We start from the raw sequence: 57,671 nt of genomic DNA, 5'->3' as shown, positions 1-57,671 counted from the left end.
GAAGCCTAGCATTATGGCAGCAGGAAGCAAGGAGAATAGCAGAGTGGGAGAATAATTCTTCTTTGCCTCTCTCATGTCCTCAACCTATGCCCCCCTCATCTTTACTCAAGCAAGCAATAGTACTATTCCACCTAGGGCTTTGTTATCACCGAATGGCAGATTTATACCAGAATACTAGTAGCTATTGCGAACATGCTCTGTCGTGGTTTAAACAATGCTTGGAGCTATTGGAAGAGGTACAAAGAGAAGACTTAGTTGCTAAATTCATTTTGCCTGCTTGTGAAATGCTGCAACGTTTACAAGCCTGGGATGACTTAAAAGAATTAGCTCAAAAGTCATTACATCTACATAAAACTTATGGAACTCCCGCACAGGTTGCTCAAAATTATGGTTTTTTGGCAAATGTGGCGGCTTCAGAATCAAATTGGGTACTGGCTCATGAATTAGCAAATACAGCGCTTTCTATCTCTGAAGAAGTAACACAAGTTTCTCTGCGAGACGCTTTGCGAAGACGACGACAAGAAAGTTGGTATCTTCTCTTGCTAGCACGCACACAACGGCATTTGGGTGAGTGTGAGGAAGCTATCAATAACTTGGAATGGGCGAGGGTAGTTTGTGAGTTACAACATCAGCCATTACTGTACTTAGAGATTTTAGAGGAACTGCGATCGCTTTACTTTTTTGAGTGTCATAACTATACAGAAGCCTTTAAGCTGAAGCAAGAAAAAATTAAAATAGAACATCAGTATGGCTTTCGTGCCTTTATCGGAGCAAGTCAATTACAGCCACAACGCCCCAGAATCAACCCAGTACTAGAACCTCACAAAATACCATTTATTCCTGAAGAAATTGCTCAAGAAATATCTGCTTCTGGACGGCAACAAGATGTCAATCGCTTAATTGAAAGAATTGCCCGCGCTGACTACAAACTCACAGTTATTTATGGGCCATCAGGTGTAGGTAAAAGTTCAATTCTCAAAGCTGGTTTAGTCCCAGCACTCAAGGGAAAAGTTATTGGTGAACGTATTCCTATACCGATTGTTTTGTCTGTTTATACTGATTGGATAACAATCTTGAGTAACAGTATCAATCAAGCATTAGCATACACAGGAATATCGGTTAATATTGACTCTACACCCACCATAATACTAGAAAGAATTCGGTTAGCATGTGAGCGTAATTATACAATAGTTATTATATTAGACCAGTTTGAAGAATTTTTCTTTGTTAGTAATCCTCCTACACAAAGAATAGAATTTTATAAATTTTTTAGTGAATGTTTAAATATTTCTTATGTAAAAATTATTCTTTCATTACGAGAAGATTACTTACATCATTTATTAGAATTTGAACGTTTGAGCCAGAAAAATAGTACTGGCTTATATGATTTAGGAGTAATTAATAAAAATATTCTTGATAAAGACATTCGCTACTATTTAGGAAAATTCTCTAGTCGAGATGCCAAAGCCATAATTCACAGTCTTACTCAACGTTCACATTATGAACTAAGTGAGGAATTAATTAACCGATTAGTCCAGGATTTGACAGGGGAACTAGACGAAGTACATCCAATTGAATTACAAATAGTCGGTGCTCAACTACAAATAGAAAACATTACGACACTTGCGGAATATAAGCTTTGTGGTGGCTCGGCAAAATTGGTGGAACGCTGGTTAGGGGAAGTTATCAAAGACTGCGGTCAAGAGAACGAAGAGTTAAGTTGGAAATTATTATTTGAGTTAACAGACGAAAAGGGGACGCGACCTTTAAAAAATAAAGCTGATTTAGCGGCTGCATTAGTTAATAATTATGATATAGATACAATATCAAGCTTTGACAAAGTTGGAGAACTGATTTTAGAAATATTGGTGGGTTCAGGCTTGGTATTGCGAGTTAGAGAAGAGTTAGGCGATCGCTACCAGTTGGTTCACGATTATTTAGTTGAACCAATTCGCCAAAAGAACAACTATGGTATGCTCGCCGAATTAGAAAAAATCAAACTTGAAAAAACTAGAGCAGAAGCAGCCCAACAACTTAGTCAAAAGCAACTAAATTTGGTATTACAACGACGACTGCGGGAAGCGCGGATAGCAGGTGCGATCCTAGCAATTATGGGTGGAACAATAGCAGCATTATGGTGGCAAGCCGACTTACAAAAAAGAGCAGCAGTCCGCCAAACTCTACGCGCTGAACGTAGTGAAACCAACTTGCAAATTAGTGCGATCACTGCCGCTAGTGAAGCTCTGTTTGCATCTAATAAAGAATTTGATGCCCTCTTAGAAAGTTTGCGGGCTTGGAGAGGACTTAAACAAGCAGATGGAGTTCAGCCAGATACCCGAATGCGGGTGGTAACAGCTTTACAACAAGCAGTTTATGGGGTAACTGAGGTTAACCGCCTGGAAGGGCACACTGATATCGTCTGGGGAGTGACTTTCAGCCCAGATGGTCAGTTGATAGCATCAGGTAGCCGAGATCAGACAGTGAAACTTTGGCATCCTGACGGTAGTTTACTCCAAACCCTTAAAGGTCACAGTGATGCTGTTACCTGTGTAAGTTTCAGCCCTGATGGTCAAACCCTAGCCTCCGCTAGCCTCGACAAAACAGTGAAAATCTGGCGCAAAAACTCGGTTACAGGTGAATTTGACCCCAAACCATATAAAACCCTGAGAGGACATGAAGATTGGGTTTATAGCGTCGATTTTAGTCCTGATGGCGAGTTATTAGTTACTGGCAGTAAGGATAAAACCATAAAACTCTGGCGCAAAGACGGTAGCTTAGTAAAAATACTGAGAGGACATCAAGGGTGGGTTAACTGGGTAAACTTCAGTCCTGATGGTCAATTTATCGCCTCAGCTAGCGACGACAAAACAGTGAAAGTTTGGCGACGGGACGGTAGACTCGTTACAACTTTGCAGGGACATAAGCAAGGCGTAATTGTGTCTATTTTCAGCCCAGACGGTAAATTTCTGGCGTCAGCAGGTCGAGATCAGACAGTGAAACTTTGGCGGCGGGAGAGTAGTAACACTAAAGACGGTTTTGACTTTTTTCCTTACAAAACTTTACGGCAGCATAACGGTACGGTGTGGAGTTTGAGCTTTAGTTCGGATAGTAAAAAGTTAGCTTCCGCAGGCGAAGATAATACCATAAATCTCTGGAGTATCACTGGTAATTTACTCAAAACCTTCAAAGGACACAGTGATGCTGTCGTTAGCATTGCTTTCAGTCCAAAAAACAAATTGTTAGCTTCAGGAAGTTTCGACAAAAGCGTGAAACTATGGAGTTTAGATGCTCCCAGACCGTCTATTCTTCAAGGGCATCGAGATCGAGTTTTGAGCGTTGCTTGGAGTCCCGACGGTCAGATGCTAGCTTCTGGTAGTAGCGATCGCACTGTCAAACTTTGGCAGCGATACACCAGTAGTGGCGAGATTAAAACTCGACTTTACAAAACTTTGATGGGACACACAAATAAAGTTCCTAGTGTCAGTTTTGACCCAAAAGGTCAAATGCTGGCTTCAGGAAGTTATGACAAAACTGTGAAACTTTGGCGGCTTGACGGTACTTTAATAATGACTCTCCAGGGACATAGCGATAGTGTCATGAGCGTCAATTTCAGCCCAGATGGTCAGTTTTTAGCATCAGCTAGCAAAGATAAAACTGTAAAACTTTGGAATCGTGAGGGCAAGTTGCTCAAAACCTTACTGGGACATCAGGGTTGGGTAAATAGCGTCAATTTCAGCCCAGATGGTCAGGTTTTAGCTTCTGCCAGTGACGATCAAACAGTGAAACTTTGGCGGCGGGATGGTACTTTGCTCAAAACTTTCTCGCCCCATGATAGCTGGGTATTGGGTGTCAGCTTTAGTCCTACTGACGAGTTGCTGGCTTCTGCTAGCTGGGATAACACCGTGAAACTGTGGCGACGGGATGGGACGTTGTTAAAAACTTTATTAAAGGGGTACAGTGATAGCGTCAATGCCGTGACTTTCAGCCCTAATGGTGAATTACTCGCCGCTGCCAGTTGGGACAGTACAGTGAAACTCTGGAGCCGTGATGGCAAATTAATTAAAAGTCTCAATGGGCATCGCGCTCCGGTATTAAGTGTCAGTTTTAGCCCAGATGGTCAAACACTAGCATCAGCTAGTGATGACAACACGATAATTCTGTGGAATTTACATCTTGACGATCTGCTTGTTCGTGGTTGCGATTGGCTAGGTGATTACCTTAAGCACAACCACAATCTTGAAGAGCGCGATCGCCTTCTTTGTGATGGGATAACCCGTACAAACCCTTTTTAATTACAAATTATGAATTAGGTTGAAGCCTCAATGAGCAACCGCTCTTGGTTTAGCGGTTGATGAGGCGATCAGAGTTATTAATTCAGAGCTAAAAATAAATTTCGAGCTAATCAGCCAAAAGAGCGATCGCTCTCCAAAAGTTCATGGCTATTTTCTTCGGGAGCCTCTTGTGGCAAATTCGCTAAAAAGGCTTGTAGCCTCATACGCTCAATGTAGGGCCAGCCTCCCTCAGACTCAATATCTTTCAGCAGTGAGTAAAGTTGGCGGCGGTTAACAGGCAAACTCTCTTGAAAAACCCCATCCCGGATCTCTCGGTGTAACTGCTCTAATTGCCGCAGCAAAGCCAAAAGAGCTACAGTATCGCCTTCACAAGCTGTAGCGGTATCATACACCACAGTTGCGATCGCTTGCAGTTTAGCAGACAACTTCTCTGATTCAATATTTTTGTGATCGTTCATGCCACCTTTTCCGTATAAATGAGGTCAACTCAAATTTACCGGAGATTTTTAATTTTCCCTAGTTTGTCAGTTGTCTCCCTGTTATCGCATCTCCTCACTTGCCCTAGTTAGGGGTGAATATAACTAGATTTGTATCTTTATCAAAAGCAATTGCGATCGCTCCAAAAAGAGCGTAGTAACCTTTAGCATAGGCTTTACAGAAGCTAGATGCGATCGGGACGAGACTTTCTTGGATTTTGAGAACTTTGATTTTGAGTTAAAAAAAATCGTATGATCTGGCTGATTTACCCATCTAACAATGGGCTGTATGTAGTGGCGTCACATACATGATACAAAAAGACTTGGGCGACGCCGCTTTTACGATAAGCAAGAGCAAAGTGCGAAGCAGACACCCCTGTTCGCATTTTTCAAGGCACAAGCATTTATGCTTCTCTGTGTGAGCTTACTCATACACTCGCCCAATTCCAAACAAATGCCACCAACAGTAAAACTGCTGGTTTTTTGCTCCCCTAGTGACACACATCCAAAATGGATGCAGTGTGCTACTTAGTCTGGGGTCTACACCCCAAGCTCAAGATAGCGACACGTTTAACTACGTTTAGCAGAGAAAAGTTTGAGCAGCGTCTGACAACTAGACACCCGAACACTTGCTTCAACTCTCTTATCAGAGCAAAGCCGTGTCCGAACAAAGGTAGCTTTTCGCAGAGTAGCGGCTTCTCATCAGAGATCAAAGCTTCGATGCAGTTTTACAACTTAGATATTAATTTTTGAGATTGAGGTTGACCATGAGGTATCGCGCTTTAATTGTTGCATTCTTGGCTTTGTGCCTGGGACTAATAACCGCTTGTAGTGATGCTCCTACTACCAGTAGTGGTAGAGATGTACTCACTTACGATCAAATTCGCGGCACTGGCTTGGCGAACAAATGCCCCCAACTAGCAGAAACAAGCCGTGGTTCCCTTCCCATTGATTCTAGCCAGTCTTATACCATCAAAGAACTTTGCTTGGAACCAACTAGCTTCTTCATTAAAGAAGAACCTGCTAATAAACGGCAAGAAGCAGAATTTGTTGCTGGCAAATTGTTGACCAGATACACTTCCACCATTGACCAGGTGCAAGGTAATCTGAAAGTCAACGCAGATAATAGCCTGACTTTTACGGAAACTGATGGTCTTGACTTCCAAGCTATCACTGTGCAACTTCCTGGTGGTGAACGAGTACCTTTCCTCTTCACCATCAAAAATTTGGTTGCTCAAAGCCAACCCAGCTTGACTAGTATTAACACCTCTACGGACTTTGAAGGCAGCTTTAAAGTTCCTTCCTATCGTGGTGCTGCCTTCCTAGATCCCAAAGGTCGTGGTGTCGTCAGTGGCTACGATAATGCTGTGGCTCTTCCCGCCCAAGCAGATGATGAAGAACTTACCCGCACTAACGTCAAGCGTGCTGAAAATCTTAATGGCAAGATTTCTCTGCAAATCGCCAAAATAGACAGTTCTAGCGGTGAAATTGCTGGCACTTTCGAGAGCGAACAGCCATCTGATACAGATTTAGGTGCTGGCGAACCAAAAGAAGTCAAGATTCGTGGTCTATTTTATGGACGGGTTGAATCGACTCGTGGCTAAATCCTCGAAAGTAAGGCAACTGACTGGCACTCAAAACGACAATTCTGTAAGTATCAGACTTGATCGCAAAAGTTAACCTATCCACCCTCTTTAAAAAAGAGGGTGGATAAATTTTTTACAAAAATGAGAAAAAGTTAAATCTGAGGGCAAAATAGCCCTGACAATTGGGAAAATTATTATCCCTCAGTCTTATGGGTGACTTGATTCATCCCTTTAACCTTTTCCCTTTCATTAAAACACTATAGACTTAAGTACAAAAAAGGGTGAGACGCCCTTTTTTTATTGACTTGCGTAAATATACATAAGATTTTTCTAAATTATTAGTAATTTGTGGACTTTGGATAATTTTTATTGGGATGAACACGTAATTTTACTGTAAATCCAACTTTTGCTTGTCAAACAAAAGCTCGACTACTTTTGTTTCTTTTCTCTAAATTAACTTCATCATTAATTAATTCAAGTTAAGTACAATCTCGGTTTTATATTTAGTGATTAATTTTATATTTTATTTCTATGTGGTTCTAAAAAAGCTACAGGTCATACCAAAGATAAATAACCAACTAAATAACGATTTCGCCCATTTAAATTCTGCTCGATTGTCAAGTAACCTATGGAATTTTAATAGAAAGTCTTTATTATCTCCCATAGTATTTGCTAGGAAATATAGCGCCATATTTCATTTGATATCGTGCGATCGCAGCTGAATTTGAAAAGCGAATAATTGATTCTTTATTTGCTCAATAAACCCGGTGCTATGCCTACCACAGTCACCACTGAACTAAAGCACGAAATTTGGCAGTTGTTGCGAGAATATCAGCAATCTCCGTCAGAAAATACCCGCAATCAACTGGTAAAACTCAATTTTGGACTTGTGAGAAAAGAAGCTCACTATTGGACAAATCAATGTCATGAAACCTACGATGATTTGCTTCAAGTTGGATGTTTGGGTTTAATCAGAGCTATTGAAAGATTTGAAATTTCCAAGGGACATGCCTTCAGTTCCTACGCTCTTCCCTATATTCGGGGTGAAATTCAACACTATCTCCGAGATAAAGGTGTCACCGTGCGAATTCCTCGGAAATGGTTAGCGCTCCAACAGCAAGCAATAGGAGTATCACGTTCTTGGCGTGAAAAACACAATCGTCAACCAACCGACTCGGAATTAGCAGCAGCACTGGAAATTTCTCCAAACGAATGGCAAGAAATTAAATTAGCATGGGTCAATCGCGCTCCCTTGAGTCTTGATGTGCCAATCCAAGATGGAGAAGAAGGTTCTACTTGCTTGGGAGAATTGGTTCCAGATCCTCACTATCGCAGCTTTCAACTGGCACAAGAAGATCAACTTCGCTTACAACAAGCGTTGGTTCAGCTAGAAAAACGCACCCGCGACGTGTTGGAATGTGTGTTTTTGCAAGATTTGACCCAAAAACAAGTTGCAGAACATCTGGGCATCAGTGTAGTAACAGTTTCCCGTCGAGTCAAGAAAGGACTGGATTTGATGAAAGAGCTTATGGGTGTGGCAGAAGATTGACTGCAAACAAACAACAAACCGCAGTTATACTGTGGACGCAGTGCTAAAAATAACCCTTGAAATGTAAAAAATTAGGTTATAAAGGGAAGATACTTTGCCTTTGATCCAAATTTTAGGCATGTTGATTTCCACTTTTCAATTTTCCAATGGCTTTTGAGAAAGGCTCATGGGCATAACTTCAAAAATTACAATTGCAGCTATTCTAACTTTGGCGATCGCCGGATGTGCTTCTGAAGATACACCACAAGCCATCAATCCTGTGCCAGTTCCCAAAATAGCAAAAAAGTCGCCACCAGCGGCTCAATCCTTTAAGAATCCAGTGATACCAGCCAAACAGGTTTCACAAGTTAATCTTGCATCTGTTAACTTGATTCAATCCACGAATGCTACAGAGCGGACACGGGAACTTGTGGTATCAAAAGCTCGAAGCGATCCTTTTGCACAACTTTTCGGGCAGACTCTTCCCGGAATGGCTAAAACATCTGGAAGACCAGTTCCCGTGGTTCCTAAGCTACCGACTGCATCACTAGCAGTACGAAAACTTCCAACACGCAGCATCGCTTTAAATCCAAAGAAAAATAACGTTTCTTCCCTACCAAAAAAAGTCAATCCTACTTTGACTTCAGTGTTGCCTAAAGTTTTGCCTCAAGTTGTCCCCAACCCCACTTTAGTCTCTGTATTGCCACCGCCAGCACAGCCTGAGTTAGCAAGGGCAGTGGTTGTGACTGGTGTAGTTCTAATTAGTAAAGAACCACAGGCAATTATCAAAGTACCCGATGAGCCAACAAGTCGGTATGTACAGGCGGGACAACGATTAGCAAATGGCGTACTAATTAAACGTATTGAAATGAATCAGGGCTACAACCCCATCGTGATTTTGGAACAATATGGTATTGAAGTTGCCAAAATGGTAGGGGAAGGGACTGTCAAATCAACGTCGTCAGCTGCATCTGTTACCGGCAATGCTATTTCAGTGACAACGCCCCTCCAAAATACCTTTAATGTGGGAGCTTCATAAAGATGGAGACTAAGGAAAAAGTTGAATTCGCTGGTTTGCCTTTAGCTGTTTATAGAGAAATAGCAGCTCATTTACGTCAAATCGAAGGGGTGGAAGTGGACTTAATTCCCCAGTCATCCCGACAGTTTGATTACAATCAAAGTCAAATTGCTGGCTTGAGTCTCTCGTGGACACCAAACTCTAGCTTAGAAAATCGGCAACGAGTTAACCAGATTTTGGCTTACTATCAAAATCGCTATATGAATCCTATTTGATTTTTTGATTTGTGAGAATTTCAGCCCGCAGAACCCCGACTCATTAAAGAAGTTGGGGTTCTTGTTGTTCATGAATCATTCTACAGAGCAGCGATCGCAGTAAGGGATCTGCGGGTTAATAGTGTCCCAGCCAGGAGGGTTTCGACACTTCGACTGCGCTCATTGCATCGCTGCGCTCAACCCTCAGATGTCGAGAGTTGAGCGCAGTCGAAACTCGGTTTATTGGTACTTTATTTTCACGCAAGTCCCTAAGCATTATTTAACATAGGCTCATAAAGAATACTGTCTAACGACCTCACAACAGGCAGCAAGGTGAGGATTTCAAAAAGCAACGTTATGATAATTAATGCATTAATCGAGCTTGGATCTAATAATAAATAAGTTGGTACAAATAAACCTCCAGAGTACGGAGACGATTAATTCCCTCTGTACAGCAGTCAAAAACCATTGCTCTTGACTGTATATTTAGGTGCTGCGTCCAAGCAAAATCAGCCGTTGTACAAATTTCCATAAGGATAATTCAAGTGACTAGGACTAATTCAGACTTTCTTTCTTCCAGCGATCCGGCGATCGCAGGGTTAATCAACGACGAACTACAGCGTCAACGAGATCACTTGGAGTTGATTGCTAGTGAAAACTTTACGTCTGCTGCTGTACTGGCGGCTCAAGGTTCGGTATTGACAAATAAATATGCTGAGGGCTTACCTGGCAAACGCTACTATGGCGGGTGTGAGTTTATCGACAAAATAGAGCAACTAGCGATCAATCGCGCTAAACAGATATTTGGGGCTGCTCATGCAAATGTGCAACCCCATTCTGGCGCACAAGCGAATTTTGCTGTGTTCCTGTCACTGTTGGAACCAGGGGACAAAATTATGGGGATGGATTTGTCTCATGGGGGACATCTTACCCACGGTTCCCCTGTCAATTTTTCAGGTAAGTGGTTCCAAGTTAGTCACTACGGTGTCAGTCAACAAACAGAACAACTTGACTACGATCAAATTCGCGAGCTGGCGCTGAGGGAGCGTCCTAAGCTCTTGATTTGTGGTTATTCGGCTTATCCACGTGTAATTGACTTTGAAAAATTCCGTAGTATTGCTGATGAAATCGGCGCTTACTTACTTGCCGATATTGCTCACATTGCTGGTTTAGTTGCCACTGGTCTTCATCCCGACCCGATTCCTCACTGTCACGTAGTCACAACAACTACCCATAAGACTCTACGCGGTCCTAGAGGTGGTTTGATCTTGACTAGCGACGCAGAACTAGGTAAAAAGCTAGATAAATCTGTTTTTCCTGGCAGCCAAGGCGGGCCATTGGAACACGTTATTGCTGGTAAGGCAGTAGCTTTTGGAGAAGCCCTCAAGCCTGAGTTTAAAACTTATTCTGCCCAAGTAATTGAAAATGCTCGTGCTTTAGCCGAACAACTGCAAAATCGTGGTTTAAAGTTAGTATCTAACGGCACTGACAATCATTTAATCTTGGTAGATTTACGCTCTGTAAGCCTAACTGGGAAGCAGGCAGATCAGTTAGTCAGTACTGTGAATATTACTGCTAACAAGAATACTATTCCCTTTGATCCGCAGTCACCATTTGTTACCAGCGGTCTGAGGTTAGGTTCGCCAGCAATGACCACACGGGGCTTAGGAGTAGCAGAATTTACCGAGATTGCCAATATTATTAGCGATCGCTTACTTTCTCCAGATTCCGACGTAGTAACCCAAGATTGTCGGCAACGGGTAGCAGCATTGTGCGATCGCTTCCCCTTATATCCTCACCTGGAAATTCCTGTACCAGCATTAGCCTGACATGATAGTTAGGAGTTAAGAATTAGGAGTGATGAGTTTTAAATATTGAACTCCTAACTCCTAACTTCTAACTCCTAACTTCTAACTCCTAACTCCTAACTATTCCTTCTAATGAGTGCAGAAATTATTTGTGTTGGTACTGAACTATTGCTAGGAGATATCCTCAATGGCAATGCTCAATTTTTGGCGCAACAATTAGCGCAACTAGGTATTCCCCACTACTATCAAACAGTGGTTGGAGATAATCCAGAACGGTTGAAGCAAGTTATAGAAATTGCTATTTCCAGAGCGCAAATTCTCATTTTCACTGGTGGACTCGGCCCAACACCAGACGATCTCACCTGCGAAACCATCGCCGATTTTTTTAAAGTTCCGTTGGTAGAACGTTCTGACATCATCGAAGACATAACCCAGAAATTCGCCCAACGTGGTCGGATTATGTCACCAAGTAACCGCAAGCAGGCTTTGATTCCCCAAGGTGCAGAAATTCTACCCAACCCCACTGGAACAGCACCCGGCATCATTTGGCAACCTCGTACTGAAATCACAATTTTTACCTTTCCCGGTGTTCCAAGTGAAATGCACGCGATGTGGGAAGAAACAGCTGTGCCATTTCTCAAAAGTCAAGGTTGGGGTAAAGAAATTATTTACAGCCGGAGTTTAAAGTTTTGGGGTATTGGTGAATCTGCTTTAGCGGAAAAGGTTGCTTCCTATTTAAAGTTGCCAAATCCCACAGTCGCCCCTTATGCAGGTAAGGGGGAAGTAAGATTACGAGTTTCTGCAAAAGCAAATTCAGAAGCAGCCGCAGAAGCCCTAATTGCGCCCATTGAAAAACAACTTAAAGAAATTGCCGGACTGGATTTTTATGGCGTTAATAATGATACTCTCGCTTCCGTAGTCGGTCAGTTGTTGCGGGCATCAAAAGAAACGCTTTCAGTAGCAGAATCTTGCACGGGTGGCGGTTTAGGGCAAATGTTGACCGAGATTTCTGGGAGTTCTGATTACTTTTGGGGTGGAGTAATTTCTTATGACAATTCGGTGAAGGTTAGGCTGTTGGGGGTTAACCAGGAAGATTTAGATAAATTTGGGGCAGTAAGTGCTACTGTTGCAGAGCAAATGGCTATTGGAGTCAAAACCCGCCTTGCAACAACTTGGGGACTGAGTATTACTGGAATTGCTGGCCCAAGTGGAGGGACAGATACGAAGCCAGTGGGTTTAGTTTACATTGGTTTAGCCGGGCCAAAGGATGAAGTGATAAGTTTTGAGTATCAGTTTGGAACTGTGCGAGGTCGAACTTTAATTCGTCATGTGAGTGCGAATGCAGCGTTGGATAATCTGCGCCGGAAGTTGTTGAGCAGGTAGCAGGTATATTATGTTATCGAACAGAATTCAGGAGCCAGGTGGTCGCCGAGCGCAGTCGAGGTGAGTCAGAATTCAGCATTGGCTTTGTAGTAGGTGTACCACTCATCAGATGTTGAACTGAAGAGAAAATCAGAACGCAAACGCCCCAATCGTAAAAAGTCAGTTGCGATGGCGTAACCGCCCGCTGGAAGCGATCGCAAGTTGATTAACTGAAGGGCGATCGCTAACTTTTTTCTGGGTTCTATCGCTCATTTCCAAAGTCTGTAAACTGTAAACTGTTTAATTTCACCTTTGACGATCAGAGAGAGAATAATCTTTACTCAAAATTCAATCTATCAAAATAGTGAATTCGTTTCATAACTATTGATGCCAGAACTTCTATCTAGGGATCGATATGGCTAATAAGCTAAATGAAGTAGAAATAGTATACTAAATCACATGAGATTGTATTGTATGAAATCCAATTATGTTGCAAAACAGCTTTCCACCGTAAAACGCTGGATGGCCACAGCGCTGTTTTGTATGTTAGCAATCGCTTTCGTTTGGCAAGGTGCATTTTTCTCTAACACCTCAGCAATGGCCGATCCTGCTGCAACCTTGATTGCAGATGCGGGCGATCGCGCTCAAGAAAAAGCTAGTAGAGATGCTGGACGAACCAAAAATTTCATTGATGATGCCGCAGATAAAGTTAAGCAAGCTGCCAAGAGCAATGCCAAGAAAGTTGACCAATCAACAGACAATGGTAGCTTTATTGAGCGCAAAGCCAAGAAAGATGCCGCTACAATTCAGAGAAGAGCAAATGAAGATGCATCTCGGACTAAAGAAGCAGTAGACAACACCAAGAATGTTGTTGAACGTACTGTTGATAACATCAAAGATGCTTTTGGTAAATAGAGATATAGATATAGCAATCCTATTGGATTTGTAAAAATCGAAAGCTTTAAATTTCCGACTTCTTAAAGAAGTCGGAAATATTGTTGTTTACGAATAATTTTGAAAAGTCTCAGGCTATGTCAATATTATTACAGCAATTTACAGGTAGTTAACCATTATGGTAGGGTAACACAGCTAGCTCTGCTTCACTACAGACAATTATAGTTAAAATCTACTAATTACCCAGACATGATATTTATATAAACTAATAGAGTAGCTTTAGATACATATTTTCATAGCTATAGGAACTTGCGATCGCTGATAAAATTAGCTATTTTCACCGTACAAGAGAAGAAACTATTGTTAAATATTTACCAGCGATTATGCTAAATATATAGTTATAAATTATTTGACTTTCTTTTGTACTAACTGAAGATGGCAAAATTGAGTAATCTGCTTAGGGAAATACCGCAAACTACTCCTAGAAAAATTGTTTTTCTATACGGACAAAAAACAATTTTTAAGTAGCATTACTTATTGCCAAATGTGTTATAACATTAACTGATTGCAATTTAATTTGACGAATTGTTAATGGTTAACAAATTTTTCCCCATTATCAATTAAGAAGTTATACTTTCCACTACAACTTAGTAACAATGTAAGAGTTTGATTCTGTGGACAACCCGACCGTGGGAAAATCAAAATACCGAGACTCGAAGTTAGAGAGGAAAACCTTATAATATGCATCTGAGCGAAATCACCCATCCTAATCAGTTGCACGGTTTATCTGTTCGCCAACTGCAACAGATTGCCCGTCAGATTCGAGATAAGCATCTTCAAACAGTAGCAGTTAATGGTGGACACTTAGGACCAGGGTTGGGTGTTGTCGAATTAACACTAGGACTTTACCAAACACTGGACTTAGATCGGGATAAAGTGATTTGGGATGTAGGACACCAGGCTTATCCCCACAAACTGCTTACAGGACGTTACGATCGCTTCCACACCCTCAGACAAAAGGACGGAGTTGCGGGCTATCTGAAACGGGGTGAAAACAAGTTTGATCACTTTGGGGCTGGACACGCTTCTACAAGTATTTCAGCAGCATTGGGCATGGCTTTAGCGCGAGACTTGAAAGGGGAAAAATTTAAAGCTGTCGCTGTGATTGGGGATGGCGCACTGACTGGGGGTATGGCTTTAGAAGCCATCAACCATGCCGGACATATGCCGAAAACTAACCTGTTGGTTGTTCTCAACGACAACGACATGTCCATATCTCGCAACGTCGGCGCGATTCCCCGCTATCTCAACAAAATGCGCCTCAGCCAACCGGTGCAATTTATTAAAGATAATCTTGAGGAACAGTTGAAGCAAATTCCCTTCGTGGGTGAATCCCTGTCACCCGAACTCGGACGCATCAAAGAAGGTATGAAGCGCTTGGCTGTTCCGAAGGTAGGTGCAGTTTTTGAAGAACTCGGCTTTACCTACATTGGGCCAGTGGATGGGCATAATCTCGAAGAATTAATTGCCACTTTCCAACAAGCACATCAGATAATAGGCCCAGTCTTGGTACACGTGGCAACAGTGAAAGGCAAAGGTTATGAAATTGCCGAACTAGATCAAGTTGGCTACCACGCCCAAAGCCCCTTCAACGTCGCAACTGGCAAAGCCATTCCTTCTAATAAACCCAAACCCCCAGCTTATGCCAAAGTCTTTTCTCACACTCTGGTAAAACTTGCCGAACAAAATCCCAAAATCGTTGGCATTACTGCGGCTATGGCAACGGGGACAGGTTTAGATAAACTTCAAGCAAAACTGCCGAATCAATATATAGATGTCGGTATTGCGGAACAACACGCGATTACTCTAGCAGCAGGACTTGCAACAGAAGGAATGCGACCTGTAGCTGTTATTTATTCTACCTTTTTGCAACGCGCCTACGACCAAATAGTTCACGATGTCTGCATCCAAAACCTGCCAGTATTCTTCTGCTTGGATCGGGCAGGAATTGTCGGTGCTGATGGCCCCACTCACCAAGGTATGTATGACATTGCCTATCTGCGTTGTATTCCCAACATAGCAATAATGGCACCCAAAGACGAAGCAGAAATGCAAAGCATGATAGTAACTGGTGTTAACCATACCAGTGGCCCGATCGCAATGCGCTATCCTCGTGGCAATGGCTACGGTGTTCCCTTGATGGAAGAAGGTTGGGAACCTTTAGAAATCGGCAAAGGCGAGATTCTGCGTACAGGCGATGACGTGTTAATTGTTGCTTATGGCACAATGGTCTATCCAGGAATGCAAGCTGCGGAAATTCTCAGCGAACATGGCATTGAAGCAACTGTAATTAATGCTCGTTTCGTTAAACCGTTGGATACCGAGTTGATTTTGCCTTTAGCGAAGAAAATCGGCCGTGTTGTCACCTTAGAAGAAGGCTGTGTAATGGGTGGCTTTGGTAGTGCGATCGCCGAAGCTTTACTAGATGCAGATATTCTTGTTCCTGTCAAGCGATTCGGTGTACCAGATGTATTGGTAGATCATGCTGAACCCAATGAATCTAAGACAGAACTAGGTTTAACTAGTCATCAAATAGCAGAGAGAGTATTGCAAGCTTTCTTTAAGCAGCAAGTATCTGCATCTGCTGTGGTTTAGTTTACTTATCAACAGTATTATCTAAAAATAACCCCTATAACAGGGGTTATTTTTGTGAGAAGATTAGCGATCTCTATTTCTATTCACTCTTCACCAATTGCAATAATTTGATAATTACATCGTTTCCTGTGTCTGGGGATTGAACATCAAATCTTTCCCCGCCTTGTTTTGTTCTAGACGCAAACAATAGCTGATTTTACGTAGGGGCAATTGATGAATTGCCCCTATCTGGCTGGAAAAAATTTTTACTTATATAACAGATGTACGAAATATTTATAGAGTTTTAAATAATGCCCCGCATTTTGGACAATATTGATTTATCATTGCTACCGATTTTACGAAAAACCCTGAAAGTCTCCTATCGGGCAGATTTTTGCGTTGGCTACTTCAACCTCAGAGGTTGGCGAAGAATTGATGATTTAATTGAACAGTATGTTGGCAGTGAAAATGCTTGTTGTCGTTTGCTAATTGGGATGCAAAGCTTGCCTAGTGATGAAGTTTATGCGGCATTTTCCCTGAGTAGTGGTGATGGAAGGATTGATAACAGTAGCATCGTGCGGTTTAAAAAACGCATGGCGGCGGAATTTCGTCAGCAGTTGACTATCGGTGCGCCGACTAATCAGGATGAAGCGGGGTTGCGGCGGTTAAGTCATCAGCTAAAAAGTCAGAAACTAGTTATTAAATTGTTTCTCCGTCATTCTCTTCACGCCAAGTTATATCTTGTACATCGTCATGACCCTAACACTCCAACTGTGGGATTCTTGGGTAGTAGTAATCTAACCCTTCCCGGACTGGCGAAACAAGGGGAGTTAAATGTTGATATTTTAGACCACGATGCGTGTAATAAACTGCAAAAGTGGTTTAGCGATCGCTGGCAAGATTACGGTTGTGTAGATATTTCCCAAGAATTAGCGGAAATTATCGATCAGAGTTGGGCTAGGCAAGAGCTAGTTTCACCTTACTACATCTACCTCAAGATAGCTTACCACTTATCCCATGAAGCGATCGCAGGACTTTCAGAATTTCGCATCCCCCGCGAATTTAACAATTTATTTGACTTCCAAAAAGCCGCCGTACAGCTAGCAGCCCGTCATGTAACTAGGCGTGGCGGCGTATTAGTTGGGGATGTAGTCGGTTTGGGCAAAACTTTAGTTGGAACCGCCCTGGCGAAGATATTACAAGAAGATTGTTTTTTAGAAACACTGATTATTTGCCCAAAAAACTTGGTGTCAATGTGGCAAGAATATGTAAATAACTATCGGCTACTTGCCGAAGTTATGCCAATTAGTCAAGTACAAAATAAATTACCAAAACTCCGCCGTTATCGAGTTGTGTTAATTGATGAAAGTCATAATTTACGGAATCGTGAAGGCAAACGTTATCGAGCAATTACAGAATATATTGCTACTAACGAAAGTAAATGTATTTTACTATCTGCTACTCCATATAATAAAAGTTATCTTGACCTTTCCGCGCAACTCCGGCTATTTGTGCCAGAAGACCAAGATTTAGGATTAAGACCAGAAGCTTTAATTAATGAACTGGGTGGCAGTTCGATAGGAGAATTAGAGTTTATTAGAAAGCATCAATGTTCTGTGCGTTCTTTAGCTGCCTTTGAAAAAAGTGAACACCCTGATGACTGGCGAGAATTGATGAAGCGTTACATGGTGCGACTCGCTCTTTTATTAAAGATAATTATGCCCACACAGATGAAACCGGACGGAAATATTTAGAATTTGCTGATGGGACACGTTCTTATTTTCCCCAGCGTCTACCTCGGAGTCTCAAGTTTCCTCTAGAAGGTTCTGACACAGACTTTTATTCTCGGCTTTACTCGGAGTTAGTCGTAGAAGTAATTAATCAACTTAACTTACCTCGTTATGGGCTAGAGAATTACGTTATTGCTAAACACAAACAGCCGCCTACAGACGCAGAACAACGCTTTCTTAATAGCTTATTTCGTGGCGGTAGGAGGTCAATCTAAAGACCCAACAGTAATGACGGGAAGATTTAGCCCTGTGAGTAATGGAAAACGTGAACAAATTTCATCATCAGATGAGTTGCGGATTTTAATCGCCACCGATGTTTTGAGTGAAGGTCATAATTTACAAGACTGTGCAATTATTGTTAATTGGGATTTACCTTGGGCGATTATTCGCTTAATTCAACGCGCCGGAAGAGTAGACCGCATTGGCCAAAATGCTGATAAAATTCTCTGTTATTCTTTTTTACCAGCCGAGGGAGTAGAACGGATTATTAATTTGCGGGGACGACTCCGCAAACGACTGCAAGAAAATGCGGAAGTGGTAGGAACCGATGAAGCTTTTTTTGAAGATGATGATGCACGAGTAATTCTCGACCTCTACAACGAGAAATCTGGAGTTTTAGATGGCGAAGAGGATACAGAAGTTGATTTGACTTCAGAAGCATTTCAAATTTGGAAAAAAGCCACAGATGGTAATCCCGGCTTGAAAAAAACCATTGAAGAAATGGAAAATGTGGTTTATTCTACCCGCGCCCATACTCCGCAACCTGTGCAACCAGAGGGAGTATTGCTTTATATGAAAACCACCGAGGGTAATGATTCTTTGATTTATGTTGACCGCGATGGAAATAGTGTTACTCAATCACAATTAGCAGTTCTTCGGGTGGCGGCGTGTGAAGAATCTACTCCAGCGATACCCAGAGATAAACAGCATCATGAGTTAGTAAATAAGGGTGCTGAATTGATTGCTGAAGAAGAGAAAAATGCCGGGGGTCAATTAGGACGACCATCAGGTGCAAGATTCCGCACTTATGAACGGCTGAAGGGTTATGTTCAAGAAATGAAAGGAACACTTTTTGTTAGCGAAGAACTTTTAAAAGCAATTGATGAGATTTACCGTTATCCTTTGCGACAGTCGGCTATTGATACTCTGAATCGTCAACTGAGAAGTGGTATTAATAATCAACAATTGGCTGAGTTAGTAGTGGCGTTACGAATGGATGACCGTTTGTGTATTGTCACAGAAGAACTAGAAAAACGAGAACCTCAAATTATTTGTTCTTTGGGATTATTTTCTAATTCGTAATTCGTAATGACGCTCGATGACTCGCTAACTCTGCGCTAACGTAATTCGTAATTAAGGCAGAAGACGCGATAAATCGCGTCTTTATTTATTATCCGCAACACACCCTATAAACGGTTTAAAGATATAATTAAATTATTTTAGGAGTAATTTTTATGGTTATATTATCATCTAATCTTTCTTTAACAGAGTTTCTGCAATTACCAGAAACTCAACCAGCTAGTGAATATATTGATGCAAAAATCTATCAAAAACCAATGCCGCAGGGAAAACATAGCAGAATCCAAACTCGTTTATCAACTGAGATTAATCGGGTAAGCGAACCTGAGCAAAAAGCTTTAGCATTAACTGAATTACGCTGCACATTTGGAGGACGTTCTTTAGTTCCAGATATTGCTGTATTTGAGTGGTCACGGCTTGTTGTTGATGAAGATGGGGAAATTGCCAATAAATTTGAAACTTATCCAGATTGGATAATTGAAATTCTCTCACCTGACCAATTTCCTAACCGTGTGATTGATAAAATTATTTTTTGTATTAATCATGGGACAAAATTAGGTTGGTTTATTGACTCTAATGATAAATCGGTGATGGTATTTCAACCTAATAAATTGCCAGAAGTAAAATATAATAACGATAAATTGACTGTTATTGATGAATTAGCAGATTGGCAAATTACGCCAGCAGATATATTTAGTTGGTTAAAGGTTAAATAGTAAATCAATATATAAATGCTAGGGTACGTTAGCTTTTGGCGTAACGCACCCGACTGGATTTTAAAAATTAAACTGTTTGATTTGCTTCCAACCAGTTAAGTAAATCCTGAATGGCTGTAAAATCCAATAAAGCTTCGCCAAGTGCTTCTAATTGCTCTAAAGAAAGAGTTTGAATGCGCCCCCGAACCTCTTGTGGTAACTCTCCTACCCGTTTTTGTAGTAGCCGTAACACAAGTGTTTGTCCTTGTTCTTTTTTTCCGCGCTCGTAACCGATGCGCTCGCCTGTGGTAATGTAACTCATAGTTCGCTCCTGCTCAAATTGCTTAAACTCTTGCCAAAATTCTGCTTCCAAGGCTTTTGGTAAAATCATAACCCAATCAATAAATCGATAAAGGTTACGAATATCTTTTTCTTGCAATCCTAATTCATACAATCGGCGAATCAAGCTAAATTTCCAAACTTTACGTTCTCCTAGCTTTTTACTTGTTTGCTGCGTCTTCAAATGCGCCATTACTACAGTTGCAAATGGGTTGTCGCTGGCTTCTAATTCTGCCCAACGATTTTGATAATCCAGCAGCTTGACAGTTCCAAATTCAAAGTTAAGCCTGGTATTGGGATAATTATAACTATATTGATTGGGTCGTCATTTCGGGTCTGTATCACACAAAATTGCCAAACTCATGGCAGGTTTCCCAAATCTGTCAAAAATCCGCAGGTTATAGGAAAACATTCTTTCTGCAAAGGTGTCTTCTGATTTCGCCTGGATTTCTACATGGATTAATAGCCAAACTTCTTGTCCTTGAATTTGCCAGACTTTAACTAATTTATCTGCATATCTCCTACCAAGTTCGGCTTCGCGGGCTATTTGTTGAAATTCCTTATCGAGAAATTCGTGGGGACGTTCCCAATTAATTATTTTTGCTGTTTGGGGAAAGAAAAATTGCATTGCTTGGGGAAAGTAAGCTTCTAAAATTTCTTTCCACGGGCTATCATTATCTGCTCTTTCCACATCAGTTGATTGCTAGATAGTGTAGCAATCTTAAATCATTTGTGAACTCCAAAGTCAACCTCTATGGACTTTGCTTGTGTAGCTGCGAATTACTTTTACTCCTCAACTTACGCTTATACCCAATGGCAAGAGACGCGATGAATCGCCGTCTCTACAATAATTAACCCTTTGTAGAGACGGCGATTTATCGTGTCTTTGTTATATTGCGGAAAACACCGAAATTAGAAAGCAAACTGGGGTTTGAGAAAGTAAAAGCTTATTTTGCTTGCGGAAAACACCAAAATGAGAAAGCAAACCTGAGTTTGAATAAGTAAAAGCTTATTTTGCTTGCGGAAAACACCAAAATGAGAAAGCAAACCTGAGTTTGAATAAGTAAAAGCAGCTCTTGCTTGCGGAAAACACTGAAATGAGAAAGCAAACTGGGGTTTGAATAAGTAAAAGCTTCTTTTGAGAAAGCATTTCAGTGTTTTGAGAAAGTAAACAGGCATTTTTATAAAGCAATTAGGCGTTTTGATAAAGTAATCAGCAAATCTACCTGACAATTAAAAATCACGTCTGGATAAATAAAGCCGACATTCAAATAAATTGATAATTTTTCCGTATTATTTCTCAGCCTAATTAAATGTAAAGGATTTATAAAGTATAAAAAGCATGGGTAAAAATTTAACTCGTCTAAAGAGGGTTTCTTAAAGTCCGCCAACGCGGACTTTATTTTTAGAGCCACAGATTTATTTTCTGAGTGGCAAATTTACCATGCTGTTTTTTTTATTTTCTAAACGGATATTAACGAACTTCTTATCAAGCTGGATACAAATGTTTGTCGTCTACTAATGGATGATATTCTTCCTAATTTATCAATTCTTGACCCAGCTTGCGGTTCTGGTGCTTTTCTCGTGGCGGCGATGAAGACGCTCATCCAAGTTTATAGTGCGGTGTTCGGAACAATTAAATTGATGGATGATGGCATTCTCAAAAATAAGCTTGAAGAGATAGAAAATTCCCATCCATCACGACCTTATTTTATCAAAAAGCGGATTGTTTCTGATAACCTCTATGGTATAGATATCATGGAGGAAGCAACAGAAATTGCTAAACTGCGTCTTTTCTTAGCGTTGGTTTCTTCTGCTAATGATGTGGAAGAGTTAGAGCCTTTGCCTAATATTGATTTTAATATTATGGCGGGTAATTTGCTGATTGGTTTAATTAAAGTTGATGATACTGCTGTTGATGTAGTGGGAAATTCACTACAAGGAAATCTATTACAGTTTTTAGCCGCAGATAATTATAAGAAGATTTTAGAAGAAAAGAATAAATCTGTTGAGTTGTACAAAGAACACGCTTTCTCACCTAAACAATTACCCGATACAGATACACCTAAAGATACTCGATTGATACACATCCGCAGAAATATTGAACAACTCAAAAAAAAATCGCAAGAAAAGTTAAATCTTTTGCTGTTGGATGAGTTTAGTAAGCGTTTGGGTATCAAGTATGAGGAAGTTCAGTTAACTGGAAAATCACAGAAGCGGGTTTTGAAGGTTGAGGATATTGCAGCTTTGAAGCCGTTTCACTGGGGTTATCATTTTAATGAGGTTTTAGAACGCGGTGGCTTTGATGCGATTATTACTAATCCGCCGTGGGAAATATTTAAGCCACAGGCGAAAGAGTTCTTTGCACAGCATAATGAACTTGTGACAAAGAACAAGATGGATATTAAGGATTTTGAGAAAGAACAAAATAAACTATTACAAAATCCAATAATTGCAAGTGCTTGGTTAGAATATCAAAGTCAATATCCTTATGTCAGTGCTTATTATCGTTCATCTGAACAGTATAAAAATCAGATTTCTGTAGTGAATGGTAAAAAAGCAGGTACGGATATTAATCTCTATAAGCTGTTTACAGAACAATGTTTTAATCTTTTGCGTTTAGGCGGTGAGTGTGGAATTGTAATTCCTAGTGGTATCTACACTGATTTGGGGACTAAGCAATTGCGGGAGATGTTGTTTAGTCAAACTAAAGTGACTGGTTTATTCTGTCTTGAAAATCGTAAAGAAATTTTTGAAGGTGTTCATCGCAGTTTTAAAATAGTTGTTCTTACTTTTGTTAAAGGTAGTACAACAACTGAGTTTGCATCTGCATTTATGCGCCATGAATTGCAAGAACATTCGCTATCTGTAATGGAGTTTAAAAATGCATTAGATATCCGCATTTCTCAGAAAATGCTTAAGTTCCCTTTGTTGGGTAAAAAAATAGATGATAAGTGGAATTTACGTTTAACCCATGAGTTTGATATGACAAATGATAGTCATCTCTATTTTAAAGAACAAAAAACAGAGATGCTACCACTCTATGAAGGTAAAGTATTTCACCAATTCATTCATAAATGGAGTGAACCTAAGTATTGGCTTAATGAAACTGAAGCAGCTAAACAGTTATTATCACCACGTCAAAAATACATAGATAAAATTAGTAAAGAATTTTCTATTAAAGTATCTGATGGTGTACAAATATTTCTTGATTATCAATCTTATAGGCTAGCTTTTCGTGACGTAACTGCTAGCACTAATGAGCGTTCTATGATTATGACTATATTGCCAAAAAATGTTTTTTGCCCGCATACAGTTTCTCTAGAGCAAGTTTATGATGTTCGTGTCGAAAACGGAAAAATTAACCCTAATTACCAATTAATCAGCAATGCTGAAAAACTTTATATTTGTACAATAATGAATTCGTTTATTATAGATGCATATTTAAGACGAAGTATTACTAATCATCTTTCATTTTTTTTCGTATATGCAACACCCGTTCCACGTTTAACAAAAAACGATCGCAGCTTCAACGATATTGTACAACGCGCCGCCAAACTCATCTGCACCACACCAGAATTTGACGAACTCGCGCAAGAAGTCGGTTTAGGTTCCCATCAACAAGACGTTACCGACGAAGCAGAACGCGCCAAATTACGCGCCGAACTCGATGGAATGGTAGCACACCTTTACGGTTTAACCGAAGATGAATTTAGCTACATCCTCACAACATTTCCCATTGTGAATGCAACAGTTAAAGAAGCAGCATTAGAGGCTTATCGTAATTTTGCCTCAATGTTTGCAGAATCACAAAGAGTTGCATTAACTCATTAAAGCAAAGATAGCTGGCAATACGCTTGGGTTTTTGAGACGCGATAAATCGCCGTCTCTACAAGGGTTTTGGTCTTATCCAAACTATGTTTGCTGATGATTTTATGTAACTGTGAATACAAATTGACTTGTGATTTGGTGAAAACTCGCAGATTAGATCGCAATAAATAATTTATGCTATAAAAAACTCAAGATACATATTATCTGTAAAATTCTAATATTTTTAACACTAAATTTATAATTTGGAATCATCCTTAGTACAGATTAATTAAAAATTGCAACTTCTTAATAATTTATTTAAAATTTACCGAGAGGTTTACTACTATTGTGTTTCGTTAAAATTGAATTGCTGCTATCAATACAATAATGTATTTAAATAAAGTGTAATAAATTACTATATAAATCCGGCAGCATTTACTTAGTCGTCATATTAGAACCGTGAAAATTCATCCTCTCTCCGAATTTAACCATAGCCGCGATCGCCGTGAACAGGGTTTGCAAAATTTGCTCGATCGCCTTGTTAGATCAATGCAGCGCGATGAGTTAGTGCGGCAAACGACCAATCAACTCAGAGAGTCGCTTCAGGTTGATCGGGTGGTGTTGTATTATTTTTACGGGCAGTGGCAAGGACAAGTGACTTTTGAATCTTTAAGTTCTAAAGAATTTTCAATACTTGGTTCCACTGGCCCAGATGATTGTTTTAACAGCGAGTATGCTGCTTTATACTTAGCAGGACGGGTAAAGGCGATCGCTGATATTGAATTAGAGCCAATCCAGCCTTGTCACCGAGATTTTCTCCGCAATATGCAGGTTCGCGCCAACTTGGTTGCACCAATTGTCATCCCTAGAAAATTATGGGGATTACTAGTAGCACATCACTGTCAAGGGCCTCATTATTGGTCGGCATCAGATATAGAAATGATGCAAGCAGGGGCACAAACTCTAGCAACGGATCGTAATATTTTGGAGAGTTAAGTCACTGTGTATTCAAATCGCATACAGTTAAGTAGCAGAAATCCTTGCCAACACTGATTTTTTTAGTTAAGGAGAAAGAACTGTGAAATTTGCTTACACGGTTATTTGGGTAGACGATGTAGTTAAAACCGTTGAGTTTTACGAAAAAGCCTTTGGTCTGGTTCGTCGCACTCTCGTGGATAAGGGACAATCTATCTGGGCGGAAATCGAAACCGGAAACACCACACTAGCTTTCTCCTCTAGTAGCGAGGCACAGAAGTTATTTCCTGGTGGCTGCCATCCCAATGATGCTACACAACCACCAGCATTAATCCAAATATCATTTATTACTCCTGATGTTGGCAGTGCTTACATGAGAGCGATCGGGGCTGGTGCAAAAGCATTAGATGCTCCTAAAAGTCAGCCTGGGGGACAAATGATTGCTCGTGTCCGCGATCCCAATGGCGTGCTGGTGTCGTTGGTGAGTGGCTAGTACTGCTTCTCTACAAGACGCTACACGAATGCTTAACGCTGTTTTATGACTCTCATGAGATAAAAATTAGAAACCTGTGTTGTAATTAGTTTTTATAAATCTAGGCGTAGTAACGCGTCTAGTCTAATTTGTGGGGTTAAGTAATCAACCATAGTTAAGTTTTGGTTATTTCACACTTATAAACCCAATATTTTAAACTTGCCGCGCTACTACAAATATTTTATTTTTTCAGAGTAATAAAAGAGTGTTAATTCGTAATGGGCTGCTATTGCGAATCATGCGTGTCAACTTAAACCAAAAATAGCGTACTGATTAGGTGTTGTTCACCCGCCAGGGAATATAATTAAGAGACTAATTGCTCAAGTCTACTGAAGTAGACTGAAAATTTTCGCGCTCTAAAGTCCTCTGAAGAGGACTTTAGCTATGAGACAGGGATTTACAATCCCTGGCAGACGTGAGGTTTCGCGTTAAGTGGAAACCAATGTATTGCGAACGCCGCGCTACGCTCTAAGCAAAGCTATGCCGCAGGGTTTACGTAATTGTAATTACCATTGCGTAAGGGTTTTACTAATTCGGGCTTCAAACAAGCAAAGCTATAATTACCATAGCCTCTAGCTATGTTCCATACTTCTATGACTCACCTTCTGACAGTGGAACTGAACGATCAGATTTTCGCCGCAATTCAGCGACAGGCTGAGGCAATTGGTGTTCCTCCTGAACGGCTAGCTGCAACGTTGCTAGAGCAACAGTTTGGGCAAGTTTTTAAATTGTTACTGTCTGAAGCACAAAAGGAGACAGCACGAGCCAGATTTGAACGCCATTTTGGGGCACTTAATCTCGAACACACCGTTGATTTGAACAATGAGAGCATTGATGCAGATTTGGTGAGAGAGTATGCCAGTAACCACGAGGAGGGTTGATGCTCTTCGATACCTCTGGGTTGCTTTGTTTGCACTATCAGACTGAGCCTTTGCATACTGAAGCTACTGCTGCCTATAAAAGATTACTACGAGCAGCAGGCTAAAACCACAATGAAAGATTTTATGGATTCCAATGCTTTGCTGTGTGCGGTGATCGCAAATCATATTACCACCAATCCTCAGCAACGAATTACTTTCGCCCAATTCATGGATTTGGCACTATACCACCCTGAATACGGCTACTATTCCAGCGATGCACTCAAAATTGGCTTTAAAGGTGGTGATTTTTTCACCTCTCCTAACCTCTGTGCTGACTTTGGTGAGTTACTAGCAGAACAATTTTTTCAGATGTGGGAGATTTTAGGAAAGCCTGTAACCTTTTCTCTGGTAGAAATGGGAGCAGGTCAAGGATTGCTAGCTTTGCATATCCTTAAATATCATCAACAGCACTCCCCAGATTTTTTTACCGCCCTAGAGTACATTATTGTTGAAAAGTCCCCAACTTTAAGACAAGAACAGCAGCAACGCTTGCAAGATTTACCGGTGCGTTGGTGTAATTTAGAGGAAATACCACCAAATGCGATCGCAGGTTGCTTTTTCTCTAACGAGTTAGTAGATGCTTTCCCCGTGCATCAATTCATCCTAGAAACGGGAGAACTCCGAGAAATTTATGTAACTACAGATAGTAATGAGAAAGAAATCTGCTCATCATTTGTGGAAGTCACAGGGGAACCTTCAACGCCCCAACTAGCTGAATATTTAGACTTAGTGGAAATGAACTTTACCCAAAGTGCATATCCAGATGGCTACCGTAGTGAAATTAATTTAGCTGCTCTAAACTGGTTGAGTATAGTAGCAGACCGCTTGCAGCGCGGCTATGTGTTAACAATTGATTATGGCTACCCCGCCAGCCGTTACTACAATCCCAGGCGATCGCAGGGAACGCTACAGTGCTATTATCAGCACCGTTTCCATGACAACCCTTATATCAATATTGGGCGACAAGATATCACTGCCCATGTTGACTTTACGGTTTTGGAACGCTGGGGCGAGAAGTGCAATTTAAAAAATGTTGGTTTTATCCAGCAGGGATTATTTTTGATGGCGTTGGGATTAGGCGATCGTATTGCAGCCCTTTCCGAGCAAAAGGAACCTCTCTCGCAGTTACTACAGCATCGGAACGCACTACACCAACTTCTAGATCCCACAGGACTCGGCGGCTTTGGAGTCTTAATTCAGGGCAAAAATCTGGACAATACAGAAATATCTCAACCATTAAAAGGATTGATCCTGCCAGAGTAAGCGTAAATTTGAAAAGTTAAAACTCTATTTAAGAATGCAGTATCAGTCTTATTTGGACTAGCATAACAGTGATTACAGTAAAGTTAAACACACTACCAAAGTAATAATTATGTCCACTCATGACCTGTTAATGCTAGTAACACTACTTACCCCTGGTATATTACTTTCAGTGATAATTATGTTGACTTTTGCTGCCGGTGGTTGATTGCCAGAGTTAGGAAGTAAGAAAACTGGGATTTATGACTGTATTTTAAATTTCAAACAACTACTTCCCAACTAAATTTGAATCAAACAATGCGATGTTCACGATGGGCTATGAAAGCTCAATGACTCGCTCTAAGCGTTGGCGCACCCTATCATAGAGACGCTACGCCAACGCTATTGGTGACGCTGTATTAAAGGAACATAAAAAATGAAGGTGGCATTTCTGGGAACTGGACTGATGGGACTACCAATGGCTCAAAGGTTATTAGCCGCAGATATACAGCTAATTGTCTACAATCGTACCCCAGAAAAATTAGCACCACTACAAGCAGCTGGGGCTGAAATTGCTACACATCCCCGCCACGCCATTCGTGCTGCTGAGTGTATAATTCTCATGCTGACTAATGCCCCAGCCATTTATAACGTGTTGCTTTCAGATACTGCTTGGCAAACTTTGAAAGGGCGCACAATCATCCAAATGGGAACAATTACGCCCACAGAAAGCCAGGAAATTAGAGATGCAGTTGTTGGGGGTGGTGGTGAGTATTTAGAAGCGCCCGTATTAGGGGGTATCCCAGAAGCAAAAGCTGGTAAATTGAGTGTTATGGTAGGGGCCGAGCCAGAACAATACGAACATCACTTGAAGTTACTCCAAAATTTTGGGGCAGAACCTTTACTTATCGGGCCAGTGGGATCTGCGGCGGCGCTTAAATTGGCACTAAATCAACTAATAGCTTCTCTAACAACTAGCTTTGCTCTGAGTCTAGCTTTTGTCCAGCGTCAAGGTGTAGATGTGGATGTGTTTATGCAAATCTTACGCGACAGTTCCTTCTACGCACCTATCTTTGACAAAAAGCTACAACTGATGTTATGTGGCAATTATGCCGATGCTAATTTTCCTACAAAATACTTACTTAAAGATACGGAATTATTTATCTCAGAAGCAAAATCTCAAAGTTTGGATCTTAGCAGTATTAAAGGAGTGCGGCAAATCTTGCAAACAGCCGTAAAAATGTCATTTGCTGATGATGATTACTCATCAATATTTTCAGTCATTAAGGAATGGGGAGAAGCGATCGGCGAATAAAGACTTTAAGCTCATCTCACACCTGAAGTCAATGGATTGTGGGGAAAAGGGTAAAGGTATGAAATTTTCCCTTACCCTACCATCTTGCAAAAGCTACTGTTGCAAGATGTCTAAGCAAGCTACGCCCACCGTCTTCCTTTCAAAGAAGCAAGTGCTGTTAGTTTCGTCAACTTATTCGCGTAGAATCTCTGACAGCAGTTTATTCTCACGTCAAGTGGCGTTTGACGATCAAAGCCCAACAAATACCTTGGTCATATTGGGCTTTGCTAATATTCAAGACAGTAAGTGCAATTTTTCTTAACCTAAACGTATTGACTTGTACGCTCCTCCAAAATTATAAATTAAAACTTTTTAAAATTAAAATATAGTCTATAGTCAAATTCCGAATATACTTTTGGGATTAAGATTTTTTTCATAGTATTTACACGCAAAGAAATAATTTAAAAGGTATTAAATGAGGCTTTTTACAATTGGCGACAGTGTTTCTCAAGGCTTTATGTCTTTGGCAGCAGCCCGGACAGACCTTTGTTTTTCAACTTTGATTGCTAGGTCAATGGGGCAAGCAGTTGGTACTCAATATCTATATCCTGAATGGTTTATGGGCGGCCTACCAGCCAATATTGAGAAGATTCTACGACGTTTGGAAAAAAGATATGGCTCAGATATCAACGCCCTAGATTGGCTGACCATATTGCCAACTTTTGAGAGTGTACTTGATGAAACTGAAGATTTCTTTGAACGGGGAGCAGGTAGTGCTGAACAGCCTTATCCAGGAGGAAGTGAATTCTTCCACAATGTAGCAATTCAGGGCTTTGATATTGCTGATTCTTGGATGATAACACCCAATATCTGCAAGTATCAAATTAAACTTAGTAACGACAAGGGAGATGGCAAGCCTGGTTTCTTGACTCTGCCCAATGCTGCCTTCTATCGAATTGCACTTAAAGTTCTCAACCCGTCTTTAAATCCTCTTTTTAACGACTATAGCCAACTTGATTGGTTGAACCATCATGCAACCGCTCTAGAGGGAGTTGAGAATTTAATTCTCTGGTTAGGAGCAAACAATGCACTTGGAACTGTGATCGGTTTACAAATTAATCAAACTCCCAATGACCCAGATCAGACTCTTAACAACCCAGCTCAAAATCCCAAATCATTCCGTGAGGTAAGAGAACAATGGAACCTGTGGCATCCCAATGATTTCGAGGCTGAATATCGAGAATTGCTCAATCGGGTTGATGGAATCATGCAAAACAACACCAACCCTAATTGGAATGTCTTCATTGGGACAGTACCGCTTGTAACTATTGCGCCATTGGCAAAAGGCGTAGGTTCAACTACTGAAATTGATGTACCGGGAGAGGATAAACCTTCATCTTACTACAAATACTACACTTATTTCCCCTTTGAAGAGGATACGGTTCGAGAGACCGGAACCTTATACCTGACGCTACAAGATGCCCTCTACATAGATGACTGTATTCGCAGATACAATAAAGTAATCAAAGAACTCGTCAAGACTAAGAACAGTCAGTATTCGCAACCACGCTATCATATTGTCGATCTCGCCAATGCTTTACAACAAATTGCCTTCAAGCGAAATGCCGGACAAGTGCAGTATGAATTCCCAGAAGAATTCAAGTTTGCCTATCCCCAGGTCAATACAAAATACTACCACGCAGACACAACTGGACGACTACGGCAAGGTGGACTATTTAGTTTAGATGGGATTCATCCATCTGCCATTGGTCAAGGGTTGATTGCTTACGAATTCCTCAAAAAGATGAAAGATGTTGGAGTTGTTAATAACACCCAACTAGATTGGAAGTCGATCTTTTCCAGCGATCAACTTTATTCCCAACCTATTACTTTGATGCATGAATTTTACGACAATAAAGAATTTGCTGAAACCATCATCAAGCTATTTGGCAGAAATCCACTTGGCAGAAATCCGCTTGGCAGAAACCCAGTTAAGAATTGAAGATTTGGTTAGGCTAAAGAGTTTAATCCTAGATTGTCTCTGGTCATAGCGTCGTGATTATTTCAGTAAGAAAACTTAACATCTTCAAGGATAGGATGTTTGAAAAGTATTTTTGTAACATCTAAGTCTCGAAAAACTAACTCTTCCTGGACTCCATTCTCTTGCATGGAATGGAGTTTTTTTTAATCCTCTCGACCTTTTGGGGAGAGGCTGAGAGAGAGATTTTGAGTATATATACTTTACAACTTTTCAAACAACCTCTTACCTCGACTTTATCCATTTTTTTGCAACGCGAACACTATCGCTGAAACCTTTGTGGGACGGTAGTTTTACTTTTTTAACTTCATCCATAATCTGTGACGTGGAAAAAGTATTTGCCAAAAAGCCAGGGTTTTTGCCGAATAAAGAAAGCCAAGTTTTTAATTTTGGATAAAGTCGAGCTTACTGAGGATAAAGATTAGTAATACTGCTCACTATCGGTGATATTGAGATGCTTAGTGAGTAGCCAGACTGTCTTCTATTGACTCGAAAATTGCTCTAATAGACGATCACTGACCATTAATAGTAGTTGAGCGGGGAAATGGTAGAGATTCAGGCACAGACGAAGGCTGAGGCTGAGGTTCGGGTTGAGGATTGAGAAAATCCTGCCAAGTCTTAATTTGCTCTTGCGCTGCACTGTAAGCAGCACTACCGCGTGGAACCGATTTGGCAATGTCAATGCCTCTAGCAATATCAGACTGACCTTGAGTGCGTGCTATTTCTAGCAATTGCTGACTCCATTGGTCAATAGCCTGATTTGCATCCATACGTAAGATGCTATTGTTTGAAACTCGATCCGCCAGTCGTATTGCCTCAACCAAGGCTTCTGGAGTGCCAGCCGCACCCACTTCCTGGGCTTTTTTCCAGTTTTCTCTAGTGCGAATTTGCCCTTCCCAGTCATTGATCGCAGCTTGTGCTTCTTGTGAAAGCGCCCTTCCCGATGAGGCTATTTGTTGAGCTGTGCTAATGGCGGCGGTGAGATTTCCACTCTGGGCCAGTTCTTGTGCTTGATCTAGGTAAGGTTGGTCTTGAATTCGCTCAATCTTTCCTACCCAAGTACGAATTTTTTTCCGTGCTTCTGGATATAATGCACGACCTCTACGAATTTCGCTCGCCTGGGCGATCGCAGCTTGCAAGGAGTTAATATCCTCGAATATTGCTATCTGATCGGCGCGATCTAAGTAAGGTTGATCTTCAATTGTCTCCACTTGGGCATTCCAGCGACCGATCTCTTGCCTTGCTTCTGCGCCTCTGGGATTACTAGCAGGAATCAGCTGTACTTGGGCGATCGCTGCTGTTAAATTCGGGACTGTTCCCTGGCTAGCCAATATTCTCGCTTTTTCTAGATGGGCAACATCTTCAATTTCCAACTGCCAACGGGCAATTAGTTGCTGTGCTTCGTTATACACTGGTCTGGAGGGATCTATTTGTTGCGCTTGCGCGATCGCTGCCTCTAAACCAGAAACATTACCGATCCAAGCACTCCTTTTGGCGTCAGCTATGGCAATAAAGTCATCAGTTTCGCCTTGTAGTTTCGTACTTTCCGGTATTTGCCTAGCAATATTCAGTGCTTCATCCGCATCCTGCTTGTCTAGTTTCGCCTGTGCCAATTCCAGCATTTTGCGTCCAAATGCTGGAACCGCTTCCTGAGCTTTTTGGTAAAGGTAACTTTCCTGCCCAATGGACTCGGCTAACTCGATCGCTTTTAGGATATTATCGACTACTTTGCTGTTTGCTAAACTTTCGGCTTTTCCTAACTTATCGCCATCTTCCCGTGCTGTGGCAATTAGACGATTCAATTGGTCGTATTTGATACCCGCCCAATATTGATTGTCTACGCGCAGCATTTTAGCGGATAACATGAACGCCGATTGCCAGCGCCGTTCCTTTACTTCGGCGATCGCACCGTTGTATGTGGCTTCAGCCTTTGACCAAATCGACTGCCATTTGTCAACTTGTTCATTGACTAATTTATAAGCTGCTACATCTTCGGGTATCTTACGAGCAGTCGCGATCGCTTCCTCTAAATTCCCTGTTTGGAAACTTTGATCGGCTAGCTTCAAAATATCCCGCGACCATTCTTCGATGAAACGATCGATTTCTCCATGCAACGGGTGATTTTGTGGTAGTTGCTTCACCAGAGCGATCGCTTGCAATAGGTCGTTCACTGTTTGCTTAGAAGCCGCTAACTGAGCGCAATGCAACCGCACAGAAGCACTAGCTAGCGGCCAAAAAATCGATGGGCAATTAGGGGCAGTTGGCAACTTTAGCAGCATTGCCATTGCCAAGAATCCGACACTGCCGGGAATCAACATTAGTAGTACTAGCCACAATGTCCAGCTTTTCATCCAGCGTGGCCATTTTCCAGAAGTACTATTGAGTTGGGCAGTTTCTTCTGAATTACTATTTATAGGTAATCCTTTCGTATGGTTTTTTTTTCGCCGCTTCACTGACTTGGAGGTAGAACCAGTAGCTGGGACATCAAATGGCTGAGTTTCACCGAATTTTTCTGTTCGGGATAATCTTTTGTTTTGATCTGGCTCTCTTCCACTGGCTGAAGACCAACTGTCTGGAATATCCCGCTCTGTCATCTCTCACACCAAAATAATTGAATAGCGCTCTGTTTTAGGTTGATAATTCCATTGTTGACATAGTAACTTTCTCATCATTAAAAAGCTACTTTTTTGATTATCTCTCTCCACAGAGTACCATTATCAATCTCAAAAATCAGTGCTATTTTATACTTTATCCTTAAACAGCAGATTCGGCTTGCAAATCGGAAATTAGTTGAGCTAACTGATCGCTACTTGCCTGGTAGACGTTGCCGCAAAAGTCGCAAGTTGCTTCAGCACCATCATCCTTAATAATCATATCTTGCAGTTCAGCTTCTCCCAAAATCTTCAGTGCCCCCAAAACGCGATCGAAAGAGCAACCACAGTGAAAGCGCAACATTTGGCGTTCGGAAAAGATTTCCAACCCCATATCTCCCAATAAGTCACCAAAGATTTCAGGTAACGTCTTGCCAGCTTGCAATAATGGCGTAAATCCTGCTAGACCAGCTACCCGTGATTCCAATGTTTCTACTAAGGCTTCGTCTCTAGCGGCTTTGGGCAATATTTGTACCAGTAATCCTCCCGCAGCAGTTACTCCGGTTGCTCCCACGAACACACCTAAAACTAAAGCCGAAGGTGTTTGTTCAGAATTCACCAGATAATGAGCGACATCATCACCAATTTCGCCAGAAACTAGTTCTACCGTACTAGAGTAAGGATAACCATAACCGATATCTCGCACAACGTAGAGGTAGCCGCCACCAACAGCACCACCAACATCTAACTTACTTTTGGCATTAGGAGGCAATTCTATAGATGGATTCCCAACATATCCGCGTACCGTACCATCTAAGCCTGCATCTACTAATATGCCACCCAAAGGCCCATCGCCCTTTACGCGGACATTCACCCTCGATCCAGTTCGCTTCATACTAGAAGCCATTAACAAGCCCGCCGCCATAGTCCGACCCAGTGCTGCTGTTGCCACATAAGAAAGCTTATGGCGCTGCCGTGCTTCTTCTGTTAAACGTGTGGTGACCACACCTACGGCACGAATTCCACCTTCGGCTGCTGTTGCACGAATTAACTGATCCGCCATGAATAACCTTACATTTCTTAACAAGTTCACTTTTTCTATTCTAAGTTCTCTGCTGCAAGAAAAGTAACGTAGTGGGGTGTTACGCAAATAAATGGCTGTCATTGGTCACTTGTACTGAGTTTCGACTGCGCTCAACTACCGCGTAGTCGTAAAGCCTGCGGCATAGCTTCGCTTCGGGCGTAGCCTCTTGTAGAGAAGTATTGGTCATTAGTTCTTTGCAAAGGACAAAGGACTAATGACTAATGACAAAAACTATTTGCAATATTAGAAATAGCGATGTCTTAATCTTTAGGTAATTCGATAAAAATGCTGGGTAATTTTCAACAAAGCCAACTGCGGATCGAAATCGAAGCATCAACGGATGCAATTCGTGACAGTCTCCTGCATCCCGTGCAACTAAAAAAATGGCTTTTAGGGCAACGTTTTGCGCCAGGTATGCCAGAAAAACTGCTTCCTGGATTCCAGTTTACAACCTGGACTGGGCCAGTCGCGATTCATCATCAGGTAAACGTTGTCAAATCCAATTGCCTACGCTTAGTACTCAGTGGAGGCATTGATGGGTTCCACGAATGGTACTGGGGAGAAGGTTGGGTACAGTCCCGCTTGGAAGGAATTTCAATTTTGCCCTTGAATTTGGGTCAAACACTCAGCTTGTTGAGCTTGCGTCAGTTTTTAGCAACTCAAGAACGTTGAATCGACTGAACATAGAAAGGGGATTTTCCTTGTCTCTATGGCTAGCCCTTTCAAGGTGACTCGAAAAATCTCTTTTTTCTCTCTGTGCCACGGACACTTTGCTCAAGTAGGGAAATCCGCTCATGCAAGTGTCCTCCTCTGTGACTTTGCAGTTTCAAAGCAATTTGTCTAACCACCTCAGACGCAGAGAACACAGAATTGCATAGGTTGAAATTCTTAAACCCTAATGCACCATGTTGACCACTTCCCAGACTCATAGGAATTAGTTCTCCATTGACCAATTCATAGCGCGTATCAGTGCCATCTATTTCAGGTATTCCTCAAAGGTTAGTTTTGGGCTAGTTATAGCCATTGCTTCCCTTTGCAAATCTTTACCTTGGTTTTACAACCAATACTGAACAATTAGCCTCTTCTACAACTTGACTGCTAACAGAACCCTGAACAATTCGTTTCATCCCCATCAAGCCTCGACTACCAATTACGATCAAGTCAGCTTTATAAATATTGGCAAGACGAATAATCTCTTCAGCGGGATCGCCAGTTACTAACTCTAACTCACTTCTGGCTGATAACTTTTCCTGATATAGTTGGAGTTGCTTTTCAATATGAAAATAAGAAAACGTTGGGGACTCTGGCTGAGGGCGATCAGCAGGTAGTTCCATTTCTGACTCTGGTGTGAGAAACACATGACAGAGAATAACCTTGGCGTCTTTTGAAAACACCAAATTATCTAAAGCTTGAATTACTCGTTCTGAGATATCCGAACCGTCCAGAGCTACCAAAACACTATTTAGCACTGCTCTCGTCTCCTAAAGAGTAGACCCCTTACATACATAAGTATCTAGCAAAATTAGTCGGCAGTGACACTAAACTAATTTTTTATCTGATACTTAGTTTATAGATTTAAAGCTACGCCATAGGTCAGTGAGCTTTACGAAACTTTAATAAGAACGGGTTATAGCAACTTTTCTGGAGAAGCTTTTCATGAGTTTATGGGAGAGGCTTTTCCTCTCCTCTAAACTACTGTCTATTGGCAATGTCCGACTTGTGGAGACTGAAAGCGTGACTCAAGCCAGTCCCAATCAAACGAGTTTCACAGCCACGTATAAAAATGTTCTAGGGACTGGGATTTTTACTCAGCACTGGCTTATCAGAAAAAATTAAGCATTCCAAATCACTCTTCTTGCTGAATTCGGCGTCGGACTGAATCAGCATGGGAAGGTAAACCCTCTGCTGTTGCTAGCACATCAATAGCACCAGCCACATTTTGCAGTGCGGTTTGGGAGTATTGAATAATACTAGAGTGTTTAAGGAAAGTTTCAACACCCAATGCTGAGGCATAGCGGGCAGCACCAGAAGTTGGCAAGGTATGATTAGGGCCTGCCAAATAGTCTCCTACAGCTTCTGGTGTTGAGTAACCCAAAAAGATTGCCCCAGCATGACGAATCTGTGGTAAGAGTGCCCAAGGGTCTTTGATTTCTAATTCCAGATGTTCGGGGGCAAATTCATTCGAGAGTTCTACTGCTGCTTCGAGCGATTCCACAACAATAATTAAGCCGTAGTGAGCGATCGCTTTTTCTGTGTCTATTCGCCGTGGATGATCCACTAGCTGTCTTTCCAAAGCTAATTGTACGTTTTTCGCCAAAGCAGCATCTGTCGTCAACAAAATCGCTGCCGCCATTGGATCGTGTTCGGCTTGGGCTAGCAAGTCAGCAGCGACATGCACCGGATTTGCTGTTTCATCGGCAATTACCAGCACTTCGCTGGGACCTGCCAAAGAATCAATACCGACAGTGCCGTAGACAAGTTTTTTCGCTAGGGTGACATAAATGTTACCAGGGCCAGTAATCACATTCACTTTCGGAATCGTTTCTGTACCATAAGCTAAAGCGGCGATCGCTTGTGCGCCCCCAATACGATAAATTTCTTGCACCCCTGCTTCTTGGGCAGCTACCAAGACTGCGGGATTAATTGCACCCCCTGGGCCTGGTGGTGTTACCATCACCACGTGCGGTACAGCAGCAACATGAGCCGGAATTGCATTCATCAGCACTGTACTGGGATAGGCGGCACGGCCACCAGGCACATACAACCCGGCTCGGTCTACAGGAGTGTAGCGTTTGCCCAGTACTACTTCATCGTCACCAAAGTGTACCCAGCTTTTTGGTACTCGCTGACGATGAAACGCTTCAATTTGGCGGCAAGCTAGCCGAACTGCACTCAACAACTCCTTTGATACCTGCTGATAGGCTGCATCCAGTTCCGAGCCTGTAACTCGGAGTTCTTCTGCTTTTAGGGTTTGTTTGTCAAATTCGGCCGTGTAATGCAATACAGCTTTGTCGCCTTGGCGCTTCACTGCTTGCAAAATTTCCCGCACCGTTGCTTCTTTGTGAAGTACCTGTTCGTCATGGGTGCGATCGCAGATCCGTTGTAGTTCTGCTCTAACGTCTGCCTGCTGAGTAATAATTCGCAGCATGGAGTAAGGACTATGCCAAAATTATAATATTGCCACCTGAGATTTAGTATTGCTCTTGACCCACTAGGGCGTACAAGCTGACTCTAATTCTCTTCTCTAGCTTAACCTGGATTTTTTTGATACTCTCAAGGCTACCAGCGTATAGTTTGCTTGAGAAGGCGACTTGATTGCTCAATCCGACAAGCCTTGAATAGCTAGCGGCAGCAAGCAGGTGTGCCATTTCCCCTATCCTTACACCCTTTCCCTCAATTCTTATGGGGTGTAGATGGTGTGTTTACACATCCAATCCCCTGAATTGACAGGGGGTAAGGTCTGAGTATAATTGTTTACTTAATTTCCCTAACTTTTAGTAGTTAATGTGTGTACAGGCACGATATATCGGTTCTATCCTTGAGAATCCCTGAAATTTACCTCTTTACAGTTTTTGCCTCTAAACAATACATCTGGTTTACAGACAAATTATATTTATTGGCAATCACATTGCTTAACCAGGTTGTGATCAGTTAGGGTGACAGTTATTTAGAAGATGTACTTTATTTTAACGCATTTCCTCAATTGACGAAATACTGAATTGGCAAGTAAAGAATATGGAACTAATATTGATCTTCACTCATCCCCAAAACCTAATTCCATATTTTTTTTAGGAAATTATAACATTGGCAATTTGGATGCTATATTAGTAAGTCTAGTAGTGTGTGTACATAATTAATAATCGTATTTTTGGAATTGACTGTGGCGAATACAAAGTCTGCTCTTAAGCGTGCCCAAATCGCAGAACGTAACCGACTGCGTAATAAATCTTACAAATCAGCAGTCAAGACGCTGATGAAGAAATACCTAAATGCTGTAGCTGCTTATACAGCTAATCCTAGCCCAGAATTAAAACAAGAAGCACAGGCTCGGTTATCCGAGGCTTACGGAAAAATTGATAAGGCGATCAAACGAGGTGTTCTTCACCCAAACAATGGGGCAAGGAAAAAATCAAGATTGGCTCACAGACTAAAACCCGTCACACCAACAGCTGAGTAGTCATTGGTAATTTGTCCTTAGTCATTGGTAACAAAACAAACGACAAATGACGAAGGACAAACAACATAGACGCGCCAGCGGCTTCCAGCAGGGTAGGACAAAAGATGCAACTGATAGACACGCACGTACATCTCAACTTTGATAGTTTTCAGCCAGATTTAGCAATAGTGCGATCGCGGTGGCAAGAAGCAGGTGTAGTGCGTTTAGTGCATTCCTGTGTTCACCCGGAGGAGTTTTCCAGCATTCAATCCCTAGCCCAAGAGTTTCCCGAAATTAGTTTTGCTGTAGGATTACATCCTTTAGATGCTGATAAATGGAATAGCGAGACAGCCGAGAAAATCAAAACTTTAGCGAGTTCTGACTCGAATGTTGTAGCAATTGGGGAAATGGGGCTGGATTTTTACAAAGCTGATAACTATGAGCAACAGTACATGGTGTTCGAGTCCCAGTTGGCGATCGCATCTGAACTAAACTTACCAGTGATTATCCACTGCCGTGATGCTGCCGTGGCAACCAAAGAAGTGTTGCAGAAATGGCGGCAACTCAAAGGAGAAAGAGTGCGGGGTGTGATGCATTGCTGGGGAGGAACACCTGAAGAAACTCAATGGTTTCTCGATTTAGGCTTCTATATCAGCTTTAGCGGTACGGTAACGTTTAAAAATGCCAAAGCAATCCAATCCTCCGCTGCAATGGTCAGTAGCGATCGCCTCCTGATTGAAACAGACTGCCCATTTCTCGCTCCAGTTCCCAAACGGGGCGAGAGGCGCAACGAGCCTGCCTACGTACTTTATGTAGCCGAGCAAGTAGCTAAACTGCGTCAGGAAACGGTAGAGGCGATCGCCCATCAAACCACCCAAAATGCCTGTGAATTATTCGGGTTGTCAATATCAGATGTGTTTTAGTATCTTTTGTGAAGTTGTGTAAAAAAAATAAATCTATAGGGGGACAAAAATATGCTAATATTAGTGCCTCAAAAACATTTTGATTGCGCCATAATAATAAAAGAAGGAGCATAAAACTTCTCATCTTAATCTTCCATGCTGTTATGGCTTGGCCATCCTCAAAATCTCTACAAGCGGATGCTCTTCACACATGACTAACTGTGCCAACCTAAATTAAGCTAGACTTTTGCACAACATCGCTTTACTTTGTATTGAACCTATTCAAAATCGTTAAACAAAAATTGCCTTGTGAGTACAATCCAGCAAAATGAAGTGATTCTGATTCAAAATCGACAAGGTGCGGATCATTCCCTCAGTCTTAGGATATCTAAAATATCACTGAGAGTATAAACCAGCGGGGTGGATTTAAAACACACTGTATGGAGCTGCGTCAGCGAATTAACGCGCTTTTTGGAGGGGAAGTGAAGAAAGTAAATCAAATTCAGGAATATTTTAACTGGATATTCTATTTGAAATGGGCATTGGGGAGCCAGGGCGTTGGGCGGCTCTGCCGACTTCTCTCCCTGCTCTTAAGCAAGCTGTGCGTAGCATCTCTGACAAGAGAAGCTATTGTCTCCATGGCGCATGAGATGCAAAGGAAAAAGACTTTCAGCAACTTTTCCCTTGCTTTCATAGTACCCATTACTCATTACTTCGATCCCTTATTAAGGGCAATTTTTCTTGTGAAAATTGCTCATTACAGCCAAATTTAATCGCTGCTTTTGCCGACAGATGTAAACCACAAGTGTGTAAAAAAAAGTTCCCAAACAGCCAAGGGCACTGGCTAGAAGTGGGAAGCGTCAAAGAGCAGTGTCCAAGGGAAAATTTAACCAGGTTGACAAAGGTAGAGGCATGACTAAAGAAACATATATGGAACCCGCCTTTCTGTTACCCGACTTGATTGAAATCCAGCGTTCGAGCTTTCGCTGGTTTTTAGAAGAAGGGCTGATAGAAGAACTTAACTCCTTTAGTCCTATTACAGATTATACGGGCAAATTAGAACTGCACTTTTTGGGTCATAACTACAAACTCAAGGAGCCAAAGTACAGCGTTGAAGAAGCCAAACGGCGGGATAGTACTTATGCTGTCCAAATGTATGTTCCCACACGGTTGATTAATAAGGAAACCGGGGAAATCAAAGAGCAAGAGGTATTCATTGGTGATTTGCCCTTGATGACCGATCGCGGCACGTTTATTATTAACGGAGCCGAGCGGGTAATTGTCAATCAAATAGTGCGATCGCCAGGCGTTTATTACAAATCAGAAATCGACAAAAACGGGCGACGTACTTATTCAGCTAGCTTAATTCCCAATCGGGGAGCATGGCTGAAATTTGAAACAGACCGTAACGATTTGGTGTGGGTACGGATTGACAAAACCCGCAAACTGTCAGCGCAGGTACTCCTAAAAGCTTTAGGTTTATCAGACAACGAAATATTTGACGCCTTACGCCACCCAGAGTATTTCCAAAAAACTATCGAAAAAGAAGGGCAATTCTCTGAAGAAGAAGCTCTGATGGAGTTATATAGGAAACTGCGTCCTGGTGAACCACCTACCGTCTTAGGTGGACAACAACTTTTAGATTCTCGTTTCTTTGACCCGAAACGTTATGACCTTGGTCGCGTCGGACGGTACAAGCTCAACAAGAAATTGCGCCTTTCTGTTCCCGACACGATGCGCGTGTTGACTGCTGGCGATATCTTGGCAGCCGTAGATTACCTGATCAACCTAGAATATGACATCGGTAATATCGATGACATTGACCACTTGGGCAACCGTCGGGTGAGAAGCGTCGGTGAATTGCTGCAAAACCAAGTGCGGGTGGGCTTAAATCGCTTAGAAAGAATCATTCGGGAACGGATGACTGTATCCGATGCCGAAGTGCTAACTCCCGCTTCCTTGGTGAACCCCAAACCACTGGTAGCAGCAATTAAAGAATTCTTTGGTTCCAGCCAATTAAGTCAGTTCATGGATCAAACCAATCCTCTGGCAGAACTGACCCACAAACGCCGTCTGAGTGCCCTTGGCCCTGGTGGTTTAACCCGTGAACGCGCTGGTTTTGCCGTGCGAGATATTCACCCTAGTCACTATGGACGCATTTGCCCCATTGAGACGCCAGAAGGCCCCAACGCCGGATTGATTGGCTCCTTAGCAACCCATGCGCGGGTTAACCTGTACGGCTTCCTAGAAACACCATTTAGACCTGTAGAAAATGGGCGAGTCAGATTTGATCTGCCTCCAGCCTACATGACAGCCGATGAAGAAGACGACCTGCGGGTTGCTCCGGGAGATATTCCTGTAGATGAAACCGGGCACATTATTGGGCCATTAGTACCAGTCCGTTATCGTCAAGAATTTTCCACCACAACACCAGAGCAGGTGGACTACGTAGCAGTATCTCCCGTACAGATTGTATCAGTAGCGACCAGCATGATTCCTTTCTTGGAGCATGACGACGCTAACCGAGCGCTGATGGGATCGAACATGCAACGGCAAGCAGTACCCCTGCTCAAGCCAGAGCGTCCTTTGGTGGGTACTGGTTTGGAAGCCCAAGGAGCAAGAGACTCCGGGATGGTGGTTGTATCGCGTACCGATGGCGATGTTACTTATGTGGATGCTACAGAAATTCGCGTCCGTCCTAAACCGAATACCCCCGAAATTAGATACACCCTTTCCAAGTACCAACGCTCAAACCAAGACACCTGTTTAAATCAGAAACCTCTCGTCCGCATTGGTGAACGGGTTGTTGCTGGTCAGGTATTGGCTGATGGCTCCTCCACCGAAGGCGGTGAATTGGCACTAGGACAAAATATCGTCGTTGCCTATATGCCTTGGGAAGGCTACAACTACGAAGACGCAATTTTAATTTCTGAAAGACTGGTGCAGGATGATGTCTACACCTCAATTCACATTGAAAAATATGAAATTGAAGCCAGACAAACCAAACTAGGACCAGAAGAAATCACCAGAGAAATTCCCAACGTCGGTGAAGATGCTTTGCGTCAGTTGGATGAACAGGGAATCATTCGCATTGGAGCATGGGTAGAAGCTGGAGATATCTTAGTAGGAAAAGTCACACCCAAGGGTGAATCTGACCAACCGCCAGAAGAAAAACTGTTGCGTGCCATCTTCGGTGAAAAAGCACGGGATGTGCGGGACAATTCCCTGCGAGTACCAAACGGTGAAAAAGGTCGCGTAGTTGATGTGCGCTTGTTTACTCGCGAACAAGGCGATGAACTGCCACCAGGAGCCAATATGGTAGTCCGGGTGTATGTTGCTCAAAAACGCAAAATCCAAGTTGGCGACAAAATGGCAGGACGCCACGGTAATAAAGGGATTATTTCTCGGATATTACCGGCGGAAGATATGCCTTATTTGCCCGATGGTTCACCAGTGGACATTGTACTTAACCCCTTGGGCGTACCCAGTCGGATGAACGTCGGACAAGTATTTGAGTGCCTGTTGGGTTGGGCTGGTCAAACCTTGGGAGTCCGATTTAAGATTACTCCCTTTGATGAAATGTACGGTGAAGAGACATCTCGCCGAATCGTGCATGGCAAATTGCAAGAAGCACGGGACGAAACAGGGAAAGACTGGGTATATAACCCAGATAACCCAGGCAAAATCATGGTGTATGACGGTCGGACAGGTGAACCCTTTGACCGAGCAATTACCATCGGTGTGGCTTACATGCTGAAACTGGTGCATTTGGTAGATGATAAGATCCACGCCCGTTCCACAGGCCCATACTCACTGGTGACTCAGCAACCCTTGGGTGGTAAAGCACAACAAGGTGGTCAGCGGTTTGGAGAAATGGAAGTGTGGGCATTGGAAGCCTTTGGTGCGGCTTACACCTTACAGGAATTGCTCACAGTTAAATCTGACGATATGCAAGGACGGAATGAAGCGTTAAATGCGATCGTTAAAGGTAAGGCAATTCCTCGTCCTGGAACTCCAGAATCCTTTAAAGTGCTAATGCGTGAGTTGCAATCATTGGGGTTAGATATTGCTGTACACAAGGTAGAAACCCAAACGGACGGCAGTTCCCTAGATGTGGAAGTCGATTTGATGGCAGACCAATCAGCCCGTCGCACACCTCCTCGACCAACTTACGAATCTCTTTCCCGCGAATCGCTGGAAGACGACGAATAATTCGTAATTGATAATACTCGCCTCCGGCGAGAAGCAAGCTACGTAATTCGTAATTAATTCTTCAATTACGAATTACGAATTAAAAATTGTTAATTACGAATTAGAAATTGTTAATTACGAATTACGAATTACGAATTAAGTATGAGACCTGCCCAAACTAATCAGTTTGACTACGTAAAAATCGGCTTGGCTTCCCCTGAACGCATTCGCCAGTGGGGCGAGAGAACATTGCCCAATGGTCAAGTAGTCGGTGAAGTTACCAAGCCAGAAACAATTAACTACCGAACTCTCAAGCCAGAGATGGATGGCTTGTTTTGTGAGCGCATCTTTGGCCCAGCGAAAGATTGGGAATGTCATTGTGGCAAGTATAAGAGAGTTCGTCACAGAGGTATTGTTTGTGAGCGCTGTGGTGTAGAAGTCACCGAGTCACGGGTGCGTCGTCACCGCATGGGCTATATTAAACTCGCCGCACCAGTAGCTCATGTTTGGTATCTCAAGGGTATTCCTAGCTATATTTCCATCCTGTTGGATATGCCCTTGCGGGATGTCGAGCAGATTGTCTATTTCAACTCTTATGTTGTCCTGAGTCCAGGTAATGCCGAAACTTTAACTTACAAACAACTACTGAGTGAAGACCAGTGGTTGGAAATAGAAGACCAAATTTATAGCGAAGATTCTGTGCTGCAAGGCGTAGAGGTAGGTATTGGGGCTGAAGCGCTGTTGCGTTTGCTTGCCGATATCAATTTGGAACAAGAAGCCGAAAGCCTACGCGAAGAAATTGGCAACGCCAAGGGACAAAAGAGAGCCAAGCTAATTAAGCGACTACGGGTGATTGACAACTTCATCGCTACTGGTTCTAAACCAGAGTGGATGGTAATGGCAGTTATTCCCGTGATTCCGCCCGACTTGCGGCCAATGGTGCAACTAGATGGCGGACGGTTTGCTACTAGCGATTTGAATGATTTGTATCGGCGGGTAATTAACCGGAACAATCGTTTAGCACGCTTGCAAGAAATTTTGGCACCAGAGATTATTGTGCGGAACGAAAAGCGGATGCTGCAAGAAGCAGTGGACGCTTTGATTGACAATGGTCGTCGGGGACGCACTGTGGTAGGGGCAAATAACCGACCCCTGAAATCTTTGTCCGACATTATTGAGGGTAAGCAAGGACGTTTCCGACAAAACTTGTTAGGTAAACGAGTTGACTACTCTGGACGTTCGGTAATTGTGGTCGGGCCAAAGCTGAAAATTCACCAGTGCGGTTTGCCTAGAGAAATGGCAATTGAGCTATTTCAACCATTTGTGATTAACCGCCTGATTCGTAGCGGTATGGTGAATAACATCAAAGCTGCGAAAAAGCTGATATCCCGCAATGATCCCAGTGTTTGGGATGTGTTAGAAGAGGTGATTGAAGGACATCCTGTAATGCTAAATCGGGCACCAACATTGCACCGTTTGGGTATTCAGTCTTTTGAACCGATTTTAGTAGAAGGTAGAGCAATTCAATTGCATCCTCTGGTTTGTCCAGCGTTTAACGCCGACTTTGACGGCGACCAAATGGCGGTACACGTCCCTCTGTCGTTAGAAAGTCAGGCTGAAGCGCGGTTGTTGATGTTGGCTTCTAACAATATTTTGTCACCAGCCACAGGTAAACCGATCATCACGCCTAGCCAAGATATGGTGTTGGGAGCCTATTATTTAACAGCAGAAAATCCCGGTGCGACAAAAGGAGCAGGAAATTACTTTTCTTCGCTAGAGGATGTAATTATGGCTTTCCAGCAAGATCAAATTGACTTGCACGCCTATATTTACGTAAGGTTTGACGGCGAAATAGAATCAGACCAACCGGATACAGAACCCGTGAAAGTGACGGAAAACGAGGATGGTACTCGCACATTACTCTATAAGTTCCGTCGAGTCAGACAAGACGCTAAAGGCAATGTACTTTCACAGTATATATACACAACTCCTGGCCGCGTTATTTACAACAATGCCATTCAGGAAGCACTAGCAAGTTAATTCGTAATTTCTAATTTGTAATTCGTAATTAATTCTTTAATTACGAATTACGAACTACGAATTACGAATTATTAATTATTGATGACTCAGGACTAATGATTAATGACTAACGAAAAAATGATTTTTCGCAATCGCGTGGTTGACAAAGGTCAACTGAGAAATTTAATTTCTTGGGCTTTTACGAATTATGGTACAGCGCGAACCGCAGTGATGGCGGACAAATTGAAAGATTTGGGATTTCGCTATGCTACCAAAGCAGGGGTTTCCATCAGTGTAGATGACTTGATGATACCACCAACTAAACGATTGCTCTTAGAAGCAGCCGAGGAAGAAATTCGCGCTACTGAAACCCGTTATCAACGGGGAGAAATCACTGAAGTAGAACGCTTCCAAAAGGTAATCGATACTTGGAATGGTACCAGTGAAGCTTTGAAAGACGAAGTAGTCGTTCACTTCAAGAAGACGAATCCCCTGAACTCCGTATATATGATGGCATTCTCCGGGGCACGGGGTAACATCTCACAAGTCCGGCAGTTGGTGGGGATGCGGGGACTGATGGCAGATCCTCAAGGGGAAATTATCGATTTACCGATCAAAACCAACTTCCGTGAAGGGCTAACTGTGACGGAATACATTATTTCGTCTTACGGTGCCCGAAAAGGATTGGTGGATACTGCGTTGCGGACGGCTGACTCTGGTTATCTCACCCGCCGATTGGTGGACGTTTCCCAGGATGTAATTATTCGGGAATTTGATTGTGGGACTACCAGAGGTCTTGCCATTCGACCAATGACAGAAGGTGCCAAAACCTTGATTCCTTTGGCAACCCGCTTAATGGGACGGGTAATTGGCGAAGATGTAGTGCATCCGGTCACAAAAGAATTGATTGCAGCACGCAATTCGCCAATTCCTGAAGAATTGGCGAAGAAAATTGAAAAGTCTGGGGTGGGAGAAGTTGTGGTGCGATCGCCACTAACTTGTGAAGCTGCCCGTTCTGTCTGTCAACACTGCTACGGTTGGAGTTTGGCACACGCCAAGATGGTGGACTTGGGCGAAGCTGTAGGGATTATTGCTGCCCAAAGTATCGGCGAACCTGGTACTCAGTTAACCATGCGGACATTCCACACTGGTGGGGTGTTTACTGGAGAAGTAGCACAACAAGTTCGTTCTAAAATTGATGGGACTGTCAAACTTCCCCGCAAACTGAAAACTAGAACATATCGTACCCGCCACGGGGAAGATGCCCTCTATGTTGAGGCTAATGGCATCATGCTTTTGGAGCCAACAAAAGTAGGTGATGTTACCCCAGAGAACCAAGAGGTTCATCTTACCCAAGGTTCAACACTATATGTATTTGATGGAAATAAGGTAAAACAAGGTCAGTTGTTGGCAGAGGTTGCCCTTGGTGGACGCACAACTCGGACTAATACAGAAAAAGCAGTTAAAGATGTCGCCTCTGACTTAGCAGGGGAAGTGCAATTTGCCGAAGTTGTTCCAGAACAAAAAACTGACCGTCAAGGCAATACTACAACCACAGCCGCGCGTGGTGGTTTGATTTGGATTTTGTCTGGGGAAGTTTACAACTTGCCACCTGGTGCAGAATTGGTGGTGAAAAATGGTGATGCGATCGCTTCTAATGGAGTTTTAGCAGAAACCAAGTTAACCAGTTTGCATGGCGGTGTGGTGCGCTTGCCAGAAGCTACCCCAGGTAAGAGTACCAGGGAAATTGAGATTATCACCGCTTCTGTGGTCTTAGACCAAGCAACGGTGACAGTCCAAAGTTCCCAAGGTCGCAATAACTACTTAGTTTCTACTGGCAACAACCAAGTATTTAACCTCCGAGCTACACCAGGCACAAAAGTGCAGAATGGTCAAGTGGTAGCTGAGTTAATTGATGACCGCTATCGCACAACCACTGGTGGATTCCTGAAATTTGCAGGTGTCGAAGTCCAGAAAAAAGGCAAAGCCAAGCTGGGTTATGAAGTCGTCCAGGGCGGTACACTGTTGTGGATTCCCGAAGAAAGCCACGAAGTTAATAAAGATATCTCCTTGCTGTTGGTGGAAGACGGTCAGTTTGTCGAAGCTGGCACCGAAGTGGTAAAAGATATCTTCTGCCAAAACAGTGGTGTGGTAGAAGTGACCCAGAAAAACGACATCCTGCGGGAAGTGGTGGTGAAGCCAGGGGAACTACTGATGGTGGACGATCCCGAATCTGTTATCGGGCGAGATAACACTTTCATCCAACCAGGTGAGGAATTCCAAGGTAATGTCGCTACGGAATTGCGTTATATCCAGTATGTAGAGACACCAGAAGGACCCGCCCTGTTGAGCCGTCCAGTAGTTGAGTTTGCCGTCCCTGATAATCCAGATGTGCCATCAACGACATCGGTAAGTCAACAAACCGGGCGATCGATTCAATTAAGAGCGGTGCAGCGACTACCTTACAAAGATTCAGAACGCGTCAAATCTGTTGAAGGTGTAGAACTGCTGCGAACCCAGCTAGTGCTGGAAATTGAGCAAGAAGGGGAACAAGACCATAATGCTTCACCCCTGGCAGCAGATATTGAATTAGTAGAGGATACTGAAGACCCAGAAGTTCAACGTTTACAACTAGTGATTTTGGAATCCTTGGTAATTCGTAGAGATATTACCGCCGATGCCACCCAAGGTAGCACCCAGACAACACTTGAGGTACACGATGGGCTAACCATCGCCCCAGGATCTGTAGTCGCACGTACCCAAATCTTGTGTAAAGAAGGCGGGGAAGTACGAGGTGTTCAAAAAGGAACAGAAAACGTGCGTCGCTGTTTAGTGTTGCGCGACGCTGACAGGCTTCCCATTAATACTAGTACTCAGCCAAAGGTAAAAGTGGGTGACTTGCTAGTAGAAGGTACAGAAGTCGCTCCTGGAGTTTTTGCCCCAGAATCAGGGCAAGTAGTGGATGTTAAAAGTGTCGCTGCTGCATCTGGTGGGGAATCAGCTTTAAGTAGTAAAAACTACGTTATTACTACCCGTATCGGTCGCCCTTATCGAGTCAGCCCTGGTGCTGTGTTGCAGATAGAAGACGGCGATTTGGTACAACGGGGTGATAACTTGGTGTTGCTGGTGTTTGAACGCGCCAAAACCGGAGATATCATTCAAGGTTTGCCCCGGATTGAGGAACTACTTGAAGCTCGTAAACCGAAAGAAGCGTGCATCTTATGTCGGCGGGGCGGCGAAGTTAAGGTAGTTTACGGTGATGGTGATGAAGCGATCGCCATCAAGGTCGTAGAATCAAATGGCGTGGTGACAGATTATCCTCTGGGACCTGGACAAAACTTAATTGTGCCAGATGGCTCAATAGTATTAGCGGGACAACCGTTAACTGATGGGCCATCCAATCCCCACGAAATTTTGGAAATCTTCTTTAGCTTGGGTTCCGAAGATGGAATCTATGCTTGTGCTAGCCTTGCTTTACAAAAGGTACAGACTTTCTTGGTGAATGAAGTGCAAATGGTGTACCAGTCTCAAGGGATTGATATTTCCGATAAGCACATTGAAGTGATTGTTCGCCAGATGACCAACAAAGTTAGGATTGATGATGGTGGTGACACCACAATGCTTCCCGGCGAATTGGTGGAACTGCGTCAAGTTGAGCAGGTGAACGAAGCTATGGCAATTACAGGCGGTGCTAGGGCACAGTATACCCCAGTATTATTGGGGATCACTAAAGCATCGTTGAACACCGACAGCTTTATTTCCGCCGCGTCCTTCCAAGAGACAACACGGGTACTCACCGAAGCAGCTATCGAAGGCAAATCTGACTGGCTGCGCGGATTAAAGGAAAACGTGATTATCGGGCGATTGATTCCGGCTGGTACTGGATATAATACCTATGAAGAACCAGGAGCGATCGATGACTATGCTGCTGAAATTACCAGTAGTGTGTTAGATGAAGTTGACGATCCCCTAGATATGGTCTTAGATGATCGCACAGCTCGCACCTATAATTTAGATTCTCCTACTCTTGGGGAATCTGGCTTTGGCAGCAGACGTGCAGAAAGGTCAATTCTAGATGAAGAAGATGAATTAATTGCTGACGAAGTAGTAGACGACGACGATTACGAGGAAGAAGAGGAAGACGACGAAGATGATTTCGACGACGAATAGAGACTTGAAATTTCGCGTCTAAAAGGTAAAAGGTAATATTGAGTCTGCTCAATTACCCATAACCAAAGTACCTCACCTGTGCTAGCGCACCCCTTGGCAAGGGGCGCGCTAGTTCCAGTTTTACCCCTAACAAGCAAGTCGTTATATTCAATTAAAATAACGTGTGCCTCCGTTGGAAACTCACGTTAAAATAGCGATCGCAATCAATATACTGAAATTTTCTCTTTCACATACAGAGTCTAGTCATTTACATCGCTTAAAATCTTAAATTTAGTCCTCTTGAGAAGACTTTAGCTATTAGCTTTAGAATTTCTTTCCAACTGGGATAGCAACCAAGTGAGTAATTGAAAAGATATTGGTAATCATAACCCTGGAAAAAGAGGGGATTAAGCATTAGCTGTTATTTTGAATTTCGTCTAACTTGGCACGTACTACCTGGATATCCTGCCACATCAACCATTTTGGCGCACCTCTTTCTTTAGAAGGGTTACGCAGCAAGTAAGAAGGATGAAAAATTGGCATACATAAACGCCCTTCCCACTCTAGCCACTGACCGCGAATTTTCGTAATTCCCCGCTTATCGCCAGTGATACCTTTGACAGCAGTCGCACCCGTTAACAAAATTATTTTGGGGTCAACTAAGCGAATTTGTTCTAGTAGGTATGGTAGACAAGCCGCCACCTCTACAGGAGTGGGAACTCTATTATCTGGGGGGCGACATTTATTGATATTGGCAATATATACATCATGCTCAGTAGTTAGATTCACCGATGCCAAAATTTTCTCCAGCAATTGTCCCGATCTGCCTACAAATGGTAAACCCGTTTCATCTTCATTTTGACCTGGTGCTTCCCCTATAACCATAATTGGTGCTTTGAGATTACCACGTCCGACAACAGCATGAATTCGAGTATCTCCTAATGGACAACGGTGGCAGCGATCGCAATGCTGTGTCAACTCCGTTATGTCAGAATAAGTTCCGGGAGCGATCGGAATTTTCGCGTCTGTAGGAATCAGTTCTCGTTGATTAAAAGTTGAGTCGTCGAAGAGGCTGAGTTGGGTTTCGCTGCTCATGAAAATCAGGATTTTGGCATCAGCACCAGTTGTTATATCTGATTTAAATAGCCCTTTGGCTGGATATTTATCAGTACAATAAACTTTTGCTGAATACTTAATTATTTATACAAATCTTATTGTATCAGTTAATTTGAGACAAAATTCAGTCATGATAAAAGCAGTGCCGTCCTAAGATGCTGGGGGAAACCATGTCATATACCCCACTTTTCGCCGATCGTACCCATGCGGGTGAAGTATTGGCGCGAGTAATTCATGATGTTTTGACTCAGCAAACTATTGATTCTGGGGTAAAGCCTGTACCAATTGTTTATGCTTTGCCAAGAGGGGGTATACCAGTAGCAGCACCAATAGCACGTCTTTTAGATTGTCCGTTGACAATCGTTGTGGCAAAAAAGATTAGCCATCCCGAAAACCCAGAGTTAGCAATTGGTGCAGTGACTACTTCTGGAAATGTTCTTTGGGCCGATCAAAAGCTATTTCGCTCTAAATATGATGCGCGGTGGCGAGAAATAGCTTTAAATAAAGCGATAAACCTTGCTAAGTCTCTTGAGGCTCAATTAATCCCTGCTTGTCCGCAGGTGAATGCAGAGAATGCTACGCTGATCTTAGTTGATGATGGCATTGCTACAGGTATGACAATAGCGGTAGCAGCAAATGCTATGAGAGCGCTTTCTCCAGCAGCAGTTTGGCTATGTACTCCAGTAGCGCCACAAAAATTGCTACCTTGGTTAGAACAGTGGGGCGATCGCACAATAGTCTTGGAAACACCCGAACCCTTCTGGAGTGTGAGTAATTTTTACGCAGAATTTCCCCAAGTAGATACATTAGAAGTTCTCGTATATCTCCAACAACAAAAAACAATCGGGGGAATTGATCTATGCGAGTAATTTTGAATTCTTTTCCGGTCTTGCTTTTTAACTATTTGAAGATGTTCCCTGCTGATATTGCATAGCTTTGGCGTAATCACCCAAGGCGTAGCAAGCGACTTTCAGACTGGCAAGAGCTTGTTCTTCACTGCGACGATCTTTGATATTTCTAGCTAACAGCAAACGTTCTTCATAATACGTAATTGCTTTGTTATAGTCACCCAAAGCTTCACAAGCAACTCCTAAACTACTTAAAGACTGTTCCTCACTACGCTTGTCTTGAATTTCTTTGGCTAATTGCAATCGATCTTCATAATACTTAATGGCTTTAGTATAATCACCTAAAGCATAACAAGCATTGCCCAGATTCTTTAGCACCTGAGAAGCACTGCGAACATTTTTTAAGGAGCGTGATAGTACTACACATTGCTCATAATAGGCGATCGCTTTTGGGTAATTGTTTAAAGCATACCAAGCATTACCCAAATTCTTGAGTACCTGTTCCTCCCCCCAATTATCTTTGAGTTCCCTCACAATCTCTAGACTTTGCTGTTGATACTCAATAGCCTGTGTAAAATTACCTAAAGCTTTATACACCAATCCCAAATTATTGAGTGCCGCGACTTGACTGCGTTTGTCTTGCAACTGTTGCGTTATTTTCAAACATTTTTCTAGAAACTCAATAGCTTTATTATGATCGTTCAAATGACGGTATGCATTTCCTAAATGGGAAAGTGCTTGCATCTGCAATGCTAAATCTGAGGTGTTATTAAGCAAAGACAAACACTGTTGGGAGTAAGAGATAGCACCTTTGTAGTCTCCAGCGCTGTAAGTTACCAATCCTAAAAAAGAAAGTACCTGTGCCTGTTTTTCTAAATCGCCAACTGCCTGAAATAGCCCCAAGGATTGTTGTAAAGACTTCATAGCCGTTATTAATTCGCCACCTTGCTGCTGTTGAATTCCTTGCCTTAGTAGCTTGGACGCTTCTGACAAATGGTCATTACTTTCTTGTAGAGGTATTATTTCTGCTTGTGAACCAGAGTCAAATTCATGGGTAATTGTATTACGCTTCACTGGTTTTAGGTATGTTATGGGTAATTGCAAGGGAACTGTATTTTTCGATCTGGTTATTCCATTCGCATTTTAGACATCAACTTCTTCCTGCAAAATCTGGTGTTAAATCTAGTATTCCCAAAACCAGGACGCATCTTTCATCAGTCTGCTTTACCACAGCATAAGTTTAGAAAAGGTAAAAGTTTATATAGCGATCGTTACTCGAGGCTTTCAGATTTCTACTCATGAAGAGTAATAAATATATAGCAACATTAGAGTGTTTGTGATCGTCTCTATTTGTTCTTTATTCGTGTTCTCTACATCTAGAGTAGTTCGATTAAAAAACTATTTTTGACAAGCTTATTTAATAGTTTTATTATCAATATCTCTCCTTTATGTATGGTGCAAAATACTCCGCACTTCCATTAAAATTTTCCCTAGCATATTTTTACCACTCCCATCGGCTCCGCAACCCCAGTAAAAATCGATAGGTGAGTTTTCAACAATTTCTACATTGTTTGTAGAAAGTAAGATATCTCTAATATCTGTATGAGTTTGAAATTTACACAGCACAGCTTGCCGCATAATGTCATCTTTAACCTGTTCCCAATCTTGGCGTAAGGGACGCGTTCTCTCACGCCCCATTCTTGCTGCATCTTTAGGTGTTTTAACTAGGCGGATTTGTTCTACATGAGGTGTACCCACAAACTTTTGCGCCTGAAAGTAGTGTTCGCTAGTTGACCAATACAATCCATCTAATTCAAAGCCGTGGGACGAAAAGTTAGAGAAACAGCCATACTCTTCACGAGTATTATAAAAATAAATTGTCATAAAATTTGATTCACTTTTTTTGAATTTACTGAATTTTTAAGTTTTTTATAAAACAGATGATTTGTTTTCTGTTGATTCAATAAAGGCCTCAAACTGACCATTAGGAGTCCATTGGATAGCCCCATCTCGTCCTGTAAAGAACAGTTTAGTTTGATTTTGATTCAGTTCAGATAAAGTTTTTGGATCAAAGTTGGCAGAAGAAGCGATCGCTACTTGTGGTTGCAGAGCAATAACTAAATCTTTCAATGACTCAGGGGCACACCAAAGCACTTGCGGTCGAGGCAAATTTCCATTTTTAACTAGTTGCTGTACCTCTTTAGACTTAACATTACCTATTAATAACCAATTCTGGTCTAAAATTTGCAATTGTAAAATTGGTAATTGGTCGTTGATTAGCTGGGCTACTATAGAACCAGTTTTCACAGCTTGCCCAACTGCTAAAGTTTGATAAATTCCTTGATGTTTTTGTAGTTCCTGTTGAATTGCCTGATTTGTAATAGAATTATCTGTTTGGTTGGAATATTCATAAAAATTACTAATTGGTAAACGTTGCATTAATTCAAACCAAGCATTACTTTCATTGCCTTGAAAATCAGTTGCGATCGCCCAATTTATTTGATTTACACCCTGCTGTTGTAAAAACGGTAAAATTGTAAAACGTCCTGTACCTTCATCACCACTATTAATTACAGTTACAGTACCTCGATCTTGAACAACTACAATTGGTTCTGTCCCAGATTCTAAGACAGTTATCCTAAACAATGTATTTTTAGAGTGCCAAAGTGGGATGAATACTAAACCAATCGCAATCACATTAGCAAACCACCACCGCCTTTGCCACCAACGCACTAGCCAGACCAATACAATTAGTATATAAATTGCTAAAAGCTGCCAAGTAGATATGCTGCCTACGGCAACAGAATTTCCAGGTAAATTGCTAAAAAATTCCACTAGTTTAATTAGCCAATCAGTAGGATAATGTAACACCCCGGCTAGGAGGCTTCCTGCTTCAGTCCAAACTAAACCTACTAACGCACTGATAATTCCACCTATACTAATGATCGAAATTAATGGAGTACTAACCACATTCAGCAACAGACTATAAGATGGTACAACCCCAAAGACAAAAAGTTGCACAGGTAAAGTCCAAATAGTTGCAGCTAGGGGAACAGCAATTAAAGCAGCGATCGCAGGTGGTAGCCATGCTAGGCGATTGACTAATGCGGGTACTGTTACAACTAATCCTAATGTTGCTAAAAAACTCAATTGAAAACCTAAATCCCAAATCCATAGAGGATTAAAAACTAATAGCAGAGTTGCTGCTAATAGTAACGAGCCAAACTGTTTTACCTTCCTTTTTAATAGCAGACCAACTAATGCCGCAAAACCCATAATTACAGCTCTGAGAATCGCAGGTTGAAACCCTGTTAAACTCAGAAAAATGATTAAACCCAAAAACCCAAGGGTAAATTGTGTTCCTTTTCTTGCCCGTCTCGTTAACTGTAAGATTAAACTCAGAATCAAAGAGGTTTGGAACCCAGAAGCTGCTAAAGCATGAGCTAATCCGGCTTGTACAAATAAGTCTCGGATATCGTAGGGTAAATCAACAGCTTTGCTACCTAAAACCATTGCGCTGACAAGAGGTCCTTCAGGAATACCCAACCAACGAACTTGCGATCGCACAATTCGCTCCCGAATTTGCCACCATCCCCATTTACGTTCCTGATCTAAAACATTTATTTGTCGCCCAATTAGACCGGCAAAAGTTCCTTCCTGCTTGAGAAACTTCTGAAAATCGAAACCGCCAGGGTTGGAAGCCGCCTTTGGTTTGTACAAAATCCCAGTCACGGCAATTTGTTGACTAGGGTATAACCCAGTAGCCTGAAGTATGGGGACTGTCACATACAATTTGCCTGTAACCCCTTGTGGGACACCTGCTGAACCTTTATCATTTTTAACTTCATCTAACTGAGTCGTTTCCAGCCAAAATTGTCCTCGCTGACTGCGAGTTAAGCGGGGATTACTCGCCACTTCACCGCGTACAATCACAAGTTTTTCTTGATTGCTGCTATTTCCAGGCGGGACAAACTGACTAATATCTTTTGCACCCGGTTGTGGCATTCGCCATTGAAAATATAAAGTTGCCAATAATCCCACCAAGCCAGCAGCTAGCCATATTCGAGGATGGGGAGTACTTTGCCAAATATTCGGCACTGCCTTATTTTTGCTTCCAGCATTTTCCGGTTTCTGAGCAAATTGCTGTAGTGTGGTGCGTTTTCTAAAGAGTATTGCTCCCACAATCCCCACAACCAAAATCCCCACACCACCCCAAGGAACTGCTGTAAGCAGCAACCCAAAAATGTAGCCAAGACAAATAATTACACCACTGGTTTGAATCATAAGATTTTTGTAAAAGCACCTGGCAACCCGAATTTGCAGGTGATTTAAATATAGACAGGGCAGCAATAAAGAAAAGTCGGCGTTGCTGAATTTGGTTATGAAAGTCAAAAATCAAATATTCCAAATTCTTATTATCTGTGCTTGAAGCACTTCTGCGTGAGCTTTTTATCTCTCTAATCAGCAACAGCGAAAAGTTTTTATGCTTGTGGTGAGTATAATCCATCAAGTTTATATAAACAAAGCCCGCACAGGCGGGCCTTATCCTTCTTGTAGCTTTAATGTTCTAGATACAATATTTAACCGTACTTCTATCCTTTAGCAAAAGCCAGATCAAAAAAATATACCTGGCTTAAACCTCTGTGCCACAAGGATAAACAGAACACAAAATCGTAGTGAATTAAATTTGGTACGACCCTGCCTGCGTACTTTTGCCTTTACTTTGCGTTCCTCTGCCTTCAAAAACGCTCTTATTTTACACAAAACTGTAGTTCGGGTAGCCGCACCCTTTAGGATATAGGGCTTCCTGTTGAACTCACAGTATCTTTGAGCAACGGAAAACCCAACTTCTCCCTTTGCTCAACATATAAATGAGCTACCTTCCTAGCCAAATACCGAATCCTGCCAATATAGCGAGTTCTCTCCGTCACCGAAATCACACCTCTAGCATCCAGCAGATTGAATGTGTGTGAACACTTCATTACATAATCTAAGCTAGGCACTACCAATCCTCGCTCTGTCAATTGGGTAGCTTCCTGCTCATACAAATTAAATAATGTCAGTAGCAACTCAGGATTTGACGCTTCAAAGTTGTATGTGCATTGCTCAATCTCACTTTGCAGGAAAACATCGCCATAAGTAATGTTGTCTGTCCACTGAATCTTAGTAAATGCTTCTACTTGCTGGAGATACATTGTCAGCCGCTCTAGCCCGTATGTAATTTCAATCGACACCGGACGGCAATCAATTCCTCCACACTGTTGAAAGTAGGTAAATTGAGTAACTTCCATCCCATCTAACCATACTTCCCACCCAGTACCCCAAGCTCCCACAGTTGCATCTTCCCAGTTATCCTCTACAAACCTAATATCGTGGTCTTCAGGACGAATACCTAAAGCTCTTAACGAATCAAGATAAATCTCCTGAATATTATCTGGTGATGGCTTAATCAGAACTTGGTACTGATAATAGTGTTGAAAGCGGTTGGGATTTTCGCCGTAGCGTCCATCAGTAGGTCTACGACAGGGTTCAACATAAGCAACAGCCCAGGGTTCTGGTCCCAATGCTCTTAAAAAAGTCTGGGGATTCTTAGTACCAGCCCCCTTCTCAATATCGTATGACTGGGCAATAAGACAACCGCGATCGCCCCAGAAATGATTCAGTAAACTTATTATCGACTGAAAATTCACGCTTGTTCCATCCTTAGTCAACACAGTGCATAAACCATTGTTGCCTACAACCCAACACTGTAGTTAGTTTCAGGAGACAGAAAAACCGTCCAAAGTTATTTTGGGAAAAATAGTTGACACAAGGAGATAGGTTCGCTATATT

The 57,671-nt window shown here is 42.2% G+C and carries 37 protein-coding genes and 1 pseudogene (1 of these 38 running past the window's edge); 27 read left to right on the top strand and 11 right to left on the bottom strand.

The genetic code is table 11. The features are described from left to right. Positions 1–4,292, top strand: the 3' portion of a protein-coding gene (locus RMX69_RS07210) for a hypothetical protein (protein ID WP_322637117.1). Its footprint begins 757 nt before the window's first position; only the last 4,292 of its 5,049 coding nucleotides appear in the window; its start codon lies off the left edge, out of view; its stop codon occupies positions 4,290–4,292. Positions 4,293–4,402: 110 nt separating this feature from the next. On the opposite strand, the gene RMX69_RS07205 is transcribed toward RMX69_RS07210, so the two are convergent. Continuing rightward, the gene (locus RMX69_RS07205) at positions 4,403–4,750 is read right to left on the bottom strand and encodes a hypothetical protein (RefSeq protein ID WP_289796674.1); all 348 of its coding nucleotides are present in this window, start codon (positions 4,748–4,750) and stop codon (positions 4,403–4,405) included. A 785-nt stretch (positions 4,751–5,535) separates the two neighbouring features. On the opposite strand from RMX69_RS07205, the gene RMX69_RS07200 reads away from it, so the two are divergent. From RMX69_RS07200 to RMX69_RS07150, 11 genes are all read left to right on the top strand, one after another. Then, a complete protein-coding gene (locus RMX69_RS07200; RefSeq protein WP_289796673.1) occupies positions 5,536–6,372 on the top strand; it encodes a photosystem II manganese-stabilizing polypeptide in 837 nt (278 codons plus the stop codon). Positions 6,373–7,126: 754 nt separating this feature from the next. Beyond that, entirely contained in the window at positions 7,127–7,903 is a 777-nt protein-coding gene (locus RMX69_RS07195) for an RNA polymerase sigma factor SigF (protein WP_289796672.1), read from the top strand. A 166-nt stretch (positions 7,904–8,069) separates the two neighbouring features. Then, complete coding sequence (locus tag RMX69_RS07190; RefSeq protein WP_322637022.1) at positions 8,070–8,921, top strand: hypothetical protein; 852 nt, start codon at positions 8,070–8,072, stop codon at positions 8,919–8,921. 2 nt (positions 8,922–8,923) lie between these two features. After that, positions 8,924–9,175 (top strand): hypothetical protein, encoded by a 252-nt coding sequence (locus RMX69_RS07185; RefSeq protein WP_322637021.1) that lies wholly within the window; start codon positions 8,924–8,926, stop codon positions 9,173–9,175. 524 nt (positions 9,176–9,699) lie between these two features. After that, positions 9,700–10,983: a serine hydroxymethyltransferase gene (gene glyA, locus RMX69_RS07180; RefSeq protein ID WP_322637020.1), complete on the top strand. Its 1,284-nt coding sequence runs from the start codon at positions 9,700–9,702 to the stop codon at positions 10,981–10,983. Between the two features lie 111 nt (positions 10,984–11,094). Continuing rightward, positions 11,095–12,345, top strand: coding sequence for a competence/damage-inducible protein A (locus RMX69_RS07175; protein ID WP_289796668.1), 1,251 nt, complete (start codon positions 11,095–11,097; stop codon positions 12,343–12,345). A 453-nt stretch (positions 12,346–12,798) separates the two neighbouring features. Further along, a complete protein-coding gene (locus RMX69_RS07170; RefSeq protein WP_289796667.1) occupies positions 12,799–13,239 on the top strand; it encodes a hypothetical protein in 441 nt (146 codons plus the stop codon). Between the two features lie 720 nt (positions 13,240–13,959). Next, on the top strand, positions 13,960–15,873 hold the full coding sequence (gene dxs / locus RMX69_RS07165; RefSeq protein WP_322637019.1) for a 1-deoxy-D-xylulose-5-phosphate synthase: 1,914 nt from the start codon (positions 13,960–13,962) through the stop codon (positions 15,871–15,873). Positions 15,874–16,163: 290 nt separating this feature from the next. After that, on the top strand, positions 16,164–17,606 hold the full coding sequence (locus RMX69_RS07160) for a phospholipase D-like domain-containing protein (protein WP_322637018.1): 1,443 nt from the start codon (positions 16,164–16,166) through the stop codon (positions 17,604–17,606). A 168-nt stretch (positions 17,607–17,774) separates the two neighbouring features. Beyond that, on the top strand, positions 17,775–18,944 hold the full coding sequence (locus tag RMX69_RS07155) for a helicase-related protein (protein ID WP_322637017.1): 1,170 nt from the start codon (positions 17,775–17,777) through the stop codon (positions 18,942–18,944). Positions 18,945–19,096: 152 nt separating this feature from the next. Next, the gene (locus RMX69_RS07150; RefSeq protein ID WP_289796663.1) at positions 19,097–19,657 is read left to right on the top strand and encodes a Uma2 family endonuclease; all 561 of its coding nucleotides are present in this window, start codon (positions 19,097–19,099) and stop codon (positions 19,655–19,657) included. Between the two features lie 67 nt (positions 19,658–19,724). On the opposite strand, the pseudogene RMX69_RS07145 reads toward RMX69_RS07150, so the two are convergent. Then, positions 19,725–20,603 (bottom strand): annotated as a pseudogene (locus RMX69_RS07145) (DUF4351 domain-containing protein). Positions 20,604–21,496: 893 nt separating this feature from the next. On the opposite strand from RMX69_RS07145, the gene RMX69_RS07140 reads away from it, so the two are divergent. The 7 genes from RMX69_RS07140 (at position 21,497) to RMX69_RS07110 (ending at position 30,747) form a co-directional block, all read left to right on the top strand. Continuing rightward, the gene (locus RMX69_RS07140; protein WP_322637016.1) at positions 21,497–23,809 is read left to right on the top strand and encodes an Eco57I restriction-modification methylase domain-containing protein; all 2,313 of its coding nucleotides are present in this window, start codon (positions 21,497–21,499) and stop codon (positions 23,807–23,809) included. A 435-nt stretch (positions 23,810–24,244) separates the two neighbouring features. Beyond that, a complete protein-coding gene (locus RMX69_RS07135; protein WP_289796661.1) occupies positions 24,245–24,781 on the top strand; it encodes a GAF domain-containing protein in 537 nt (178 codons plus the stop codon). 82 nt (positions 24,782–24,863) lie between these two features. Continuing rightward, positions 24,864–25,253 carry a VOC family protein gene (locus tag RMX69_RS07130; protein ID WP_289796660.1) on the top strand — a complete coding sequence of 130 codons (390 nt, stop codon included), beginning with the start codon at positions 24,864–24,866 and terminating at the stop codon, positions 25,251–25,253. 632 nt (positions 25,254–25,885) lie between these two features. Further along, a complete protein-coding gene (locus RMX69_RS07125; RefSeq protein ID WP_289796659.1) occupies positions 25,886–26,173 on the top strand; it encodes a hypothetical protein in 288 nt (95 codons plus the stop codon). A 123-nt stretch (positions 26,174–26,296) separates the two neighbouring features. Next, on the top strand, positions 26,297–27,475 hold the full coding sequence (locus RMX69_RS07120) for a class I SAM-dependent methyltransferase (RefSeq protein ID WP_289796658.1): 1,179 nt from the start codon (positions 26,297–26,299) through the stop codon (positions 27,473–27,475). 412 nt (positions 27,476–27,887) lie between these two features. Next, positions 27,888–28,766: an NAD(P)-dependent oxidoreductase gene (locus RMX69_RS07115; protein ID WP_322637015.1), complete on the top strand. Its 879-nt coding sequence runs from the start codon at positions 27,888–27,890 to the stop codon at positions 28,764–28,766. A 454-nt stretch (positions 28,767–29,220) separates the two neighbouring features. Continuing rightward, on the top strand, positions 29,221–30,747 hold the full coding sequence (locus RMX69_RS07110) for a hypothetical protein (RefSeq protein ID WP_289796656.1): 1,527 nt from the start codon (positions 29,221–29,223) through the stop codon (positions 30,745–30,747). 548 nt (positions 30,748–31,295) lie between these two features. On the opposite strand, the gene RMX69_RS07105 is transcribed toward RMX69_RS07110, so the two are convergent. Both RMX69_RS07105 and hslO read right to left on the bottom strand, forming a co-directional pair. After that, positions 31,296–33,377 (bottom strand): chromosome segregation ATPase, encoded by a 2,082-nt coding sequence (locus RMX69_RS07105; protein WP_322637014.1) that lies wholly within the window; start codon positions 33,375–33,377, stop codon positions 31,296–31,298. Between the two features lie 160 nt (positions 33,378–33,537). Beyond that, a complete protein-coding gene (gene hslO, locus RMX69_RS07100) occupies positions 33,538–34,437 on the bottom strand; it encodes an Hsp33 family molecular chaperone HslO (protein WP_322637013.1) in 900 nt (299 codons plus the stop codon). A gap of 306 nt (positions 34,438–34,743) precedes the next feature. Between hslO and RMX69_RS07095 the strand changes: the two genes are divergently transcribed. Then, positions 34,744–35,130 (top strand): hypothetical protein, encoded by a 387-nt coding sequence (locus RMX69_RS07095; RefSeq protein WP_289799969.1) that lies wholly within the window; start codon positions 34,744–34,746, stop codon positions 35,128–35,130. Between the two features lie 371 nt (positions 35,131–35,501). Here RMX69_RS07095 and RMX69_RS07090 read toward each other — a convergent pair whose 3' ends face one another. Together RMX69_RS07090 and hisD are read right to left on the bottom strand one after the other, a co-directional pair. After that, positions 35,502–35,927: a universal stress protein gene (locus RMX69_RS07090; RefSeq protein WP_289796653.1), complete on the bottom strand. Its 426-nt coding sequence runs from the start codon at positions 35,925–35,927 to the stop codon at positions 35,502–35,504. A gap of 377 nt (positions 35,928–36,304) precedes the next feature. Then, on the bottom strand, positions 36,305–37,606 hold the full coding sequence (gene hisD / locus RMX69_RS07085) for a histidinol dehydrogenase (RefSeq protein WP_322637012.1): 1,302 nt from the start codon (positions 37,604–37,606) through the stop codon (positions 36,305–36,307). Between the two features lie 732 nt (positions 37,607–38,338). On the opposite strand from hisD, the gene rpsT reads away from it, so the two are divergent. From rpsT to RMX69_RS07055, 6 genes are all read left to right on the top strand, one after another. After that, on the top strand, positions 38,339–38,635 hold the full coding sequence (gene rpsT / locus RMX69_RS07080) for a 30S ribosomal protein S20 (protein WP_289796651.1): 297 nt from the start codon (positions 38,339–38,341) through the stop codon (positions 38,633–38,635). Positions 38,636–38,739: 104 nt separating this feature from the next. Next, the gene (locus tag RMX69_RS07075) at positions 38,740–39,537 is read left to right on the top strand and encodes a TatD family hydrolase (RefSeq protein ID WP_289796650.1); all 798 of its coding nucleotides are present in this window, start codon (positions 38,740–38,742) and stop codon (positions 39,535–39,537) included. A 419-nt stretch (positions 39,538–39,956) separates the two neighbouring features. Next, positions 39,957–40,289 (top strand): hypothetical protein, encoded by a 333-nt coding sequence (locus RMX69_RS07070; protein ID WP_289796649.1) that lies wholly within the window; start codon positions 39,957–39,959, stop codon positions 40,287–40,289. A 139-nt stretch (positions 40,290–40,428) separates the two neighbouring features. Continuing rightward, complete coding sequence (rpoB, locus tag RMX69_RS07065) at positions 40,429–43,728, top strand: DNA-directed RNA polymerase subunit beta (protein WP_289796648.1); 3,300 nt, start codon at positions 40,429–40,431, stop codon at positions 43,726–43,728. Between the two features lie 141 nt (positions 43,729–43,869). Next, on the top strand, positions 43,870–45,747 hold the full coding sequence (locus RMX69_RS07060) for a DNA-directed RNA polymerase subunit gamma (RefSeq protein WP_012411285.1): 1,878 nt from the start codon (positions 43,870–43,872) through the stop codon (positions 45,745–45,747). A 102-nt stretch (positions 45,748–45,849) separates the two neighbouring features. After that, a complete protein-coding gene (locus tag RMX69_RS07055) occupies positions 45,850–49,896 on the top strand; it encodes a DNA-directed RNA polymerase subunit beta'' (protein WP_322637011.1) in 4,047 nt (1,348 codons plus the stop codon). 393 nt (positions 49,897–50,289) lie between these two features. Here RMX69_RS07055 and RMX69_RS07050 read toward each other — a convergent pair whose 3' ends face one another. Beyond that, positions 50,290–50,970: a uracil-DNA glycosylase gene (locus RMX69_RS07050; protein WP_322637010.1), complete on the bottom strand. Its 681-nt coding sequence runs from the start codon at positions 50,968–50,970 to the stop codon at positions 50,290–50,292. A 191-nt stretch (positions 50,971–51,161) separates the two neighbouring features. On the opposite strand from RMX69_RS07050, the gene RMX69_RS07045 reads away from it, so the two are divergent. Further along, a complete protein-coding gene (locus RMX69_RS07045) occupies positions 51,162–51,860 on the top strand; it encodes a phosphoribosyltransferase (RefSeq protein ID WP_322637009.1) in 699 nt (232 codons plus the stop codon). 27 nt (positions 51,861–51,887) lie between these two features. On the opposite strand, the gene RMX69_RS07040 is transcribed toward RMX69_RS07045, so the two are convergent. The 4 genes from RMX69_RS07040 to glyQ all read right to left on the bottom strand — a co-directional run bounded on the left by RMX69_RS07040 (position 51,888) and on the right by glyQ (position 57,529). Then, the gene (locus RMX69_RS07040; protein WP_322637008.1) at positions 51,888–52,913 is read right to left on the bottom strand and encodes a tetratricopeptide repeat protein; all 1,026 of its coding nucleotides are present in this window, start codon (positions 52,911–52,913) and stop codon (positions 51,888–51,890) included. A 372-nt stretch (positions 52,914–53,285) separates the two neighbouring features. Continuing rightward, the gene (locus tag RMX69_RS07035; protein ID WP_322637007.1) at positions 53,286–53,723 is read right to left on the bottom strand and encodes an NADAR family protein; all 438 of its coding nucleotides are present in this window, start codon (positions 53,721–53,723) and stop codon (positions 53,286–53,288) included. Positions 53,724–53,768: 45 nt separating this feature from the next. Continuing rightward, positions 53,769–56,123, bottom strand: coding sequence for a ComEC/Rec2 family competence protein (locus tag RMX69_RS07030; RefSeq protein WP_322637006.1), 2,355 nt, complete (start codon positions 56,121–56,123; stop codon positions 53,769–53,771). A gap of 506 nt (positions 56,124–56,629) precedes the next feature. Next, positions 56,630–57,529 (bottom strand): glycine--tRNA ligase subunit alpha, encoded by a 900-nt coding sequence (glyQ, locus tag RMX69_RS07025; protein WP_322637005.1) that lies wholly within the window; start codon positions 57,527–57,529, stop codon positions 56,630–56,632. Positions 57,530–57,671: the final 142 nt, after the last annotated feature.

The sequence above is a fragment of the Nostoc sp. EspVER01 genome (assembly GCF_034530635.1).
Classification (GTDB): Bacteria; Cyanobacteriota; Cyanobacteriia; order Cyanobacteriales; family Nostocaceae; genus Nostoc.
The sequence above is the reverse complement of the archived record's forward strand: the minus strand, read 5'-3'. Positions and strand labels throughout refer to the sequence as shown.

Coding starts and splice junctions, on each gene's coding strand:
- RMX69_RS07205 (WP_289796674.1), bottom strand. CDS start 4,750: ATGAACGATCACAAAAATATTGAATCAGAGAAGTTGTCTGCTAAACTG.
- RMX69_RS07200 (WP_289796673.1), top strand. CDS start 5,536: ATGAGGTATCGCGCTTTAATTGTTGCATTCTTGGCTTTGTGCCTGGGA.
- RMX69_RS07195 (WP_289796672.1), top strand. CDS start 7,127: ATGCCTACCACAGTCACCACTGAACTAAAGCACGAAATTTGGCAGTTG.
- RMX69_RS07190 (WP_322637022.1), top strand. CDS start 8,070: ATGGGCATAACTTCAAAAATTACAATTGCAGCTATTCTAACTTTGGCG.
- RMX69_RS07185 (WP_322637021.1), top strand. CDS start 8,924: ATGGAGACTAAGGAAAAAGTTGAATTCGCTGGTTTGCCTTTAGCTGTT.
- RMX69_RS07175 (WP_289796668.1), top strand. CDS start 11,095: ATGAGTGCAGAAATTATTTGTGTTGGTACTGAACTATTGCTAGGAGAT.
- RMX69_RS07170 (WP_289796667.1), top strand. CDS start 12,799: ATGAAATCCAATTATGTTGCAAAACAGCTTTCCACCGTAAAACGCTGG.
- dxs (WP_322637019.1), top strand. CDS start 13,960: ATGCATCTGAGCGAAATCACCCATCCTAATCAGTTGCACGGTTTATCT.
- RMX69_RS07160 (WP_322637018.1), top strand. CDS start 16,164: ATGCCCCGCATTTTGGACAATATTGATTTATCATTGCTACCGATTTTA.
- RMX69_RS07150 (WP_289796663.1), top strand. CDS start 19,097: ATGGTTATATTATCATCTAATCTTTCTTTAACAGAGTTTCTGCAATTA.
- RMX69_RS07140 (WP_322637016.1), top strand. CDS start 21,497: ATGGATGATATTCTTCCTAATTTATCAATTCTTGACCCAGCTTGCGGT.
- RMX69_RS07125 (WP_289796659.1), top strand. CDS start 25,886: ATGACTCACCTTCTGACAGTGGAACTGAACGATCAGATTTTCGCCGCA.
- RMX69_RS07120 (WP_289796658.1), top strand. CDS start 26,297: ATGGATTCCAATGCTTTGCTGTGTGCGGTGATCGCAAATCATATTACC.
- RMX69_RS07115 (WP_322637015.1), top strand. CDS start 27,888: ATGAAGGTGGCATTTCTGGGAACTGGACTGATGGGACTACCAATGGCT.
- RMX69_RS07110 (WP_289796656.1), top strand. CDS start 29,221: ATGAGGCTTTTTACAATTGGCGACAGTGTTTCTCAAGGCTTTATGTCT.
- RMX69_RS07105 (WP_322637014.1), bottom strand. CDS start 33,377: ATGACAGAGCGGGATATTCCAGACAGTTGGTCTTCAGCCAGTGGAAGA.
- hslO (WP_322637013.1), bottom strand. CDS start 34,437: ATGGCGGATCAGTTAATTCGTGCAACAGCAGCCGAAGGTGGAATTCGT.
- RMX69_RS07095 (WP_289799969.1), top strand. CDS start 34,744: ATGCTGGGTAATTTTCAACAAAGCCAACTGCGGATCGAAATCGAAGCA.
- hisD (WP_322637012.1), bottom strand. CDS start 37,606: ATGCTGCGAATTATTACTCAGCAGGCAGACGTTAGAGCAGAACTACAA.
- RMX69_RS07075 (WP_289796650.1), top strand. CDS start 38,740: ATGCAACTGATAGACACGCACGTACATCTCAACTTTGATAGTTTTCAG.
- RMX69_RS07070 (WP_289796649.1), top strand. CDS start 39,957: ATGGAGCTGCGTCAGCGAATTAACGCGCTTTTTGGAGGGGAAGTGAAG.
- rpoB (WP_289796648.1), top strand. CDS start 40,429: ATGACTAAAGAAACATATATGGAACCCGCCTTTCTGTTACCCGACTTG.
- RMX69_RS07060 (WP_012411285.1), top strand. CDS start 43,870: ATGAGACCTGCCCAAACTAATCAGTTTGACTACGTAAAAATCGGCTTG.
- RMX69_RS07055 (WP_322637011.1), top strand. CDS start 45,850: ATGACTAACGAAAAAATGATTTTTCGCAATCGCGTGGTTGACAAAGGT.
- RMX69_RS07050 (WP_322637010.1), bottom strand. CDS start 50,970: ATGAGCAGCGAAACCCAACTCAGCCTCTTCGACGACTCAACTTTTAAT.
- RMX69_RS07045 (WP_322637009.1), top strand. CDS start 51,162: ATGTCATATACCCCACTTTTCGCCGATCGTACCCATGCGGGTGAAGTA.
- RMX69_RS07035 (WP_322637007.1), bottom strand. CDS start 53,723: ATGACAATTTATTTTTATAATACTCGTGAAGAGTATGGCTGTTTCTCT.
- RMX69_RS07030 (WP_322637006.1), bottom strand. CDS start 56,123: ATGATTCAAACCAGTGGTGTAATTATTTGTCTTGGCTACATTTTTGGG.